This is a genomic window from Pseudomonas sp. H3_C08 (genome assembly GCF_054669455.1).
Genome location: NZ_CP162803.1, coordinates 3,435,687 through 3,492,309 on the forward strand (window position 1 = coordinate 3,435,687; position 56,623 = coordinate 3,492,309).

Here is a 56,623-nt window from a genome sequence, read left to right on the forward strand (position 1 = left end):
TAGATGCCCCACAATTTGCGCTTGGTCAGGACGATGCCCAAATCGGTCCAGCTGAATTTGGCTTTGACCTTGGCGGACTCTTGCTGAATATCGACCAGACCACCGCCCTCGCGGATCAGGTCGATTTCCGCTTCGTTGGCACCTTTGAAATCCCGTGGCTCGCGATACACCGCGTACCAGATCGCCGCCCAGATAATGCCGACAGCGCCGGTGGCGACGAACACCATGTGCCAGCCGAACTCATGTTGCAGCCAAGCGAGTACCGGAGTGAGAAATGCCAGGCCGACAAATTGTCCGGAGGTGTAGAAGCCGATGGCCGTGGCGCGCTCACGCTCGGGGAACCAGGTGGTTACCACACGGCTGTTGATCGGATAAGCCGGCGCTTCCAGCGCACCGACCGCCATGCGCAGCACGAACAGCGCAATGAAACTGGCGGCAAAACCGAGCATCACCGTGGCCAGCGACCACAGCAGCAACGCGACGCTGTAAAGAATGCGCGGCGGCACGCGATCGACCAGCCAGCCGCCGGGGATCTGCATGGCAGCGTAGGTCCAGCCGAATGCGGAAAAGATCAGACCGACGTGAATCGGATCGATGCCCAGCTCACTGGTCAGCGCCGGCGCGGCAATCGACAGGTTGCTGCGGTCGAGGTAGTTGATGACCACGGTGATAAACAGCAACACCATGATGAAAAACCGCTTGCGGCTAGGCGTGACTAAAGACGCCTGCCCGGTGAGGGTTTGCGGTTGCATGGGGAGAGCCTCTTTTTATGTTTATTGAGGTCGGCCTGAGGCCTTGCATCTGATCGTTCCCACGCTCCGCGTGGGAATGCAGCCCGGGACGCTCCGCGTCCCAAAAGCGGACGCAGAGCGTCCATTGAGGCATTCCCACGCAGAGCGTGGGAACGATCTCACAGAGGGTTGTGGTGTGTCAGAGACAAATCACCACTCGGCAAAACTGCCATCGGCATGGCGCCAGATCGGGTTGCGCCAGCGGTGGCCAACGGCCGCACGCACGATCACGTATTCCTCGTTGATCTCGATACCCAAACCCGGGCCGTTGGGGATCTTCACGAAACCTTTGTCGTAATCGAACACCCGTGGATCCTTCACGTAGTCGAGCAAATCGTTGCTCTCGTTGTAATGGATGCCCAGGCTTTGCTCCTGGATAAACGCGTTGTAACAAGCCGCGTCCAATTGCAAACACGCCGCCAGCGCAATCGGCCCCAGCGGGCAGTGCAGCGCCAGTGCCACGTCGTAGGCCTCGGCCATGTTGGCGATCTTGCGAGTTTCGGTGATGCCGCCCGCGTGGGAGGCATCCGGCTGGATGATGTCGACGTAGCCTTCGCTCAACACACGTTTAAAGTCCCAACGCGAAAACAGCCGTTCACCCAGAGCAATCGGCGTGCTGGTCAACGGTGCGAGCTCTTTCAGCGCTTCGTAGTTTTCGCTGAGTACCGGTTCTTCGATAAACATCAGTTTGTACGGGTCGAGTTCCTTCATCAGCACCTTGGCCATCGGCTTGTGCACGCGGCCATGGAAGTCGACACCGATGCCGACGTTCGGCCCGACCGCGTCACGTACGGCGGCGACGTTGGCCAGCGCCAGATCGACTTTCTCGAAGGTATCGAGGAACTGCAGTTCTTCGGTGCCGTTCATTTTCACCGCCGTGAAACCACGGCTCACCGCCTCTTTCGCCGCACGCGCGGTGTCCGCTGGACGGTCGCCGCCAATCCACGAATACACGCGAATCTTGTCACGCACCTGACCACCGAGCAGATCACTCACCGACACGCCAAGGGCCTTGCCCTTGATGTCCCACAACGCCTGATCGATACCCGCCAGCGCGCTCATGTGGATCGCACCGCCACGGTAGAAACCGCCGCGATACAGCACGGTCCAGATGTCTTCGATATTGCGTGGGTCTTTGCCAATCAGGTAGTCGGACAATTCTTCAACGGCAGCCGCGACGGTATGCGCGCGCCCTTCAACAACGGGTTCGCCCCAACCGGTCACGCCTTCGTCGGTTTCGACCTTGAGAAAGCACCAGCGCGGCGGGACGATAAAGGTGGTGAGTTTGGTGATTTTCATCTTTTTGTCTCTCTTATAGATGTAGCGCACACAGCGCCAAAAAGTCTTAGCGAAGGGCCTTCCAAGCAGCCACGTAGGCCTTGGCGTTCAGCGCCACTTGCTCCGGCGTCATGCCCGGTTTGAACAGTCCGGAACCGAGGCCAAAACCTTTTACACCGGCATCGATAAACGCCTGCATATTGTCCGGTGTAATACCGCCGACCGGCGCCAGTACCGTTCCCGTCGGCAACACTGCGAGCCAGGCTTTGACGACTGCCGGCCCCATCTGCTCGGCCGGGAACAGTTTGAGAATATCCGCGCCCTCCGCCAGCGCTGCGAAGGCTTCGGTCGGCGTCGCAACACCCGGCGACAGAAACAGCCCCGCCGCTTTCGCCGCACGCAAGACCTTGGCGTCACTGTGCGGCATGACAATCACTTGGCCGCCGGCTTCTTTCACCAGCTCGACCTGTGCCGGGGTTAACACCGTGCCGGCACCGATCAGGCAATCGGCGGGCAAGGTCGTACGCAAAATGCGGATACTTTCGTACGGCGACGGGGAATTGAGCGGTACTTCGATGACGCGAAATCCGGCCGCATACAGGACTTCTCCGACAGCGGCGGCTTCCTGCGGATGCAGTCCCCGCAGGATCGCGATCAGACCGTTTTGCGCCAATGCTTGCTTGAGCATGTCAGGCCTCCAGTCAGGGTTAACGGGATGAGGAATCGATCAGTCCGGCGGCCAGCGCCAGTTGCCACAAGCCACGCTCGGTGGCCTGTTCGGCCAGCTTCACGCTGGCGAAACCACAGGCGTCGAGGGCGCGGCTGTAGCGCGCACAGAGCTGCGCGTTGCCGATGAGGATGATCGAAGGAAGATTCGTGTTGTTGCGACGACGTCGCTGAACCGTGGCGAGCGCCGCCAGCTCATGGCCGATCATCAGGCCGGACAGATAATCGGCCTGCGCGGTCGGGCTGAGTTCGCCGGTCAGGCCTAAGGTACGGGCGCTGAACAACGTCGACAGCACTCCGAGTTCACCGTCCGCCGACTGCGCAATCTGCACACCACGGTCAAACGCCAGAGCATCGAACGTCGCGCCTTGCTTCAGGGTCCGGCCGAGGATGCTGTGTTCACTGAGCACGGCGAACACTTCGCCGGTCATAAACGTGTCGAAGTGAATGATGCAGCCATCGACCACATCCACCCATTTCGAGTGGCTGCCCGGCAGACCGATCAACAGATCAGCGCCTGCCTCAATCGGCAGATTCTGCAGCACGCCAAGCACCTGGGTTTCTTCGCCGCGCATCACATTCGGCAGACGCGAACGTTGGATCACGCCCGGCACGATATGCACCACGGTGCCGCGCAGACTGATCAGTGTTTGTAGGGATTTTCCGAGATTGGCGACGTTCGCCGGCGTCTCGCAGTAGGCCGCTTCACGCCAGCCCTGTGCGCTGCCAACCATGCCGCAGGCAATCACCGGCAGATCCGGCTGCGCATCGAGCCAGTCGCCGCACGCCTCGTCGAACGCCAGTTCAAAACCATCGGCGCATTCGCGACCGTTGATGACTCGCGGAGTCTTCGGCAGTTGCATGATCCCGGACGACAGCGCGCGCTGCTCCAGCACCACGCCGCCCGCCGCGAGTTTGTAAGCACGTAATGAGGTCGTCCCCCAGTCGAGCGCGATCAATTGCGCCAGCATCGCTTCACCTGTTTTGTTTTTGGCAGTGAGTGCGACGGACTATAGACCTCTCAGACGGTAAATCTCAATATGTAATTTTGCATCCCATATTTTGGGATGATTACATCTACCCAACCTCCTCGAACAGATCCGTGATTCACCGTTATCAATATCACTACTGACGCTCTATCGCCTGAACGAAAACACTGGCAGGAATATTCATCGATTTTGAGTAATACGGACCGTAAGCGTAGGCAGCTGTCCTGAACTTACATGCCACGACCTGACGCGCGCTCAATACCATCAACAGTTGTTTTTTATTGAAGTACGTACTCAGCGTTCCACCGTCCGGTGTATGCACCGCAGAGACCTCAGCCGAATACACATATGGCCCCGCAGCAGATTCATTTAATACCGCGACGACCTCCCCTTCGAGATACCGGGTCAGGTCCTGTTTTGTTTCGAAGAAGCCACTCTCATCCAATGAACAGATCAAGGCATTGCCGACCTGATGTTGGCCGGCATTGATCTCGAAGAATCGCAACAGATCAGTCATTGAACTGAAGCGAACATCCAGAAGAGCACTGTCTCCAGGCTTGGTAACAGAAACAAATTCAATTTCGGTCTCTGGTAATGGCACTCTTTTTGCGCACGAAGCACACAAACAAAGAACTAGAACTGCAAGCAACACTCGCATGTCAAGACTCCAGGTATTTGATCATTTTTTCAGCGATGAGATCACATGCGGACTGTTCGCCAAGAATCCTCGCCTTGAACATTACGCCTGCATCTTCGTGGTTGGTGTCTACCGCTTTATTGATATCAGGACCCGAGCTCATAACCCAGCGTTCTCCCATCTCGGCGACATCATCGGACTGATTGGGTTTCGCCGGTGCAGCCAATATATTGATCCAGTACTCTGCACCAGGCTTCGGGGTGGTGGCGTAAATGTCTGAAATCAGCCAGACACCCAGTCCGCCGCCCACAGGATCAAGCGTGACCAAGGACTTCACCGTAAATCCCTGTTCTTTGAGTATGGCTGCCAGATGAGCGCCGTTCCATCCTCCAAGACTGTGACCGACGATACTTATATAAATTGATTTATCACCTTTCAGATAACTCAGCACATACTTTTCTATGTCTTTCTTGCCGCGCACATCCTTATAACTAAGGTACACCGACTTTATTTTTCCAATTTGCGCGTCGCTGAATTTTTTAGGCAATAAAACCTGCGCACTGGTTACGTTACCGTGAGGTGGTTGATCTTGATAATACGGCTCCTTGTCTCCAGCCCCGCCAATGAAAAACACGACGATTTTTTTGATTTTGATTGCCACGGTTTTTACAGTCTGATCGGTTTTGCAAGTCAACTCGTGACTCACCACCTCGTTTTTGCAATCTTTGAGTGCAGGGTTTGCGACTTCCATTTCGATCACTCTACAAACAGTTTGATTGTTTCGGCCAAATGCGAGCTGACCATATGAGTAAAGCCCTGCTCATTGGTGATTCCGTGTTCCATGCTGCCATCGCCCCGTTGAATCACATAGGGATGATCGGGCACCGGCTCGCCAGTTGCTTCATTCACCACTTGCAACCTGTCCGTAAAATGCACCGGCATCGGCAACAGCCCACTAAACGCTGCCCCTCCGCCGCTCTGGCCGATAATCACCGTCCCCGAGCCACCCACCACGACATTGCCGTGGCCTCCGGTGCTGTCGAGCGTTGCGGCATTCAAGCCGTTGATAAAAACGGTGCCGGAAACGGCTCCGGTAATCGGACTGCCACACGCCGATTTATCGGTCATGCGCGCGGCGGCGAGGCCGTCGAAGAAGACGTTCGGCGATCCGGAGGCAATCGGGTTGGTGCCATGCCCTGGCAATGGGCAGGCGGTCGGGTCGGTGACGCGTGCAGCGGGTTTACCACTCAATTCAAAGCTCCTTGCTTCAGGGGTTCCGGGTGCGGCTGATGAATATCGATGTCGGTCGCGGCGAAGCGCCAGCGGTTGTCGACGGGGTCGAACAGGGCGTGGCAATGTTCACGGCTGTCGGGGGGTGTAGCGAATTGCAGATGCTGCCAGGCTTCGTCTACCTGCCATGCCAGTTCGGCCGGCGAGGCGTCGTCGAGTTCGTTGAGCCAGGCGTTGTAGTTGCGCAGGTGATTACGCTCGTAAGTCGATTGCAGCAGTTCAGCCATTTGTGCGCCGAGGTCGAGATGATGCTGGGCCGTCCACTGGCCGATCTCGGAATAGACGTACCAGCCCATCGGCATCAACCCGCCGTCCTTGAGCAGCGAATGCTCCGCAGGAGCGACGAAACCACAACAGATGTGCAGCGTCAGCCAACCCTGATGGGCGTCGATAAACGCCGTTGGATCGAAGGTGCGTAGCGGTATCACGCGGTAATCGGCGAGCCCGGCACTGCGCGTCATCAACTCGGCATCAAGGCGTGACACGAACGCACGAATCGCGCTGCCGCCCGTACGATTTGTCATGCAGAGAATGTCGACCGGTTGCCGCTTGGGGTTGTCGCTCGAGCCTGAGCTTTTCACCAGGCCATACAGACGCATTGTCGCCCGTAGTCCGCTCATCGCTGGTCACTCGTTGACGCAGCGAAGGCTCCACGGGCGTGGAGAAATTGTGCCAGAGGCATTGCAGGTGTCGTCCGTGAGCGCGCAAAAATGGCGCGTAGAATGCCGGACTAGAGCGTTGGCGACAATCGAATTAGCACCACAATGCCATCATTGTGATCAGCCCTCGGCAAACTCACGCAGAACCTGGCCATCCATGCGGTAGCGCACCCACTCTTCCTGGGGTTGTGCGCCGAGGGATTTGTAGAATTCGATGGCCGGCGTGTTCCAGTCGAGCACGCTCCATTCGAAGCGGCCGCAGTCGTTATCGCAGGCGATTTTCGCCAAGTGACGCAACAAGGTTTTGCCAGCACCGCCGCCGCGTTGTTCGGGGGTGATATAGAGGTCTTCGAGGTACAGGCAGTTGCTGCCGAGCCAGGTCGAATAGCTGAAGAAGAACACCGCGAAACCGATTGGCAAACCGTCGCGTAGGCAGATCAGACCGTGGGCGGTGGCGCCTTCGCCGAACAGGCTGCGTTCGATGTCGGCGACGCTGGCGATGACTTCGTGACGGGCCTTTTCGAAATCGGCGAGTTCAGTGATGAAGGCGAGGATTTGCGGGGCATCGCTGGGGGTCGCCGGGCGGATTTCGATCGTCATGGACGGGCCTTGTCGGAAAAAGGAAAACGCCATACTAAGGTGGTGAGCGGCGCTCGTCACATGGCAAAACACACACTACCCTGCGCAATGTTGCAAACACTGCAGTTCCCTGTGGGAGTGAGCCTGCTCGCGAAAGCATTCTGTCATTCAACAATGCAAGTGACTGTAAGGACGCCTTCGCGAGCAAGCTCGCTCCCACAGGGACTTCGACAATCTGAAAGGATGCTCATGAACCCAGCGTTTTTTACCCCCGTAGAGGCACTCGCAGTAGCCCTGTTGCCCCACGCCCTCGAGCCATCAGACGACGGCGCTCACGACCTCGCTCACCTGCAGCGGGTCTGGCATAACGTGCGTACGCTGCAAGCAGAAGAAGGCGGCGATCTTGAGGTGTTGTTGGCCGCCGTGCTCTTGCACGACTGCGTCGCCGTCGAGAAGAACTCGCCACTGCGTTCGCAGGCTTCGCGGCTGGCGGCAGATAAAGCTTCGTCAGTGCTGGCCGATCTGAACTGGTCCGAAGAAAAAATCGCCGCCGTCGCCCACGCCATCGAAGCCCACAGTTTCTCCGCCAACATCACCCCGCTCACCCTCGAAGCGAAAATCGTCCAGGACGCCGATCGGCTCGACTCACTCGGCATGCTCGGCGTCGCCCGCACGTTCTACGTCGCCGGACGCATGGGCTCGGCGCTGTACGACCCGCAGGATCCCGAAGCGAAACAACGCGATTACGATGACACGCGTTTTTGCCTCGATCATTTCCAGACCAAACTGCTGCACCTCGCCGACGGTTTCCAGACCACCGCCGGTCAGCGTCTTGCGCAGGTCCGTCATCTGCGCCTGAAGGGATTTATGGAGCAATTCAAGGAAGAGATCGGCATCGCTTGAACATTACTCCGGCGTGCAGTGATCCTGACTTCGCCAAGCTCAGACCTAAGCCACCTGCCTGACGTGTTAAACAGACGACGCTGAATTTTTCCGCTCAAGGATTCGCGTCATGTCGCAAGTAACACCCAAGGTTTCAGGCAAGTTGTTCGGCCTGTTCTGCCTCGCCAGTTATCTGTTGTCGCTTTCGTACGGCTCGACGTTTTTATTGTCACTGTTGATCAGTTCTCGCGGCGGCAATGAGCACGATGCCGGCAGTGTGATTTCGGCGGCGATGCTCAGTACGTTTGTGGCGGTGCTGGTGTCCGGGCATCTGTCGGACTGGCTCGGGGCGGCGCGCTCGATTGCAGTGTTCGGGTTGTTGCTGGTCGCGGCGAGTCTGGGCTTTGCGATGACGCCGGGGGTCGGCCATCTGCTGCTGTTTTTCGGTTTGCTGCTGGGTTTGGGCTGGGGCGTTTTCTATACCTTGGGGCCGATCATCGTCGCCAGTCTGGTGACTCCGGCGCAGCGGGCGAAATATTTCGCCTTGCTGTCCGGCAGCATGATGACCGGCATTGGCAGCGGCCCGTTGCTCGGGCGTGCGGCGAGTGCGTTGGGCCTGTCGCTGACCTCGGCGTTCTATCTGGCAGCGCTGGCGAGTCTGATCGGTGTGCTGCTGTTCTGGCGGCTCGGGGCTCGATTGAAAAGCACACAAGCCGCTTCAGCGGCGAGAATCACCTGGCAAGCGACCACTCAAGTGCTCGGCTCGCGTGCGCTGTTTCCGATCATCATGGTTGGTCTCGGCGGTTGCGTATTTGGCGGTCTGTCGAGTTTCCAGACCAGTTACGCCGCTGCGCGATCGCTGGATTATTCGCTATTCTTTCTGGGGTTCATGAGTGCGGCAATCAGCAGCCGCATGCTGATCGCCGGCTATGTGGTCAAGCGTGATCCGCTGCGCGCTTCTTGCCTGTTGTCGGGACTGATGCTCGGCTCGATCGTGCTGTTCGCCTTCGGCGTACACAGTGGATTCACCTATTTGCTGGCGGCGTTGATGCTCGGCGTCGGGTATGGGCTGACCTATTCGGTGATCAACGGCCTGGCGGCCAACGAAGCACCGGCCGGTACTACATCGCAGGCCTTGTTGCTGTTCAGTCTTTCGTACTTCATCGGCGTGTTTGGTTTCCCGCTATTGGCCGGCAAAATCATCGTTGAGCACGGCATGAGCACACTGCTTTTGACGGTCTTGATCGTCGCGTTGGCCAACTGGCTGATTACCCTTGGCCGCTTGCTCTGGCGGCGGATCAGTCTGAAAGCCGCGCAGGCAACCTAGACCGTTCGTCGCTGATCAGGCACCAATCCGATCACTGGGCAGACCAACGACAGGTAAGGATTCCAATCACTGGAGAAGCCCTATGATCCCGTCAAGGTTGACCGCTTTTGTATTCAGCGCCCTGCTCTGCCCTGCGGTTTTCGCCGCATCCGCCACCGCTGCGGGCACCGGCCCTACCGACCCGACCCCACCACGCGCCCCCGCCATCAACAGTGCTCCCGGTATGAATACCGATGGCTCGGGCGTGCCCTTGATCAATCAGCCTCCCGCCACCGGCACCGACCCGCGCACTCAGGGCAGCGACCCGGGCCGGCAGGGCGGCATGGATACCCCCGATGCCCCCGCAACGCCAGACAATGCGGGCCCCGGCATCGGCTCGAAAACCACCACCGGTGGCTCCGGTTCCGAAGGCTCCGGTCAGTAGTTCGCCGACGCGAGCGTCCTGTTCAACCCAATGAAGAGGTAACCATGAACGTCGATAAAAACCTGGAAAAAGAAGTCCTCACCCGTCTGTTGCACGCCCATCCGAGTGGTCTGGGAAAAGAGGTGCTGGATAATTACCGGGGCGAGAAGGTAGTGGCCAGCGCCCTCGCCGCTTTGCAGGATCGTGGACTGATTCACCACGGGCATGTGACCTGCAACGAGGCTGGCGAACATTCGTTGAACCTGCCGATCAAGCTCAGTGCGGCTGGCGTTGAGGTAGCGCGCAAGCTGGATAGCTGAGCGATATGATCGTGTGATCGCTAATCATGCAGGAGCTGCAGTTGGCTGCGATCTTTGCTTTTATAAGATCAAAAGATCGCAGCCTTCGGCAGCTCCTACATTGGATCTGAGGCGAACATAAATCCCCTGTGGGAGCGAGCTTGCTCGCGAAAGCTATCTATCAGGCGCCGCCGGACTCGCGGATAAACGCATCCACTTCAGTCGCACCCGGCGAAGTCGCCGGCCCCCACCGCGTCACCGCCAAAGCCGCCGCCGCATTCGCCCGTCGCGCCGCTTCATGCGCTGACAAACCCTGCGCCAACCCGGCGACAAACACCCCGGCATGGGCATCACCGGCGCCATTGCTGTCTACCGCTTTAACCGCAAACCCGGGCACATGCCGACGCTCATCGCGCTGATGAATCCAGCAACCCTGCGGCCCGTCCCGCACCACCATCAGCACCTCTTTGGGCAGGTGTTCAGCGAGTCGATCCAGCGCTGCGCCAATGTCCTCAGCCCCGGTAAAGCGCAGCGCTTCAACACTGTTGCTGGTCCACACATCAATGCGCGGCAGCAGCGCCTGCATCAGCGGCGAGTCCGGCGATTCCACCAACGGGCCCGGATCGAATACCACGTTGATCGACTCCGGTAACGCCAATGTCCAGTCGAGCAACGCCTGCGCTTTGCCTTCGTGCAACAGGCTGTAGCCACTGAGATAAACGTAATCGCCCGCCTCGACCGCAACGCTGTTCAGATCCTCCGCCGTCACCTCACCTTCAGCGCCGATGTAGGAAATGAAACTGCGCTCCGCCGACGCATCGGTCAGCGCCACACACAACCCTGTGTCGCGCTGCGCAGGCTGGCGAATGCCGATGTGAATCCCCTCGGCATTCATCGCCTCACGCGCCAGATCACCGAAACGCCCAGTGCCATGGCGGCCGAGATAAACCACCGGCAGGCGATTGCGCACGGCCGCCGCCATCACATTGAAACCGCCGCCCGCTTCGAAACCCGCCGACTGCGCCAGCACGTCGCCGCCAACCTGCGGCAGCTTATCCACGGCCATGACCAGGTCGATGATGACCTGGCCGGTGTGCAACATCTTAGGCATGAGCATTCTCGGTTTGCGCGGCGCGGCGGTCTTTCGCCCCGCCGAGGACAAAGTAAATGCCACCAGCCACCACGAAGGTCACGATCCAGCCGAGGCCGTTGTGGCCCAGCCACGAGTCGGACAAAAAGCCCTTGAACCAGACGTTCTCGGCGGTAGTGCCAATGGTGGTGAAACTGAAGCCAAGGACGATGGCAATCGCCCACGCGCCAAACGCGCGCCACTCGATACCGCCGTGATACCAGTAGGCACTGCTCGGGCTGACGTCGAGCAGGTCTTTCGGGCTGTAGTAATGACGGTGAATCAGGTCAACGACGAAGATCCCGACCCACGCGGTGATCGGCACCGCCAGCAGGGAAATGAAGGTAATGAACGGGCCGTAGAAGCTGTCGGCGATCAGCATGAAGTAGATTGAGCCGGCGAAGATCGCGACGATATCGACCACCACCGCGTAGACGCGTTTGACCTTCAGGCCGAGGGTCAGCGTGGTCAGACCGGCGGAGTACACCGACAGGTTGTTCGACAGCAACAAGCCACCGAACGCCGTGATCAGGTACGGCACGGCCATCCACGTTGGGAGCATGTCGCGGATTGCAACAATCGGGTCAGTCGCCGAAGCGAGGTCGTTGTTGCCCACCGACAGCAAGCCGCCGAGGGTGATCAGCAGCACCAGCGGAATGCCCGCGCCGAACGCGGCGGACGCGACCAGTCGCACAGCCTTGACGCTGCGATGCTGATAGCGCGACATGTCGGCGCCAGCGTTGGCCCAACCGATGCCGGTGCCGGCGGCCATGGTGCCAATGCCGATGATCATTGCGCTCATCGGCGCTGGCGTAGCGTTGAACACCGCGCTCCAGTCGATGGTCGCGCAGAGGAAACCGCCGACCAGAAGATTCAGCGCGCCGAACACGTAGGTCGCCCACTTCTGGATCACCAGCAAGGTCGCATGGCCGAGGCCGGATACCGACAGAGTCAGCAGCACGAAAATCGCGATAAAGATCAACGTCAGTATCGGCGCACTTTTCGCTTCCACGGGTGAGCCGAACAGGATCGAGCACAGCGACAACAGCACAAATGCAGCGGTGGTGGTGTTGACGGTTTCCCAACCCAGGCGCGACATCAGCGAGACCAGCGTCGGGCCGATATTGCCGCGCACGCCGAAGATCGCCCGCGACAAGGTCAGGCTCGGCGCGCGGCCACGGCGACCGGCAATCGATATGATCCCGACCACCGCGAACGAACCGGCAGCACCGATGATTGCGACGATGATCGCCTGCCAGATCGCCAGCCCGCGAAACGCCACCAACGTGGCGCCCAGCGGCAGACCGAGGATGGAAATGTTGGCGGCGAACCAGACCCAGAACAGTTGCAGCGGGTGGCCGTTGCACTCGGCTTCCGGCACCGGTTCGATGCCGCGGGTTTCCAGTTGCCCGGCGCTTTGCCCGGCGTTTGATGAACTCATGAAGGTGCTCCTGTTTGCCTTTTTTGTGGTTGTGGCAATTGATGCAAAACGACAAGACTTCCCGGCCATCCTCGGCCTGTCTGCGCGATCCATTGCGGGTTAAAAATTCGAAATTCGCGGTGCGGCTTTCGCGAGCAGGCTCGCTCCCACAGGTACCGTGTAATCCTTGTGGGAGCGAGCCTGCTCGCGAAGGCGCTAACCTGGTTAGCGCAAGGCCAACAGCCCCTGCACCAACGGCTCCAGCTCCAGATGATTGACGGCCTTCACCGTGTCGATCATCGGCACTGGCCAGCTCTCAAGACCCAGGCAGGCCCCGAGCATGGCGCCGAGAATCGCCGCGATGGTGTCAGTGTCACCGCCAAGACTGGCGGCCATGCACAACGCATCAAACGCGCTCATCTCGCCGACGGCCACTTGCTGCGCCAGGGCAAACGAGACCACCACCGATTCCTGCGACGCCACCGAAGTACCGATCACGTCGTAGAGCAGATCCGCCAGCAAAGCCTTGTCGCTATCGACACTGATGGTGCGCGCCCAACTGATGCGCGAGGCAATGCGCCCACCGGCCACCCAGTGCCCGTGCGCCTCGGCTTGCTGAGCGATGTGCTGGCCGAGGTTCAACGCCTCGCCCAGGTCCATGCCATTGATGCCGGCAGATACCACCGCTGCCACCGCCGCCGCACTGGAAATCCCCAACGTAGTGTTGTGGGTGACCTGACAGGCCTGTACCACCGCTGCGATAAACCGCTGAGGATCGGCAACATCCGCCGCGATCCCTACCGGCGTAATGCGCATGGCCGCGCCGTTGGTGGTGCCGTAGCGTCCGGCCTCTTCCGGCGAATGGCCGGCGAGGATCATTTCGATGGCGCGCTTGGTCGACGGCCCGAGCAAGTCCTGCGAGCCCTTGGCCTGCATCTCGGCTTCCCACTCGATCAAGCGTTGCGCGAGGATCGCCGGTTCGATGCGGCCTTTGCCTTCGACGAGCAACTCACCGACCAGAATGGCTTGTTCAGTGTCGTCGGTGATCGAGCCTTTGGGCATGTTTGCGGCGATGGGTTGCAGTGGCCCGGCATCCTGCAGATCAGTGATCTGGCCGAAGCGGGTCTTGATCGTTTCGCGGTTCAGCGATTGCGTCGGCATGCCCAGTGCATCACCGAGGGCCAGGCCATAGAAAGCACCAAGGGCACGGTTGAGCGCGGTCATTTCGATTCTCCAAATTGCAGGTGCAAACGGAAATGCACCGGATCGAGCAGGCTTTCGACCAGCTCCATAAAACGGTTCTGGCGATCGTAGGTGGTACGCAACGCCTTGAGGAAAACGGTGCCGACCGGGCGCCCGAGCAATTCGGCGTCTTCGGCATTCAACGGCTCGGCGCCGATCCATTGATCGCCGCGTTCGCCGATGTAGCCGTAGGCGGCCAGGGTGATGGTCAGGGAATTGTCGATCAGACCGACACGCGGCAGGCTTTCCAGGCCGCCGGTGGCCGGCATCAAAGAGCGTTCGAGAGAGACCAGCGTGCCGTCGTTGGAGCGCCGACGGCGGTCGAGGGTGATGAATTGGTCAGTGCCGAACCGCGAGAGCAGATCGGGCCGGGTCACGGCTTCCAGACGCAGCACTTCGGTATTGATCAGCGCGCCGCTGTCGGCCAGCGCCTGCGCCCAGCCGCTGCGCTGGTCGAGCGCGACACCGTCGAAAGTGACGATGGAGCCGACGCCGCTTTGCGTGGCGATGTAATTGCGCCGTTTCAGTTCGGCCAGCGCTTCGCGCAGCGTGCCTCGGCTGACTTGGAATTCTTGAGCCAACTGATGTTCGCCGGGCAACAGAAAGCCGTCCTCCATGAGGCCGCTTTCGATGCGTCGGACGAGTTCGTCGACCACCCGTTGTTTCTTGTCAAATCGTACCTGTCTAATCATGTACAAATTGATACCCGAAACGGGTGCGGGCGAGCAAGGAATATTTGGGGAGAGTGACGAAAGGCGGGAGAATCAAAAGCCCCTCACCCTAGCCCTCTCCCGGAGGGAGAGGGAACTGATCGAGGTGTTTATTCCAATTACATCGACCTGAAATATCCAGTCGAACTCAGGTTTGAAAAGCTAAGAGATCTGCTCCCTTTCCCCTCTCCCTCTGGGAGAGGGCTGGGCGGGCGGCGTTCCGATGAGGGTAGCCTTTGACTCAGCGTTGCTTCAGACGGTCAATCACGACGGCCAGCAGCAGGATCGAACCACGAATCACATACTGATAAAACGTGTCGATATTCTTCAAGTTCATCGCATTCTCAATGATCGCCAGAATCAACACCCCGGCAATCACATGCCGAATCATGCCGATCCCACCGCTCAACGACACCCCGCCCAACACGCAGGCCGAGATCACCGTCAGTTCAAATCCCTGACCAATCATCGGCTGCCCCGAGGTCATCCGCGACGCCAGAATCACCCCCGCCAACGCACCGATCACACCATGCACGGCAAAGATAATGATCTTGGTCCGGTCAACGTTCACACCCGCGAGCAACGCCGCTTCCTGGTTGCCGCCGATGGCCATGGTGTTGCGCCCGTAGGTGGTGTAATTCAACAGCCAACCAAAAAACAGAAAGCAAACAATGGTGATCAGAATCGGCACCGGCACGCCAAACAACTGGCCATTGCCGAAAACGAAGAACGATTCCTGCGACACGCCCACTGCTTTGCCGTTGGCAAAAATGTAAGCCAGACCGCGAACGATCTGCATGGTCGCCAACGTCGTGATCAACGCATTGACGCGCAACTTGGCAATCACGATGCCGTTGATCAACCCGACAATCAGGCCCATCACCAGCGCCGCGCTGACACCGAGAAACACGCTATTGGTGTCGCGCATCACCACCGCCGCAACCACCCCGGCGCAGGCAATCACCGAGCCCACCGACAGGTCGAAATGCCCCGACGCCAGGCAGTACAACATCGTGCACGCGGCAATCCCGGTGGTGGAAATCGCCAAGCCCAGGCCACGCATGTTCAGCGGCGAAAGAAAGTTGTCGATCAGCAGCGTGCAGGCAACGAATATGCCCACAGCCGCCAGCAACATGACCCAGTCATCAAGGAAGCGTCGCATGTCCAGCGGCTTGCGCTCTTTCGGCAGAGTTTCGTTTTGGGTTGTCATCATAGTCACCTCTCAGTTCGCCACGCCGTCAGCGCGGTGGCGCGGCAAAGCCAGTTGCAGCAGGTTGGATTCATTGGCCTGGTCGCGGCTGATTTCGCCGCGCAAGGCGCCTTCGCAGAGCACCAGAATGCGGTCGGAAATGCCCATCACTTCCATCAGGTCGCTGGACACCACGATCACCGAAATACCCTCAGCAGCGAGGTTATGGATGATCTGGTAAATCTCGGCTTTGGCACCGATGTCGATGCCGCGCGTCGGTTCGTCGAGCAGCAGGACCTTCATCGGCATCGACAGCCAGCGACCGAGAATGGCCTTCTGCTGATTGCCGCCGGAGAGGAATTTGATCTGCTGGCCGGCGTGCGGGGTTTTCACTTTCAGCGCTTTGATCTGTTTGTCGGCGTTGCCCTTTTCCCACAGACCACGAATCAGGCAACCGAGGCCCGAATGAGCGCCGCGTGCGCTGATGTTGATGTTTTCCGCGACGCTGGCCAGCGGGATGATGCCTTCCTTCTTGCGATCTTCCGGGCAGAGAAGAATGCCCGCAGCAATCGCGTCGCGCGGTGAGCGCAGTTTCAGTTCGTGACCGCGCAATTCGAGGCGTCCGGCGGTGTTGCGTTCCAGCCCGCTGAGCAAGCGAAACAGCTCGGTGCGCCCTGCCCCGACCAATCCGAACAGGCCAAGGATTTCACCTTTGTGCGCTTCGAAACTGATCGGCTCGCGCAGACCCGGGCCGAGCAAACCATCAACCTTCAGCGCGACGGCACCGCGTGGTCGATGGCGATAATCGTAGATGTCCTGAATGTCACGACCGACCATGCAGGTCACCAGTTGATCGTGGGTCAACTGGCTCATGTCGTCGAAGGTGCGCACGTAGCGACCGTCCTTGAACACCGTCACGGCGTCACAGATGCGGAACACTTCTTCCATGCGGTGGGAAACGTAGAGCACGACTTTGCCCTCGTCACGCAAGCGGCCGATGATTGCCATCAAGCGGTCGATCTCGCGGGCCGAAAGGCTGCTGGTCGGCTCGTCGAAAGCGATGACGTGGGCACCGCGCGACAGCGCCTTGGCGATTTCCACCAGTTGCCGCTGGCCGAGGGACAAGCGCCCGACCTTGGTCTGCGGATCGATTTCGTCGGCCAGGCCTTTGAGGCAGTTCAACGCTTGCTGACGCAGGACACCGCGATTGATCAAACCGAAACTGGCCGGCAGATGGCCGAGAAACAGGTTTTCGGCGACGGTCATTTCCGGCACCAGATGCAACTCCTGGTGAATCACCGCGACGCCGCTGCCGATGCTGTCAGCGGTCGACTTGAACGCCATGGTCTGCTCGCCGATCTGCAACTCGCCGCTGCTCGGGATGTAAGCACCGCCGAGGATTTTCAGCAGGGTCGATTTGCCAGCGCCGTTCTCGCCCATCAAGGCGTGAACCTGGCCGGGATGGGCGACAAAGCTGATGGCGTCCAGCGCTTTCACCCCGGGAAAGGTTTTGCCGATCCCGTTGAAGCGCAGGCTGCCGCTGGCACCGTGTTGTTCTTGTGTTTGTACTTGCGCGTGCATAAAGCCACCTCTTCACACCGAAAAACGGCCCGGCTGCCCGGGCCGTCACTGCGTCAGTTCCACAGGCCGATTTTTTCCAGCTCTTGCTTGAAGTTCTCGCGGGTGATCAGGGTGACGTCGTCCATCGCGGTGTACTTCGGCGGTTCTTTGCCGGTGGTGACCCACTCGTACATCATCTCGGCAGTCTTGTAGCCTTCGATGTGCGGGCTTGGCAGCATTGAGCCAAAGAAGCCGCTGTCAGGCTTTTTCAGTTCGCCGATGGCGTCGGTGCCGTTGATGCCGATGCCGATCACGTTGGTCGCGGCAAAACCGGCGGCTTCGGTGGCGCGTACGCCGCCGAGCACGGTGTTGTCGTTCATGCCGCCGATGATCAGGTTTTTCGCCGCGCTCGGCAGTTTCACCAGCGCCGAGTTGGTGGCGTCCATGCTGCCCGGCACGTCGAGGGTTTTCAGCGCGGCAAACAGAATGTGATCCTTCGGCATCCCGGCGTCCTCGAGGGATTTCACCGAACCGTCGGTGCGCTTCTTGCCGGTGTCGAGTTCGTTGTAGGTGTTGACCACCGCGTAAGTGTCTTTCCAGTCCCAGTTACGTTTCTTCGCTTCGGCGACCATGGCGTTGCCCTGCTTCTGGCCAACTTCAAACGCGGCCATGCCGAGGTACGGCACGTCTTCCATGAACTTGCCGTTGGCGTCGACGAAACGGTCATCGACGGCAATCACTTTCAGGTCGTTGAGTTTGGCCTTGGCCATGATTGCCGGGCCGAGCGAGACGTCCGGCGGGCAAATCACGAAGCCCTTGGCACCGTTGGCAGCAAGACTGTCGATCGCCGAGAGGGTTTTCTCACCGTCCGGCACGGCAATCTTGATCAGTTCAAAGCCCTTGTCCTTGGCGGCTTTCTCGGCGAAGGCCCACTCGGTCTGGAACCACGGTTCTTCCGCCTGCTTGACCAGAAAACCGATTTTCACGGTGTCGGCAGCGAGCAGGGCACTGCTCAGGCTGAACGCGGTGACCGCCAGGGCGGTACTGCACAGGGTACGAATCCCGAAACGACGTTTCATAAGCTGACTCCTTGTTATTTTTTTGAGCAATGTTTGAAAAGCGTTAAAGCGTGTTCCTGCAATGCCTGTTGAAAATAGTCATATCGTATGATGATTGGATTTAACACGGATTTATCCGCGTGAAAGCCACTGTGCTCAGTCGTGGTACATCACCGAGCGACCACCATCGATGGTGATGCATGAAGCATTGATGAACGGCGCTTCATCACTGGCCAGAAACACCGCCGTCATTGCCACTTCGAGCGGCTGACCGATGCGTTTCGGCGGGTGCAGATCGAAGGCGCGCTGACGCTCGGCGTGCGGGTCGGCGAAACCGTTCCAGTAATCGACGTTCAGTTGCGTTTCGATATAGCCCGGCGCGATGGCGTTGACGCGAATACCTTTCGCCGCGTATTCGATGCCGAGCGCGCGGGTCAGGCCGAGCAAACCGTGCTTGGCCACCGGGTACGGAAAGCAACCGGGAATGATGTGGCTGGAATGGGTCGAGGCGATATTGATGATGCTGCCGACGCCCTGCTCGATCATCTGCGGCAGCACTGCCTTGCAACCAAACCAGGCGCCGTCCAAATCAATGGCGAAGCAGCGACGCCAGTCTTCTTCGGTCATGGCCAGCGGATCACGGAACACGTTGACCCCGGCGCAGTTGACCAGCACATCGATGCGCCCGTGCAGCTCAACGGCGCGTTTGGCCATGGCATGCAGGTCGGGCTGATGCGAGACATCCGCCTTCAGCGCTTGCACGTCGTAACCTTGCTCACGCCAGTGCACGGCAACCGTCTCGACTTTTTCCGCCTGAATATCACTGATCACCAGTTTCGCTTGCTGCGAGGCGAACGCCGCAACAATGGCTTCGCCGATGCCTTGCGCGGCCCCGGTCAGCAGCACGACCTTGTTTTTCAGACGCTCGCCCTTCGGCGGTGCGGGCACCGACGGCAGGGAAAGAGGTTCAGCCATGGATCAGGACTCCTGTTTCGCAAGCACAAAAAAACCGGGCATCTGCCGATGTCCGGTCTGGAAGGCGGTTGGAACGAAACAGGCAAGCGCACGCGACAGCTTGGGGCCGTTGCGAGACGCGGACTCCACACGGGAGTGCGATAGACATTCGCTGCATCACTTCACCTGTTTTGTTTTTTTAAGTGTGAGTGCGTGTTACTGCTGGAGCCGACTATAAACCCGACTGCCGAATAATCTCAATATATAATTTTGCATCCCATATTTTGGGATTTAACTGGCAAACCGTGTACAGAGTTTTCCTGCGACATCCACGCGCATCGACAGCACCGCGCCATCCAGCGGATGGTTGTGCGGACTCTTGGCACTGGTGATGTACAGGGTTTTCAGGTCTTCACCGCCGAACACACAACTGGTCGGGCGGCTGACTGGCAGATCAATCCTGCGGTCGACCTTGCCGTCAGGCGTCAGGCGCAGCAGGCAGCTACCGTCCCAGCGGGCATTCCACACGTAGCCTTCGGCATCCATTGCTGAACCGTCCGGGCCACCGTTCTGATCAGGGCCGTACCAGGGAGTGGCCACATCAAGGTTGCCGTCGGCGTGAATAAAATAGCGATACAGCGTGTCCTCGAGACTGTCACCGAACAGGACTGTGGTGCCGTCGTCGCTCCACAGCAACGTATTGGGAATGCCCAGGCCGCGCAGCAATGGCGTGACCCGTTTATCCGGATCAATGCGGAACAGGCCACCGCAGCGCTGGGTGATCGGCAGATCTTCGCCCTGCTCGCCGATGTTGTTTTGCATGGTGCCGAGCCACAGTCGCCCCTGAGCATCGCAACGCGCTTCGTTGGGGCGATTGCCCGGTTGCGGGTCGGCGACGCAGAACAGCGTCAGTCGTGGTTCGAGGCCCGGGGAATCGAGGTCGAGACGATAGACGCCGCTGCTCAGGGTCACCAGTGCATCGCCGCTGGCGCAGGGGATGAACGCGGAAACGTGTTCGGGCATCTGCCAGATCTGCACGTTCTGGCCGATCAGGCGCAGGACCTGTTTGCCGGCGATGTCCACCCAGTACAACGCCTGCGTCGGTGCGTCCCAGAACGGGCCTTCACCGAGTCGGGCGCGGTGTTGGGTCAGGGCGGTCCACGTCATGACAACTCCTTGGATCTTGTTGTTGTTTTAATGTGGGAGCGAGCCTGCTCGCGAAGGCGTCGTGTCAGTCGATGCATGAGTTGCCTGATACACCGCCTTCGCGAGCAGGCTCGCTCCCACAGGGAAATTTGTATTAACCAGCTTTTTTGTCGGCCATGACTTTCGGGTAGAAGCGTTTGATCGCCAGGTCCGCATTGTCGATCAGTGTCATGCACGCCCACACGCCCCGCGCGGAATCCCGGGCGGCGATGGCGTCGGCCATGTCCTTGTGGATCGGCAAGGTGCGGCGCAGTTCATCCGGATCGGCAGCAGATACTTCGAACGACACCGCCAGCAATGCGCCGAGGGCCGGAACCATTTGTTCAATGAATTGATTGTGGCTGGCCGCGAGGATGCATTCGTGGAAGAACTGGTCGGCGCGGTTGTAATCGGTGCCGCTGTCGACCGCGCGCTCGAGGGCGTTGTAAGCCAGTTGCACCGCTTCGATCTGGTCCAGCGTCGCCCGCTCACATGCCCAGCGCACGGCCATCGGTTCGATGGTGCGGCGCAGGTCAAGCAAGTCATCGACAAAATTTTCCGGCAGGCCGTTGCGCGACAGCCAACCGACCACTTGCGGATCGAACAGGTTCCAGCGCCGCACCGGCAGCACGCGGGTGCCGACTTTCGGCCCGACTTCGAGCATGCCTTTGGCGACGAGGGTTTTGATTGCTTCGCGAATAACCGTGCGACTGACGCCGAGCTGTTCACCCAGATCGGCCTCGACCTTGATGGTCTGCCCCGGCTTGACCTGGCCAGCGGCGATCCAGCTGCCCAGCCAGTCGACCGTGGATGCGTGAAAGCTGCTGGACATGAACACCTCAAAGCGGGTCGCGATGGGTGAACACGCTAATCATCATATGATTAACAGTCAATCAGGATTTTCAGGCAACCCACAAAACCAAATGTGGGAGCGAGCCTGCTCGCGAAGGCGGTAGGTCAGTCAATACCCAGGCTGACTGATAAACCGCTTTCGCGAGCAAGCTCGCTCCCACAGTTCGGGATTTGTATTGCTCAGGGTTCCAGGCCGACGCGGAAGAACTCGCCGCCGCTCCACACACCGAGCCAGCGCTGGCCATCGATTTCGCGACTGACCGCCAGCTCCACCAGTTGATAGAACACATTGCGGTGAATCAGCGCTTCAAGGTTGGTGCGCACATGCACGTAAGGCGCCGGCTCCTGGGTCACGGGATCAATCTCAACCCGGATCGGATGCGCCGGCCCGGCCTCGGTGGTTTCATCAACGTTAGTGGTAAAGCGCAACAGCTGCGCCTCCCCTTCGCCTTCAACCTCGACCGCAATCGCCACAAACGGCGCATCGTCGACCTTGATCCCGACCTTCTCGACCGGGGTAATCAGGAAATAATCATCGCCGTCGCGGCGCATGATCGTGGAGAACAATTTGACCATCGGCTTGCGCCCGATCGGCGTGCCCAGGTAATACCAGGTGCCGTCGCGGGCGATGCGCATGTCGATGTCGCCGCAGAAGTCCGGATTCCACAAGTGCACCGGCGGCAAGCCTTTGGTTTTGGGGATCTGTCCCAACAGGTCATTGGCTTTTTGCGGGCCACTCATGGCGTTCTCCTTGAATTATTGGTCGCCGACTCCCAACAGGCTGCGCGCGTACTGGGCCAGCGGCGGGCCGATCAGGTCTTCGGGTTTGTTGTCGTGGAACGTCAGTAAACCGCCACGACTCTTGATGCGTGCAGTATCAATCAAATACTGGGTGCTGGTCTCGATCAACATGATCTGAATCACACCGCCGTCGATGCCGAGGCGATCAACCGCTTCTTCATCGAGCCACTCATCGGAGTTGCCGATGCGATCGTCAGCCTTGGCGAAACGCGTGTACAGCAGATAGTGCGCACCAGCATCGCGAGCTTCGCCCATCGCCTGATCGAGGCCTTCCGGCGCGCGAGCACGGCGGACCATCGGGAAGTACTCGACGAAGCCCTTGAAGGCTTCTTCGGCCACCACGTTCGGACGCGGGTAGGAACCGCCCGGCGGTGCGAACGCGCCTTGGGCAATGTAGATGAACGAGTCCGGCTGAATGCGGAAGTTGTTCACGCGACGGCTGTCGCTATGATCCAGCAAGCCCGCGTCGCTCATCTGGTAGCGAGTGCCTTCGGCCATATCGCTGACAGTCATACAGCCGCCAAGCGCCAAAACGGCCAGCAGCAAAACCAGGCTACGCATCCTATTCCTCCAGAGGCCGGTGACGGAAAACCGGCGAATGGCCGTAGGATGCAGCTTTTGCGCCAGCTCTGGTTCTTCGTTGATTGATAAATCGTATTCGCGAGCAAGCTCGCTCCCACCAGTGGAATGCATTCCAAGGTGGGAGCGAGCCTGCTCGCGAATAGGGGGATGTCAGCCGCCGATAATCTTCATGATCGTTGCGCCGCCGGAGAACGCCACTTCCTGCTTGTCGCCCAACGCCTTGACCAGCAAACGCTGGAGCGCTGGCAAGGCCTGATGACGCGGCTTATCGAGCAAATCGCCGACATAGTGACGGTTGCTCGACGACAGGCAACCATGTAGCCAACCGGTCGACGACAGGCGCAAGCGCGAGCAGGTCCGGCAGAACGGCACGCTTTCGTTGGCGATCACGCCAAAGTTGCCCAGGCCAGGAATCGCATAGCGCACCGCCGTAGCGTCCACTGGCGCGTCGGTTTGCGCGTACTCGTAACGTTCGCCAATCAGCTGCAGCAATTGCTGCAGGCTGACGAACTGTTGCAGGAACGCATTGGAGTCCTTGGCCAGATGGCCCATGCGCATCAGCTCGATAAAGCGCAGTTCGTATCCGCGCTCCAGGCAGTAATCCAGCAGCGGCATCACCTGGTCGAGGTTCTGCCCGCGCAACGGCACCATGTTGACCTTGATCTTCATCCCCGCCGCTGCCGCCTGATCCATGCCGTCGAGCACGGTGGCCAGATCGCCGCCACGGGCGATGCTGCGGAAAGCACCGGCGTCGAGGGTATCGAGGGACACGTTGATCCGGCGCAGACCAGCATCCACCAGCAGCGGCAGTTTTTTTGCAAGGAGTTGACCGTTGGTGGTCAGGCTGATGTCTTCCAGGCCCATCTTGCCGACAGCGGTCATGAACGATTCGAGTTTGGGGCTGACCAGCGGCTCGCCACCGGTAATTCGCAGCCGCTCGATGCCGGCGGCCTCGATCAGATACGCCACGCCACGCGCCATGGCTTCGGCCGACAGTTCATCCTGCGCAGCCACCAGCCGCTTGCCGTTGGGCACGCAGTAGGTACACGCGTAATTGCAGGCTGAAGTCAGACTGATCCGCAAATTGCGAAAACGCCTGCCTTGACGGTCAACGATCATGATCACTCCGGCGATAGAAAATCGAGCCGCTAAAACTTGACTCACAAATCAAGTTTTAGCAAGCCCTATGCCTGAGTATATTCCTGCGTTACTGCGTCATGTAGCGAATTCATGGCGCAATAAGGCGGCTGAATGGCTCAGCTGCTTGGCGTTTCCGGGTCACGCTTGCGTTTGTTGCCCATGCGCACGCCAATGTCCATCAGGAACTGGAAGAAACCTTCCTGATCTTCCAGCACATTGCTCCAGAACGGCGAGTGATACAGCGCCACAGCGCCGTGCACCAGCGCCCAGGAGGCGCAGTAGTGGAAGTATGGCGGCACGTCTTCGAGCTTGCCTTCGCTGATACGGCCCTTGATCAGCAGGGTCAGGCGTTCGAAGTTCGAGGCACGGATCTTGTGCAGCTCCTCGACCATTTCCGGCACCTGATTGCCTTTGACGACCTTCTCTTCGAGACGGTCGAACAGGCGATAACGCTGCGGGTCGCGCATGCGGAATTCGAAGTAGGCGCGGGACAGCGCTTCCTTGTCCTTGTCGACATCGGCCGAATGCAGCAGCTCGTTCAAATCACGCTCGTAATCGAGCATGAGGCGCAGATAGATCTCGGCCTTGGATTTGAAGTGCTTGTAGATCGTGCCTTTGCCGATACCCACGGCATCAGCAATCATCTCGACGGTGACACTGTCTTCACCTTGGTCGAGGAACAGCTTGAGCGCGGTATCGAGAATTTCTTGCTCGCGGCGACGAAACTCACGGACCTTACGAGGTTCTTTGTGCATAAGAAAAGGTCTGAAGGGTCAAAATTCGAAGCCGCGTATTATGCCTAACTTGCGCAAAAATGCACGGATCATCCGACCATATCTGTGTTTCATGTTCATTTTGAGAACGTTTTGGGCGCAATGAGAACTCAACTGAAGCGAACGTATTCCAAATTTGTTTAAAAACCCCGACCGGCTAACTGGACTGCACGCCAGACTGATCAATACTTGAACTGTCGGGCGACATCTCCCCCAAGTGTCGTGCCGGTAAAGGTACCAAGGGACCGCGTGCCTTTGTTTTACTCCTAATGGTCTTAACCCGGATTCACCCCCCAGAACCCGGGTTTTTTTTGCCTGCGATTTGGCTAAGGCCTACAGGGCAGATTTAACACAGGCCAGCGGGAACAGACGCTTGAAGTTCTCGGTTGTCTGCTCGGCAAAACGCTCGTAGTTTTCCCCACGCAACATCGCCAGAAACTCCGCCACTTCACGCACGTACTGCGGCAGGTTCGGCTTGCCGCGATAAGGGATCGGTGCCAGATACGGTGAATCGGTTTCCACCAGCAAGCGATCCGCCGGGACCTTGCTCGCGACGTCGCGCAACGCATCAGCATTGCGGAACGTGACAATACCCGACAGGGAAATGTAATAACCCATGTCCAGTGCAGCCTTGGCCATGTCCCAGTCTTCGGTGAAGCAATGCAGCACACCGGCCTGAGGCAACGCCGCTTCGCGCAGCAATTCAAGGGTATCGGCACGCGCGCCACGGGTGTGGATGATCACCGGTTTGCCGGTCTGCTGCGCCGCTTGCAGGTGCAGACGGAACGACTCCTGCTGCAGTTCGGCGGCTTCCGGTTCGTAGTGATAATCGAGGCCGGTCTCACCAATCGCCACGACTTTCGGGTGATTGAGTTCGTGCAACAGCCAGTCCAGCGCTGGCGCCGCACCGGGTTGTAAATCGAGCGGATGCACGCCGACCGAACAATCGACATCGTCAAAACGCTCAGCCAGGGCTTTGACGTCGGCAGCGTTATCGGCACTCACGCCGATGCACAAGAAGTGCCCTACTCCGCGCTCACGGGCCGCATCCAGTGCAGCATCCAGCGAGCCGTCATGGGCGGCGAGGTCGAGGCGATCAAGGTGACAATGGGAATCTACAAGCATAAAAAGACGGCTACTTACATCGTATGAGTGGGACGGTCGGATTTAAGCGCTCCGGCCAGATGGGTTTCGATGCGACTGCGCGCCGTGTTGTCGCCATCGTTGAACTGTACGCCGACACCGGCAGCGCGATTGCCTTGCGCCCCTTTGGGGGTGATCCACGCGACCTTGCCGGCCACCGGGATCTTCTCGGCCTCGTCCATCAGGTTGAGCAGCATGAACACCTCATCGCCCAAGCGGTAACTCTTGTTGGTCGGGATGAACAGGCCACCGTTCTTGATAAACGGCATATAAGCGGCGTAGAGCACCGACTTGTCCTTGATGTTCAGGGACAAAATGCCGTTGCGCGGCCCGGGGCTGACGGATTCATTCATGTTGACCTCCACTGCTGATGTTCAGAGTCTAGGTACACATTCTTATCTTTGACCAGGCAATCCCGCCCATTGCACCAACAACGCTTCCAGCAGCAAGGCCGGATTGAGGTTGGCTTTGCTCATGACCTTCTGCCGCTGGGCGAGAATCCAGTCCTGGATCTCGAGGACTTTGCCTTGCGCACTTTTCTGCGCCAGGTATTGCACGACTTTGCGCATGTCGGTCAGACCGAGCCCTGCTTCATCCTGAGTCAATTGATAACGCACGATCAGGCTCGACCAATCGCAGAACCAGTCAAACAGACGCAGCATCGGAATGCTTTTCCACTCCTCAGCCAGTTGCGTCGGCGATTGCTGCTGCTTGAGCAACTTCTTCACGCCTTCGACCACTTGCGCGCGCTGCTCGCGCACGCCCTGAGACTGCAGACTGACCGCCATCAACGGTGAGCCGGCGGCCAGCGTCAGCAGTTCGACACGTTCGTCTTCGGAGCAGTCCGGCAGCGCCTGAGCCAGCCATTGCAGGCTCATCGCCTCGCCCGGCAGCGGACAGGCCTGCTGCACGCAACGGCTCTTGATCGTTGGCAGCAAGCGACTGGTCTGGTGGCTGACCAACAGCAAAACGGTATCGCCGGAAGGCTCTTCAAGGCTCTTGAGCAAGGCGTTGGCGGCATTGATGTTCATCGACTCGACCGGCTCGATCAGCACCACTTTGCGCCCGCCCAGTTGCGCGGTCTGCACCACGAAGCTGACCAGATCGCGGACCTGATCGACCTTGATCGCCTTATCGGCTTCTTCCGGTTCGAGAATGTAATTATCGGGGTGACTGCCGGCCTTGAGCAGCAGGCAGGATTTGCACTCGCCGCAGGCTTCCGGCGTCGGCCGCTGGCACAACAGGCTGGCCATCAAGCGTTCGGCCAGCGCACGTTTGCCGATGCCGGCCGGGCCATGCAGCAGATAGGCGTGGGCGTGCTGCTTACGCCCGGCCAGTTGCTGCCAGAGGCTGTCCTGCCATGGATAGGCCTCAGCCACGGGCCAGCTCCAGCAAATTCGGAATCAGGGTATCCAGCGATTGTTGAACCTTGGCCAGTGGCTGACCGGCATCGATGCGCACATAGCGCGCGGGATCGGCTTCGGCGCGCTTCAGAAACGCATTGCGTACAGCCTCGAAAAACGCCCGGCCTTCCAGTTCGAAACGATCCAGACGGCCACGGGCACTGGCGCGGGCCAGGCCGATTTCTACCGGCAGATCGAAAATCAGCGTCAGATCCGGACGCAGGTCGCCCTGCACGAAAGTTTCCAGTGTGGCGATGCGCTCCAGCGACAAACCGCGACCGCCGCCCTGATAGGCGTACGTGGAATCGGTGAAACGATCACACAGCACTACCGCACCCCGGGCCAGCGCCGGTCGAATCACTTCAGCCAGGTGCTGAGCGCGCGCGGCGAATACCAGCAACAACTCGGCGTCCGGGTTCATGACCTCGTCGGCCGGCGCCAGCAGCACTTCGCGAATCCGCTCGGCCAATGGCGTGCCACCCGGCTCGCGGGTCAGCACCACTTCGATACCGGCGGCGCGCAGGCGCTCGGCAAGGTATTCGCGGTTAGTGCTTTTGCCGGCGCCTTCCGGGCCTTCCAGGGTAATAAACAAGCCAGTCACAGGCAGTCCTTAATCAAAGTCATTGCGTGTTTTGTGGGGCGGCGGCTTCTGGAGCCGGCGCAGGCTCCTGAGGCGTAACTTGCGGCAACGCTTCCGGGGCGGTATCCGGAGAGGCGGCAGGAATCGCCTCCTCGGCAGCCGGAGCGGCTTCAGGGGTTATCGCCGGCGCCGGGCTGGAACGGTAATCGGCACGGCGCTTGAGCTGGTACTCACGCACCGCGTTATTGTGTGCATCCAGATCGTCAGAGAACACATGGCTGCCATCGCCACGTGCAACGAAGTACAGACTGGTGCCGTCCACAGGATTCAGTGCCGCGTGAATCGCTTCACGCCCGACCATCGCAATCGGTGTCGGTGGCAGGCTGGGAATTACGTAGGTGTTGTAAGGCGTCGGCTCTTTCAAATGCGCCCGAGTCAGCTTGCCGGTGTAGCGATCGCCCAGACCATAGATGACGGTCGGGTCGGTCTGCAACTGCATGCCCAGGGCCATGCGACGCACGAAGACACCGGCAATCTGCCCACGCTCCTGCGGTACACCGGTTTCCTTTTCGACCAGCGACGCCATGATCAGCGCTTGATAGGGTTCGGTATACGGCACATCGGCAGAACGACTTTCCCACTCTTTCGCCAGCACTTCATCGAGGCGATCAAAGGCTTTCTTTAGCAGTTCGGCATCGGACATGCCGCGCACAAAGCGGTAAGTGTCCGGGAAGAAACGGCCCTCCGGGAACAGCCCTTTATGACCAATCTTCGCCATGACGTCGCTGTCGCTCAAGCCGTTGAGGGTCTGCTCGACCTTGTCGTCTTTGGCCAACGCCGCGCGCACTTGATGAAAATTCCAGCCCTCGACCAGCGTCAGGCTGTACTGGACCACTTCACCGCGCTTCCACAAGTCGATCAGACCGTTGACGGTCATGCCCGGCTGCATACGGTATTCGCCGCTATGGATCGGTGTACCGGCGAGATTGAAGCGCCAATAGACTCGCAACCAGAATGCGTCCTTGATGACGCCATCGGTTTCGAGGGAAAGGAACGTACGGGTCGGAGTGGAGCCTTTCGGCACATCCAGCAGTTCTTCCTGCGTGATGTTCAGAGGCTGTTCCAGCGCGGAGTGAATCTTCCAGGCGCTGGCGCCCATCAACAGCCCTGCCAGAACCAGTCCGGTTTCCAGCAGCAGCAAAAGTTTACGTCTCACAAATCAGGCATCCAGTAGGGCGCGGGCAATGGTTTGCAGTTTACGGGTGAGCGGGCCAACCGGCCAGCTCAGTGCAGCGTAGGCGCGTACCGGCCAGACGCCATACACGCTGTTGCAGACAAATACTTCATCGGCCCATTGCAGCTGTTCGAGGCTGATGTCGGCGATCTGCGTGGGAATGGCCAGTGACTCGGCCTGAAACAATATTTCGGCGCGCATCACACCGGCAACGCCGCAGCGTTTCAGATCCGGCGTGATCAATACGCCGTCGCGCACCAGAAACACATTACTGAACACCCCTTCGATCACTCGACCGGCCTGATCTAGCATCAAGCCTTCGGCGTGCTCGCTGTCCTGCCATTCGGCACGGGCGATGACTTGTTCCAGTCGATTGAGGTGTTTGAGTCCAGCCAGTAAAGGCTGTATGGAGAGTCGCGTGTTGCACGGAAACAGACGAATGCCTTGTTCAGCATGCACAGCGGGATAAGCTGCCGGAGGATTGCCTTGCAGAATACGTCGGCCAGGCGCCGCCGGATCAGGTGCGTAACCGCGCAGACCGTCGCCACGAGTGAGGATCAGCTTGAGTACACCCTCGCCCATCGCTGCCGCATAACTCAGCAGCTCGTGGCGAACCCGTTCGATATCGGCGGCGATGGCCAGACGCGAACAGCCATCGGCCAGACGCGTCAGGTGCCGATCCAGCAGGATCGGCTGTCCATCACGCACGGCGATGGTCTCGAACAGACCGTCGCCGTAAGCCAGGCCGCGATCTTTCAGCGACAGAGCGTCAGCCGGTTGACCGTCGACCCAGCTGTCCATCAGCCCGCGAACCGACGGAACGCCAAGGTGCCGTTGGTGCCGCCAAAACCGAAGGAGTTGGACAGCACGACATCGATGTCCATGTTGCGCGCAGTGTGCGGCACGAAATCGAGATCGCAGCCTTCATCCGGCTCATCGAGGTTGATGGTCGGCGGTGCCACTTGGCTGTTGATCGCAAGAACGCTGAAGATCGCTTCAACCGCGCCCGCCGCACCTAACAGGTGACCGGTCATCGATTTGGTCGAGCTCACTGCCAGTTTGTAGGCGTGATCACCGAACACGGTCTTGATCGCATTGGCTTCGGCGAGGTCGCCGGCCGAAGTCGAAGTACCGTGAGCGTTGATGTATTGCACTTGATCGGCGTTGATCTTCGCATCACGCAGCGCGTTGGTGATGCAGCGTGCTGCACCGGCGCCGTCGGCAGGTGGCGAGGTCATGTGGAACGCGTCGCCACTGGTGCCAAAGCCGATGAGTTCGGCATAGATGGTCGCGCCGCGCGCCTTGGCGTGTTCCAGCTCTTCGAGAACCAGTGCACCGGCACCGTCGGACAGGACGAAACCATCACGGCCCTTGTCCCATGGACGGCTGGCGCGGGTCGGTTCGTCATTGCGGGTCGACAGTGCACGGGACGCGCCGAAGCCACCCATGCCCAGACCGCATGCGGCCATTTCGGCACCGCCGGCAATCATCACGTCGGCTTCGTCGTACATGATGTTGCGCGCCGCCATGCCGATGCAGTGCGTACCGGTGGTACATGCAGTGGCGATGGCGTAGTTAGGTCCCTGTGCCCCCAGATGGATGGACAGGAAACCGGAAATCATATTGATGATCGAGCCAGGTACGAAGAATGGCGAGATTCGACGCGGGCCCGTCTCATGCAGGGTACGGCTGGTTTCTTCGATGTTGGTCAGACCGCCGATCCCCGAACCCATGGCCACGCCAATGCGTTCACGGTTGGCGTCGGTGACTTCCAGACCAGCGTTGCGTACAGCCTGAAAGCCGGCAGCGAGACCGTACTGAATGAACAGGTCGAGCTTGCGCGCTTCCTTGACCGACAGGTATTCCTCGACATTGAAGCCCTTTACCGAGCCGCCAAAGCGGGTGGAATAGGCAGAAAGGTCGGTGTGTTCGATCAGACCAATGCCACTGCGGCCAGCCAGAATGCCCTGCCAACTGCTCGGCACATCCGTGCCCAGTGGCGACAACATACCCATACCGGTGACTACGACGCGTCTACGCGACACAGCACTCTCCTTTTTCAAATGACGATTTTGCATCAGGCCTAAAGAAAAAACCGCACGCCATGATGGCAGTGCGGTTTTTCCATGACAGCAAACAACGATTACAAACTATTACGCCTGGTGGCTAGTAACGTAGTCGATTGCAGCTTGTACAGTAGTGATCTTTTCAGCTTCTTCGTCAGGGATTTCGGTCTCGAATTCCTCTTCCAGAGCCATCACCAGCTCAACGGTGTCAAGGGAGTCGGCACCCAGGTCTTCTACGAAGGAAGCGGTGTTGACCACTTCTTCTTCTTTAACACCCAGTTGCTCGGCAACGATTTTCTTGACGCGCTCTTCGATGGTGCTCATACCTTGTTTTCACTCCTAATGGACAAATTCAGGCAGCTGGCCAGTGGGTAAGTGTATAGAAAGACTTTTCAGTTTTTCAACTGAAAGCTTCACTCCTCAAACCCTGCAGCCCTCTGCCTATAAATAGATTGCAGCTTTATAACGGATTTTAGACAGCTCGTATGACATTTTTTTGAAGCAATCCGTCACATTTTACTTACATGTACATCCCACCGTTCACCGGGATTGTAGCCCCAGTGACGTATGCCGCACCGTCGGATGCAAGAAAAGCGACCACAGACGCGATCTCTTGAGCTTGCCCCAGACGACCCAGCGGAATCTGCGTCTGCAAGGCTTCACGCTGTGCTTCAGGCAGTTCGCGCGTCATATCGGTGTCGATAAACCCTGGGGTTACCGAGTTGACCGTAATCGAACGCGAACCGACTTCACGCGCCATCGCACGGCTGAAACCTTCCAGACCGGCCTTGGCGGCTGCATAGTTTACTTGGCCAGCGTTGCCCATGGCACCCACCACCGAGCCAATACTGATAATTCGACCCCAGCGAGCCTTGGTCATGCCGCGCAGAACGCCCTTGGACAGGCGATACAGACTGTTCAGGTTGGTATCGATCACGTCGTACCACTCGTCGTCTTTCATGCGCATCATCAGGTTATCGCGGGTGATGCCGGCATTATTGACCAGGATTGCCACCGGCGCACCGAACTGTTCCTGAATACCCGCCAGCACTGCACTGACAGATTCATCGCTGGTGACATTGAGTTCGAAGCCAGCGCCCTGAATACCGTTTTCCTTCAGGGTCGCAGCGATACGCTCGGCACCCGAAGCGGAAGTCGCGGTGCCAATGACGATGGCGCCCTGACGACCCAGTTCCAGCGCGATAGCCTGGCCGATGCCGCGGCTTGCACCGGTGACCAGTGCAACTTTACCTTGCAGACTCATGCAAGTTTCTCCTGATTCAGGCTTGCGCTGCACGAGCGGCAGCGAAAGCGTCTGGGGTATTGAGGTTGGAAGTCGCCACGCCTTCGGCGCAACGCTTGTTCAGGCCGGCCAGGACTTTGCCCGGGCCGCATTCGACCAGATTGGTCGCGCCTTTGGCGGCCAGGGTCTGTACCGACTCGACCCAGCGCACTGGCTTGTACAGTTGTTCGAGCAGATCACGCTTGAGGGTTTCCAGATCAGCCGGCACTTGCGCGCTGACGTTCTGTACCACCGGGATCTGCGGCGCCTGCCAGTCGATGGCGGCGATGGATTCGGCAAAGCGCTCGGCGGCCGGACGCATCAGCTCGCAGTGCGACGGCACGCTCACCGGCAGCGGCATGGCACGCTTGGCGCCACGCGCCTTGCAGCCTTCGATGGCGCGCTCGACGGCAGCCTTGGCTCCGGCAATGACCACTTGGCCCGGCGAGTTGAAGTTGACCGCGCTGACCACTTCACCTTGCGCCGCTTCGGCGCAGGCAGCCAGCACATCGGCATCTTCCAGACCGAGGATGGCAGCCATGCCGCCCTGCCCGGCCGGAACAGCTTCCTGCATCAACTGACCGCGACGCTCGACGAGCTTCACCGCATCAGCCAGTGTCAGGCTGCCGGCAGCAACCAGCGCACTGTATTCACCCAGACTGTGACCGGCAACAAAAGCCGGACGCGCACCACCTTCAGCCAGCCACAGACGCCATAGGGCGATCGAAGCGGTCAGAATGGCCGGTTGGGTTTTATCGGTTTGATTGAGCAGCTCTTCCGGGCCCTGCTGGGTCAGCGCCCACAGGTCATAGCCCAGAGCCTCAGAGGCTTCTTTGAAAGTTTCGAGGATCAACGGATATTCCGCGCCCAACTCGGCCAGCATGCCGAGGGACTGCGAACCTTGTCCTGGAAAGACGAATGCGAGGGAAGCAGACATGTAACAAGCCCCTAATGATCTTGTCGTCGGAAAATGGCGCCCCACTGGGGACGCAAGAAACTGACAGTTGGATGGCCCTTTGAACCGGGCGGTCACATTTAAGCATTGTCCGACGAAAACGCCTAAGACAACAAATCCTCCAGACGGCCATGGAGACGCTCGGGAAGATTTTCCTGAATCTCGATCAGCGCACGGGAAATAGCACTCTGAAAGCCCTGAACACCGGCCGAACCGTGGCTTTTCACCACGATACCCTGCAAGCCGAGAAAGCTTGCGCCGTTATGTCGCGCCGGCGCCAGATCCGCCTGCAAACGTTTCATCAGCGGCAACGCCAACGCCCCCACGGCACGGGAGGCCAGATTCTTTTTGAACAGCGCCTCGATACGCGCAGCAATCATCGTCGCCAGACCTTCGCTGGACTTGAGCAGGATGTTGCCGACGAAACCATCGCACACCACAACATCCGCCTCGCCGCGATACAAACCGTCGCCTTCGATAAAGCCGATGTAATTGATGCCACGGGCAGCCTGCAACAGCGTCGCAGCCAGCTTGACCTGCTGATTGCCCTTAATGTCTTCGGTGCCGATGTTCAGCAGCGCGACGCGCGGGCGATGGATGCCCAGCGTTTGCGCCGCAACAGAACCCATCACCGCAAACTGCAGCAAATGCTCGGCGCTGCAATCGACGTTGGCGCCCAGATCAAGCAACTGGCAATAACCCTTCTGCGTCGGGATAGCCGCGACCATTGCCGGCCGATCGATACCGGGCAGCGTCTTCAGCACGAATCGTGACAGCGCCATCAACGCACCGGTATTGCCGGCGCTGACACAGGCCTGAGCCTTGCCGTCACGCACCAGCTCAAGGGCGACACGCATCGACGAGTCCGGCTTGCCACGCAACGCCTGGGTCGGTTTTTCGTCCATGGTGATGACTTCGCTGGCCGCAACAATCGTCAGGCGCGCGCGATCGGCAGCCGATTGGCCGTGGATCAATTCTTCAAGAAGGGAGGGTTGACCGACAAGGGTCAGGTGCAGCGAGGGCGTAGCAGACAGGCAAGCAAGGCTGGCCTGAACAATGCTGCGGGGACCGAAGTCCCCGCCCATTGCGTCAATCGCGATGACTTGAGCGGACAAGTGATTACTCGTCAGCGCCCTTGTCGATCACTTTACGGCCACGGTATACGCCTTCTGGCGATACGTGGTGACGCAGGTGAACTTCACCAGTGGTTTTTTCTACAGACAGGGTGCTAGCCTCGAGAGCGTCGTGCGAACGGCGCATGTCACGGGCAGAGCGGGATTTTTTGTTCTGCTGAACAGCCATAATTGATTAACTCCTAAACGTTTGGGTCACGCTTTAACTGCGCCAATACACTGAACGGGTTGGACCGCGTTACCTCGTCCTCGCTCGGTTCGGGCTCATCTGCTCCCGCCGGCTGCTGGCATTCTTCCGGATGATGAGCAGGCACAATAGGCAAGGCAAGCAAAAGCTCTTCCTCGACCAGTGACTGCAGATCCAATGGATCTTCGCCCAGTTCCAGCACGTCATAACCTTTCGGTAACGACTGGGTATTCGCACCCTCCTTCACTACAGCGTAACTGCATTCGCTGTGGATCGGCAGGGTGACCAGCTCAAGACAACGCTGGCAAACCATTTTGACCTCGGTGTCGATAAAGCTGTGGATCACCACAGATTTACGTTCATCTCGTTCAAAAACGAATTTCGCCTGCACCGTACCGACATCGTCGGAAAGCGGGTCGCAGAGTCTCTTCAAATCGGCCAGCAGCAGTTCACCTTGAAGGGTGGTGCCACGGTCAGCCAATTTGCGCGGGTCAACGTGAGGTGGAATCGGGTCATTCAACATAGGCGCAGCATTATAGGGATGCACCCACCCATGTCAAAGGAAATTGTGCCCTGTCCGTCACTTGCGTGCCTCCGCTAGAATTCGCACCTGCCTCAGGAGACGCGAATGCTGCCTTTATTACTTGCTTCAAGCTCGACCTATCGTCGGGAATTGCTCGCCCGCCTGCACCTGCCGTTCGTCTGCAGCTCGCCGGATATCGATGAAAGTCACCGCCCGGGCGAATCGGCGATCGAACTGGTCAAGCGCCTCGCCGAACAAAAAGCCCGGGCATTGGCTGACAGCTATCCCACCCATCTGATTATCGGCTCGGACCAGGTTGCCGTGCTCGGCGAGCAGATCATCGGCAAGCCGCATACCTTCGAGAAGGCTCGCGAGCAACTGATGGCTGCCAGTGGCGCCAGCGTAACGTTCCTCACCGGCCTGGCCCTGCTTAACAGCCAGACCGGCCAATGCCAGGTCGACTGTGTGCCGTTCACCGTGCACATGCGCCAACTCGATCAGGCACGCATTGAGCGCTACCTGCGACTGGAGCAGCCCTACGATTGCGCGGGCAGCTTCAAGGCTGAAGGACTGGGCGTGAGCCTGTTTCAATCCACCGAAGGCCCTGACGCCACCAGCCTGATCGGCCTGCCGCTGATTCGCCTGATCGACATGCTGTTGGCTGAAGGCGTGCAAATTCCCTGACCCACAAAAAACCGGCCATCAAGGCCGGTTTTTTTCAGCTGCAACTTCTTAACGCAATGAAGGCCCGTGGAAACCCATCCACATCGCCAACTGCTCAGCCACGCTGGCACCCAGCTTCTTCGAGAAGCGATCGAACGGCGACTCCTGAACGGTGAAGTCGACCAGCTCCTTCTCGCCAATCACATCACGCGCCACCGAACTGGCATTGCCCAGACCATCGATCAAGCCCAGCGGCAGCGCTTGCTCACCCGACCAGACCAGCCCGGAGAACAGCTCCGGATGCTCTTTGTCTTTCAGACGATCGCCACGCCCCTGCTTGACGCTGTTGATGAACTGCTTGTGCGTGGTGTCCAACACCGTTTGCCAGAAGGCCGTTTCATCAGACTTCTGCGGCTGGAACGGGTCAAGGAACGACTTGTGCTCGCCCGAGGTGTACGTGCGACGCTCGACACCCAGCTTCTCCATGGTGCCGACAAAGCCGTAACCGGCCGCCGTCACACCAATCGAGCCAACCAGACTCGCCTTGTCGGCATAGATCTGATCCGCCGCACTGGCAATGTAATAAGCACCGGAGGCGCCCAGATCGGAAATCACCGCGTAAAGCTTGATCTCCGGATGCAGACCGCGCAGACGCTTGATCTCGTCATACACATAACCCGATTGCACCGGACTGCCGCCAGGACTGTTGATGCGCAGGATCACGCCTTTGACCTTCTTGTCCTCGAACGCCGCCCGCAGGCTGCCAACAATGTTGTCGGCACTGGCCGGCTCTTTGTCGGCGATCATGCCGGTGACGTCGATCAACGCGGTGTAGTTCGGCCCGCGCGTGGCGCTCTTTTCCATGTCCATCAGCGGCGTGAACAGGATCAGCGCCACAAACAGATAAACAAACGTCAGCAGCTTGAAGAAAATCCCCCAACGCCGCGAACGACGCTGTTCCTGAACACCAGCCAGCAGAGTCTTTTCCAACAGCTTCCAGCTTTTTTCGTCACCGTCGTCGGCACTTGCCTTGGCCGGTGCTTTCCATTCGTCGGTCATGCCATCCACCCCAGCAAAAACGTATTAGGCCTGCTTCCCCAGCCAGGCATGCAATTCGGAAAAACGGTCGATCGACAGACGTGGCTCGAATTGTTGCAGCGATTCGATCGATTGCGCGCCATAACTGACCGCGACCGAATCCATCCCCGCATTACGCGCCATCAGCAGATCGAAGGATGAATCGCCGACCATCAGCGCCTGCTCCGGGCGTACACCACAATGAGCAAGGATCTGCTCCAGCATCAGAGGGTGCGGCTTGCTCGCAGTTTCATCGGCGGCGCGGGTGATATCGAAATAATCTTCCCAGCCATTGGCCTTGAGCACCCGATCCAGTCCGCGACGATTCTTGCCGGTCGCCACCGCGAGGTGATAACCCTGCTCGCGAAAGGACGCCATCGACTCGACTACGCCTTCGAACAACGGCGAAGGCACAGCTTCTGCGGCGATGTAGTGATCGGCGTAATACTCGCGAAACGCGGTCATTTCGGCGTCGCTGATCTCGGGATACAGCGTGCGAATCGCTTCGGGCAAGCCCAGACCGATGATGCCTTTGACAGCAAAGTCGTCGCGCAACTCGAAACCGGAGCGCCCGGACGCCGAATGCATGGCTTCGACGATGCGATGAATGGAATCGGCCAGGGTGCCGTCCCAATCGAAAATCAGCAGTTTGTAATCAGATGGGCGCACTCAATCGCTCCACGGTCTTGGCCCACATTTCATCGACCGGTGCCTGCAAGGTCAGCTTGCCGCCATCGGGCAGCGGCACGGTCAGCATGTAGGCGTGCAGGAACAGACGCTTGCCGCCCAGATCGCGGATTTCCTTGGTGAAATCCTCATCGCCATACTTGCTGTCGCCAGCAATGCAATGACCGGCATGCAAGGTGTGCACGCGAATCTGGTGGGTGCGACCGGTCACCGGTTTAGCCTCGACCATGGTGGCAAAATCACCGAAACGGCGCAGCACCTTGAACATGGTCAGGGCTTCTTTACCTTCTTCGTTGACTTCAACCATGCGCTCGCCGGAACGCAGATTGCTCTTGAGCAATGGCGCGCTGACTTTCTTGATCGAGGTCGCCCAGTTGCCGCGTACCAGCGCCATGTAGCGCTTGTCGACGCCATCGCCGCGCAATTGCTCGTGCAAGTGGCGGAGCATGCTGCGTTTTTTGGCGATCATCAGCAGGCCGGAGGTGTCACGGTCGAGACGGTGTACCAGCTCCAACTCCTTGGCATCGGGACGCAACTGACGAAAGGCTTCGATCACACCGAAATTCAAGCCACTGCCACCGTGAACCGCAATGCCGGCGGGCTTGTTGATCACGATCAGGGCTTTGTCTTCGAAGACAATCGAGGCTTCCAGGCGCTGCAACAAGCCTTGGGCTAGTGGCACCGGCTCATCACGTTCAGGCACGCGAACCGGCGGCACGCGCACGATATCACCGGCCTGCAGCTTGTATTCGGGCTTGATCCGACCTTTGTTCACGCGCACTTCGCCTTTACGCAAAATGCGGTAAATCAAGGTCTTGGGCACGCCTTTGAGCCGGGCGAGGAGAAAGTTGTCGATTCGTTGGCCGGCATACTCCGGCGAGACTTCAAGCAATTGAACGCCTGGAGTCGAAGGGGCAGTAGTTGTCATGCCGCGGATGATAACAATTTTTATGGAATTGAAGCACTTAATCATTGCTGCTATAGTCGCGAACGCCGCCAAAAGCGGCCTGGACAGAGGAACCACGGTCAAAAACCGGCCCTGACCAACGCAATTCACCAGGACGCGAGGCCGTCCTACGGGGCTTTCGCTACGTAACGGTGGAGTTTTCAGTTGTAACAAGCGCAGGTGACATGAGGCCTGAATTACACCGTCGAGCAGAGTTTTTACTCGCCTGACAGGCACACATTCAAGGCCAGTTCACAAAGTGCAGTCAGCTGCAGATGACCCCGAGCGAATGCTTCGGAAACAACGCCTGAATTAGCCATGATGCGTGACCTCCCCTTTCGGAGCTCACGGTAAATGCCAACCCGCTGCGGATTCTGCGCGCGGCAGCACCCGAATTATCAGGGATACGTGTAGGGTGGAGATGCACAACCGCTGGACTGTGTAGCAATAGGCTTTATCAAGACGCTTCATCTCGTCCACAGCCGCTGGTTGATTCCTCCTCCTGACTGAGTGCTTAAGTAGCCACAGCAAGCAGGACGCGTACGTCGCTATATCGGCCCAATTGGCCGCATATCGCTGGACACGGGAATGGCCAACCACTCCCGACGCACCTGACACCGACCGTGAGAAGTCGTGTGTGCCGAACGCCGTTTCCGGCAGCCCGGAAACCGACGGTACTACATGAAAAGAATGCTGATTAACGCAACTCAACCCGAAGAGTTGCGTGTTGCACTGGTAGATGGCCAACGCCTCTACGACCTGGACATCGAATCCGGTGCACGCGAGCAGAAGAAGGCCAACATCTATAAAGGCCGCATCACTCGCATCGAACCAAGCCTTGAGGCTGCCTTTGTCGATTTCGGCTCCGAGCGCCACGGCTTCCTGCCACTCAAAGAAATCTCCCGCGAATACTTCAAGAAAGCCCCTGAAGGCCGCGTCAATATCAAGGACGTCCTGAGCGAAGGCCAGGAAGTCATCGTTCAGGTCGAAAAAGAAGAACGAGGCAACAAGGGCGCAGCCCTGACCACCTTCATCAGCCTGGCCGGTCGTTACCTCGTGCTGATGCCGAACAACCCGCGTGCCGGCGGTATCTCCCGTCGCATCGAAGGCGAAGAGCGCAACGAACTGCGCGAAGCGCTGAACGGTCTGGTCGCACCAGCCGACATGGGTCTGATCGTGCGCACTGCCGGCCTTGGCCGCAGCAGCGAAGAAATGCAGTGGGACCTCGACTACCTGCTGCAACTGTGGACCGCCATCAAAGAAGCCTCGCTGGATCGCTCCGCGCCATTCCTGATCTACCAGGAAAGCAACGTGATCATCCGCGCCATCCGCGATTACCTGCGCCAGGACATCGGCGAAGTGCTGATCGACAGCGTTGAAGCCCAGGATGAAGCCCTGACCTTCATCCGCCAGGTGATGCCGCAGTACGCCAGCAAGATCAAGCTGTACGAAGACAGCGTACCGCTGTTCAACCGTTTCCAGATCGAAAGCCAGATCGAGACCGCTTTCCAGCGCGTCGTTGAACTGCCTTCCGGTGGTTCCATCGTTATCGATCCGACCGAAGCCCTGGTGTCGATCGACATCAACTCGGCGCGCGCCACCAAAGGCAGCGACATCGAAGAAACCGCTCTGCAGACCAACCTTGAAGCTGCCGAAGAAATCGCCCGTCAGTTGCGCCTGCGCGACATCGGCGGCCTGATCGTCATCGACTTCATCGACATGACCCCTGCCAAGAACCAGCGCGCCGTGGAAGAAAAAGTCCGCGAATGCCTGGAAGCCGACCGCGCTCGCGTGCAGATCGGCCGCATCTCGCGCTTCGGCCTGCTGGAAATGTCCCGTCAGCGCCTGCGTCCATCGCTGGGCGAAAGCAGCGGCATCGTTTGCCCGCGTTGCAACGGCACCGGCATCATCCGTGACGTTGAATCGCTGTCGCTGGCGATCCTGCGCCTGATCGAAGAAGAAGCCCTGAAAGACCGCACCGCCGAAGTGCGCGCCCAGGTGCCGATCCCGGTCGCTGCGTTCCTGCTCAACGAAAAACGCAACTCGATCACCAAGATCGAACTGCGCACCCGTGCCCGCATCATCATTCTGCCGAACGACCACCTCGAAACCCCGCATTTCGAAGTTCAGCGTCTGCGTGACGACAGCCCGGAAGCCGCGACCAACCAGTCCAGCTACGAAATCGCTGCTGCCGCTGCTGAAGTCGAAGAAGTTCAGCCAGCCGCTGCGACCCGCACCCTGGTTCGCCAGGAAGCCGCGGTCAAGACTGCTCCGGCCCGTGCCAACGCTCCGGTTCCGACCGAAGTCGCCGCCCCGGCCGCTGCTGCACCGGCTCCAGTCGCTGCACCAGAGCCAAGCCTGTTCAAAGGTCTGGTGAAATCGCTGGTCAGCCTGTTCGCCACCAAAGAAGAGCCAGCCGCTCCGGTTGTGGTTGAAAAACCAGCCGCCGAACGTCCGGCCCGTAACGAAGAGCGTCGCAACGGTCGTCAGCAGAGCCGCAACCGTAATGGTCGCCGCGATGAAGAACGCAAGCCACGCGAAGAACGTGCTCCACGTGAAGAACGTGCGCCACGCGAGCCGCGCGAAGAGCGCGCGCCACGTGAAGCCCGTGACGCCCGTGAAGTCCGCGAACCACGTGAAGCTCGTACCGAAGCGCCAGTTGCCCGCGAAGAACGTGCACCACGCGCTCCGCGTGAAGAACGTGCACCACGTGCGCCGCGCGAAGACCGCAAGCCACGCGGCGAGCGTGAAGAGCGTGTGCGTGAACTGCGCGAGCCACTGGACGCCGTTCCAGCCGCTGCAGCTGACGTTGCCGTTACCGCTGAAGAACGCCCGCCCCGTCAGCCACGCGAAGAACGCGCACCGCGTCCGCCACGTGAAGAGCGTCAACCGCGTGCCGAACAGGCCGCTGCTGCCGTCGCTGAAGAAGAAGTGAACACCAACGAAGAGCAACTGCCGGAAGACGGTTCGGAGAACGCCGAAGGCGATCGCCCACGTCGTCGTTCGCGCGGTCAGCGTCGTCGCAGCAACCGTCGTGAGCGTCAGCGTGATGCCAACGGCAACGTGATCGAAGGTTCGGAAGAATCCGAAGCCGGCGAAAACGCTGAAGCGCCAAGCACTGCCGATCTGGCTGCTGGCCTGGCTGTGACCGCCGCTGTTGCCAGCACCGTGATCAGTGCACCGGCTGAAGCTCAAGCCCACGAGCAAGCTGAACGCGCCACCGCGGCTGTTCAGGAAACCGCTCCAGTGGAAGCGCCGGTTGTTGAAGCGACTACTCCTGTAGAAGTGGTTGCTGCTCCGGAAGTCGAAGTGGCTCCAGTTCAAGAGACCCTGCCTCAGGTAGAGCCAGCGCCAGTTGTGGCTGCGGAGCCGGTGGTTGAAACCGTCGCAGAAACCGTAACCGAAACCGTGCGTGAAGTTCGCGAAGAGCAGACTGCCTTCAACTGGGTTGCCGAACCGACTGTTGCTGAAACCCCAGCGCCAGTGGTGGAAGCACCGGTTGTTGAAGCGCCAGTGTTCGAAACCCCGGTGTTTGAAGAACGTAAGGCTGCCGAACCAGCACCTGTCGTTGAAGCAGCGGTTGTCGAAGCACCCGTGGTGACCGAAGCGCCAGCCCCGGTGGTTGAAGCTCCAGCACCGGTCAGCGCTCTGACGCCAAGCGGCCGCGCGCCAAACGACCCACGTGAAGTGCGTCGTCGCAAGCGTGAAGAAGAGCGTCTGCAGAAGGAAGCCGAATTGGCTGCCGCTGCTGCGCCAGTCGCTGCCGAGCCAGCCGTGGTTGCTGAAGTGGTCGAGGCAGCGCCTGCCCCGGTGACTGAAGAAGCTGTGGTTGAGTCGGTGATTGCTGAAGCACCACGCTCCGTTCAGGACGCGGTCGAGCAGCACCAAGAGGCCGAGGAAAAAGAACACGAGCCTAAACCACTCGTGTAATTTCCAAAGCCAATAAAAAGCCCCGCCCGATTATTCAGGCGGGGCTTTTTTATGCCTCGATTTTTTGTGCTGGACTCTAGATCAACCCCCTCGCCCCAGCCCTCTCCCCAGGGGGCGAGGGGGAAAGGGAGCCGATCTCCGTGTGTTTCAAGGCCGGAGTTCGACTCGAAGTTTCAGGTCGGTGTACCTCGAAAGAACACCTCGGTCAGTCCCCTCTCCCTCTGGGAGAGGGTTAGGGTGAGGGGCTCTCAGGAATTTACGCAGCTCTCAAGACGAAGTAAAAACCAAAGCCTCCGGCACATCGATATCCCACAACACCCCGGGATCATCCACCGTCACCTCAACCACCCTGCCCTGTTTGAACAATGGTCTGGCCCCTCGATCGCCACTCAACGCCTGCAACCCCGCACTAAACGACCGCCCAAACCCCACAGGATGACCAAACTCCCCTTCCTGCACCGGCACGCTCACTGCATCATCGGCAATGGCCGCGACCACCCGCTCAATACTCGACGGCAAGATAAACGGCATATCACCCAGCACAATCAACCAGCCATCTGCCTCAGGGCATGCCGCGACGCCAGCGGCAATGCTGTCACCCATCCCGGTCGATTCAATCGAGACCACGTCACAGCCATAGGCCTGCGCCATGCGCATCGCTTGCGGCCGCGCTTCAGTCGTCACCAGCACACGCTTGTCGAGACTGACCGGCAGATTCAACAGCACCTGCTCAATCACCGAACGCACCGCGCCATCACGCCCGGTGCAGTCCGCCAGCAACTTGTCCTTATCAGCACCTGCCACCTGGCGAAAACGACTGCCCTCACCCGCCGCCAGCACAATCACTGCAATGGATCGACTCATGCGTCCTCCAAAGTTTTCTTCTGCTTCAACTCGACGCCGTTCTTGATCGCGACGATTTCCGCCAACAGGGACAAAGCAATTTCCGCTGGCGAATGACTGCCGATGTGCAAACCGATCGGCCCGTGCAGCCGATCGATCGCCTGCACCGACAAGCCTAGCTGAGCCAGATTCTCCCGACGCTTCCGGCTGTTAACCCGAGAGCCGAGAGCGCCGACATAGAAGGCCGGAGAATCCAGCGCCGTGAGCAGCGCCATGTCGTCCAGCCGCGGATCATGGGTCAACGCGACAATCGCCGTACGTTCGTCGGTCTGGATACTCAACACCGCCTCATCCGGCATGCCCGAGACGAAACGCCCGTGATGCTCTTCCCAGCCGTAGACGAATTCGCTGCGCGGATCGCAGATCAGTACTTCGAAATCCAGCAACCGCGCCATATCCGCGACGTAACGCGACAACTGCCCGGCGCCGATCAACAATAGACGCCAACGCGGGCCGTAGATTGCGCGCAGGGTTTTGCTGTCGAACTCCAGCGAGTCGGACTTGCTGGCCGGCGACAGAAGCACTTCACCGGTTTCAATGTTCAACTCACGGGCAACGATCTCGTGTGCTTCGCACCGCGCGAGCAACTCGGCTACCCACGCGGGATCGCCGATCCGTTCTTCAGTCAGGCGCAACGTGCCGCCACAAGGCAAGCCAAAGCGCGCCGCCTCCTCGCGTGTAACGCCATAGGTAATCAACTGCACCGGCGGCCCATCGCTGGCGATGCGTCCGTCGTGCAGGCGGGCGATCAAGTCATCCTCGACGCACCCGCCCGACACCGAACCGATCACCACGCCATCCTCACGCAAGGCGAGCATGGCACCGGGCGCCCGCGGCGCCGTGCCCCAGGTCTGCACCACGCTGAACAACACCACCCGCTGTCCGGCGCGGCGCCATTCGAGGACGCTGCGCAGGACATTGAGGTCGACGCTGTCCATTACGCCTCTGCCTTCTGCCAGCCCTGCAACTGGTAACGCACCGGCAGATTACGGATGCGCTTGCCAGTAGCGGCAAAGATCGCGTTACACAAGGCCGGAGCAATCGGCGGCACGCCCGGTTCGCCGACACCGCCCAACGGCACGTCGCCCGGCGGCGTCACCAGATGCACGGCAACTTCCTTCGGCGCCAGCGACATGCGCGCCACTTCGTACATGTGGAAGTTGTCCTGCTGGACCTTGCCGTCCTTGAAACTGATTTCACCCAGTACCGCGTTACCCAAGCCCATCACGCAAGCGCCTTCGAATTGCGAGCGGATGCGCTCAGGATTGATCTGCGGCCCGCAGTCCACAGCGATGTCAGCCTTATGCACGATCAGCGTACCGTCGTCCTTGACCTCGACTTCGATCACCGCCGCCACATACGTGACGAAGCTGTAATGTACCGCCAGACCCAGACCACGGCCCTTGGGCAGTTTGCGTCCCCAACCGGCAGCCTTCGCGGCAGTTTCCAGCACCGTGCGCATGCGTCCGGTGTCGATCGGATAACGCTCGGGAGACTCGCCATAGTTCCACTCTTCGCTCAAGGTGCGTGGATCGATCTGCCGATCCGGACCGAGCAGTTTGACCTGGTACTTGAGCGGATCCTCGCCAGCCTTGTGCGCCAGCTCATCGACGAAACTCTGGATGGCAAAACCATGAGGAATGTTCGACACCGAGCGATACCAGCCAACCCGTGTGTGCACGGTCGCCTCGGGGTTTTCCAGGCGTACGTTGGGAATCGCGTAGGCCATGTTGGTGAAACCCATGCCCAGTTCGAAAGCCGCTTCATGGTTCATCCCCGGCGCGAACAGCGCGGTGATGCTCGGCGCCACGGTGCGATGCAACCAGCCGGACGGCATGCCGTCCTTGCCCACGCCAGCCTTCAGATACTCGGCGGACACGGTGTGGAAATACGAGTTGTGGATGTCATCTTCACGCGTCCACTGCACCCGTACGGCTTTGCCGGGGAACTCTTTGGCGAGAATCGCCGCTTCGACGACGAAATCCGGTTTCGACTTGCGACCAAAACCACCGCCAAGCAAGGTGACATTGAACGTGACATTGTCGAACGGCAGTTCAAGACGCTCGGCAATGCGCTCACGAGTGACTTGCGGCGCCTGACTCGGTGCCCACGCTTCGCAAACGCCGTCCTTGTAGCGAGCGATGGCAACCATTGGCTCCATCGGTGCCTGGGCCAGATGCGGCAGGTAGTAGGATGCTTCAAGCGTACTCGCAGCACCGCTCAGGGCCTTGTCGATATCGCCGGTGTTGCGCACCACTTTGCCGGGTTTCAGCGAGGCGGCTTCAAGCTCTTTGCGATAGGCGATCGAGTCATAACTGGCGTTCGGGCCGTCATCCCATTCGATTTTCAACGCTTCACGGCCCTTGATCGCGGCCCAAGTGTTGCTGGCGACCACGGCCACACCACCCAGTGGCTGAAACTCGGAAGGCAGCGGACGGCTTTCGATCTGCAGCACTTTGAGCACACCGGGGACTTTCAGCGCAGCGCTGTCATCCAGCGATTTGACCTTGCCGCCGTACACCGCCGGACGGGCGATAGTTGCGTACAGCATGCCGTCGAAATGCACATCGGCGCCGTACACCGCACGACCGTTGACGATGTCTGCGCCGTCGATGGCTTTCGTACCTTCCTTGCCGATGTAGCGAAACTCCGACGGCTGCTTGAGGCGCAGGCTGTCACGCGCCGGTACCGGCAACGCACTGGCTGCGGCGGCCAGTTCGCCATAGCCCAGCTCACGGCCAGACGGTTTGTGAATGACTTTGTGCAGTTGCGCGTGGCACTCACCGACCGGCACTTTCCACTGCGCAGCGGCGGCCTGTTCAAGCATGGTCCGCGCCGCCGCACCGCAACGCCGCATTGGTTCATACCAATGGCGCATGCTGCGCGAACCGTCGGTGTCCTGGTTGCCGAAGCGCACTTCATCACCCGGCGCCTGCTGCACTTTGACGCGCGCCCAATCGGCTTCCAGTTCATCAGCAACAACCATGGTCAAACTGGTGCGCACGCCCTGGCCCATCTCGGAACGGTTGCACACCACAGTGACCGTGCCGTCAGCGGCAATGCTGACGTAGACCTTCGGATCGTCGATCCAGCCATTGGGCATGCCATCGGCGCCGAATTGCTTCGGTTTGTCTTCAGCCAACGCATCCTGCCAACCCCAACTGGCGGCCAGCACCAGCGCGCCGGTGGCGCCGACGCCTTTGAGGAAACCGCGACGGCTGAGATTGCTCAGGGCGAAATCATTCGGAAGGCGACTCATGCCTTGGCCTCCTTCAAGTGAGTGGAAGCCTGGCGGATCGCAGTCTTGATCCGGTTGTAGGTGCCGCAGCGGCAAATGTTACCGACCATGGCTTCTTCGATCTGCTCGTCGCTCGGGTTCGGGTTGGTCTTGAGCAACGCGGTAGCCGACATGATCTGCCCGCCCTGACAGAATCCGCATTGCGCTACAGCGGTGTCGAGCCAGGCTTGCTGGACCACCTGCCCCACCGGGTCGGCGTGCAGGTTGTCGATGGTGGTGACGTTCTGGCCGACCACCGAACCGATCGGCGTGATGCAACTGCGCGCCGGCAAGCCGTCGATATGAATGGTGCAGGCGCCGCACAGCCCCATGCCGCAGCCGAACTTGGTGCCGTTATAACCGGCGACATCACGAATCGCCCACAACAGCGGCATGTCGTCGGTGACATCGAGAGGATGGTCTTGACCGTTGAGTTTCAGGGTAATCATGGGCACGCCCGCATATTTTTAGTGGTTATGGGGTCGAGCAATCTGCCGCCGTTGAATCGGCGGTGGTTCACGCAGATCGACTCAGGCTAATCAGGCTCTCTTGTGCCGACGCGAACGTCTGCACCGGGCCTTTGGTGGAGCAAATGACGGTTATCGTTAGCTCGCTAAGTTAACCCAGCGTTAACAAAAAAGCCCTGCACTTTTTATCAGTGCAGGGCTTTGGATGGCGCTTTGAAAGCGTAGCCTCAATAGCGATTAGGCTCCATCTCCAGGTCGACATTGAAACGTTCGGCAATGTCTTTTTGGATGCGTTGCGCCAGATCGAGCAGTTGCAGCCCGGTTGCCGCGCCGTAGTTGACCAGCACCAGCGCCTGCAGTTTATGCACGCCGGCATCGGCTTCACGGAAACCTTTCCAGCCGGCGCGCTCGATCAGCCAGCCTGCCGCGAGCTTCATTTGTCCGTTCGGCTGCGCGTAGGCGACCACATCCGGATGCTGTTCCTTGATCCTCGCGACGATGGCCGCCGACACCAGCGGATTCTTGAAGAAGCTGCCGGCATTGCCGAGTACCGCCGGATCCGGCAGTTTTTCGCTGCGGATACTGCAAATCGCACGGCTGACGTCGGTAGGCGTCGGCTGCTCGATGCCCTGCTCGGTCAGGCGCTGACGCACCGGGCCGTATTCCAGATGCAAATGCGCGATGCGGTCGAGTGCAAAGCGCACGCGCAGAATCAGCCAACGCCCCGGCTGCTGCTTGAACAAGCTGTCGCGGTAGGCGAAGTTGCATTCTTCGAGGGTGAAATCGCGCAGCTCGCCGGTCTGGCGATCCAGCGCGGTGAGGCCGGCGAATACATCCTTGATCTCGACGCCGTAGGCACCGATGTTCTGCATCGGCGCAGCGCCAACCGTGCCGGGAATCAGGCTGAGGTTTTCCAGCCCGGAGAGTCCTTGCGCCAACGTGTGCTGCACAAACGGATGCCACGGCTCGCCCGCTTCCGCCTCGATCACCACACGGTTGCCGTCATCGCTGATCACACGAATCCCGCGCGTGGCCATGCGCAGCACCAGCGCCGGAATATCTGCCGTTAGCAGCAAGTTGCTGCCACCGCCGATCACCAGCAACGGCATATCGTGCGCGGTGGCGTAGGCCAGCGCTTCACGGACATCGGCATCGCTTTGGGCTTCGGCGAACAGTTGCGCGCGCACATCCACGCCAAAACTGTTGAACGGTTTCAGGGAAACCTGCGGTTGCACCTGCAAACTCATAACCGGCCCTTCACTTCGATCAACAATTGGTCACAGGCTGCTTCGATCAGATCCAGCACTTGCTCGAAACCCTGATCGCCGTCGTAATACGGATCCGGCACTTCATCGACGACACCGGCATAACGGCGCAAAAACAGGTCCAGCTCGGCTTTGCCGGTGGACGGCTGCAACGCCTTGAGGTTGCGCAGGTTGCTGTTGTCCATGGCCAGAATCAGGTCGTAACTGGCGAAATCGGCACGGCGGACCTGCTGCGCGCGTTGCGCCGACAGGTCATAGCCGCGCACTTTGGCCGCGGCCTGGCTGCGTTTGTCCGGCGGGTTGCCAACGTGCCAGTCACCGGTGCCGGCGGAGGCTACTTCGACCTGATCCGCCAGCCCTGCTTCACGCAGTTTGTGGCGCAATACGCCTTCGGCCGTGGGCGATCGACAAATGTTGCCCAGGCACACAAACAGAACGCGCATCAGGCCTCCAGCAGGCGACGAACGCGCTCGAGGTCTTCGGCCGTGTCAACGCCAGTCGGCGGTGCGATCAGCGCGTCGGCGACATGAATCCGCACACCGTGCCACAGGGCACGCAGTTGCTCGAGGGATTCAGTGTTTTCCAGCCAGCATGGGCCCCAGCTCACAAAGTCCTGGAGGAAACCGGCGCGGTAGGCATAAATGCCTATGTGGCGACGGTACGGCACGCCTTCGGGCAATTGCTCGCGACTCTTGGCAAACGCATCGCGCGCCCATGGCAAAGTCGCACGGCTGAAGGTCAGCGCCAAACCGTTGAGATCACTGACGACCTTGACCACGTTCGGATTGAACAGGGTATCTACGTCTTCGATCGGCTCGGCCAGCGTGGCCATGCGCGCTTCGGTGTGGGCAGCCAGATTGGCGGCGACCTGATCGATCACGCTCGGCGGAATCAGCGGCTCGTCACCCTGCACGTTGACCACGATCGCGTCGGGTTCAAGACCCAGTTTCGCCGCGACTTCGGCCAGACGATCGGTGCCGGAATTGTGATCCTCACGGGTCAGCACCACTTCGGCACCAAAAGCCTTGCAGGCCTCGACGATGCGCGCATCGTCAGTCGCGACGACCACACGGCTGGCGCTGCTTTTGCTCGCCTGTTCCCAGACGTGCTGGATCATAGGCTTGCCGGCGATGTCGAGCAGCGGTTTGCCGGGCAGGCGGGTCGAGGCGAAACGCGACGGGATGACAACGGTGAAGGCAGTGGTCATTTATCCAGACGCTCGTCGGTGGTCAGGGTGCGGGCTTCGCTTTCGAGCATGACCGGGATGCCATCGCGGATCGGGTACGCCAGACCGGCGCCCTTGCTGATCAGTTCAGTTTTGTCGGCGCTGAGCTTGAGCGGGCCTTTGCAGATCGGGCACGCGAGGATATCGAGCAATTTGGTGTCCATGAACATTCCCTGAGTAAAGAGTTAAGGCAAAAGACGATCCGGCAACAGGCGCATCAGCTGCGTGTCGAACCAGGCCACAAAGGCCGGCGACGGCAGCGCATCGACCGCCAGATACCACCAGTCGTCAGCCGCAAAGGCACGGCACTTCACCGCGTCCTTTTCGGTCATCACCAACGGCAATGACGGTGTGAAATTCAACGCCTGCACGCTGTATTCGGCGTGGTCGGCAAACGCATGGGGGACTGCTCGCCAGTCTAGCGCTTCGAGGGTATTGAAGAAACGTTGCGGATTGCCGATCCCGGCGACCGCGTGCACGGCCTGGCCGGGTGGAAAATGATCGAGCGACTTGCGCTCGCCGCTGCGCAGATTGACCAGCGCGGTCGGTTGCAGACGGAAAGCGAAACCGTCATCGCGATCCTCGGTGGCACCATTGAACAGCACGCCGTCGACACTTTGCAGGCGCTCGATCGGCTCACGCAACGGCCCTGCCGGCAAGCAGCGTTTGTTGCCCAAACCACGGGCGGCGTCGATCAGCACCAGCTCCAGATCCCGCGCCAGACGATAATGCTGCATACCGTCGTCGGAGAGGATCAGATCCAGTGGTTCACTGGCGAGCAAGGCTTTGACCGCTGCGCTGCGATCGGGGTCGATCATCAGCGGCACGCCGGTGCGCTGGACGATCAGCAACGGTTCGTCACCGGCGATGTCAGCGGTTTGCTCGGCCGCAACGCGCCACGGCAGTTGCGGTGGTTTGGCGCCGTAACCACGACTGACCACGCCGACGCGCAAACCGCTGCGCCGGCAATGTTCGATCAACCAGAGAATCATCGGCGTCTTGCCGGTGCCACCGACGGTGATGTTGCCGACCACGATCAACGGCACCGATGGCTGGTAGATCTGACCTTCACCGGCAAGAAAGCGCTGGCGCTTACCCACCACCACGCGGCGATAGAGCATTTCCAGCGGCCGCAACAGCGTCAGGGCCGGGTGCCCCTGATACCACGCGGCGAGCAAACGATCGGACAGGCTCATCAGGATTTGGGCGCCGCCTCGACCGTGGTCATGCGCAGATGGCTGAAACCGAGCTTGCCGGCCGCGTCCATGGCAGTGATCACGGATTGATGCTGAGTCTTGCCATCGGCACTGATCGACAACGGCATGTTGGTATCGCCGTTGGACTCTTTCTGCATGGCTTCCATCAGGGTCGCCAGGTCGTTCTTCGGCAGAATCTTGTTGTTCACCGAAAACACGCCTTCGGCGCTGATGGCCACGTCGATCTGCTTGACTTGCTGGTCTTCGGCCGGGGAGCCGCTGACCGCTTCCGGCAGGTCAACACGCAACTGGGTTTCGCGAGTGAACGTGGTGGTCACGACGAAAAACAGCAGCAGAATGAACACCACGTCGATCAGCGACGCGAGGTTGATGTCCACGGTTTCCCGGGGTTTGCGACGGAACTTCACGCGCGGCCCTCGGCCAGGTCGACATCACGGTCGCCCTGTACCACTTCAACCAGCTTGATCGCTTCCTGCTCCATGCCCACCACCAATTCATCGATACGGCGTTGCAGGAACCGATGGAAGAACACCGCCGGAATACCGACCATCAGGCCCGCAGCGGTGGTGATCAGCGCCTTGGAAATACCGCCCGCCAACACCGAGGCATTGGTGGTCATGCCGGAGCCGGTGAACGCGCTGAAGATATCGATCATGCCCAGCACGGTGCCAAGCAGACCCAGTAATGGCGCCATGGCTGCGATAGTGCCGAGAGCATTGATGTAGCGCTCGAGTTCATGAATGACCCGGGCGGCGGCCTCTTCGATGCACTCTTTCATGATCTCGCGACCATGTTTGGAGTTGGCCAGGCCCGCCGCGAGGATTTCCCCCAGCGGCGAATTGGCGCGCAATTCCTTGAGTTTTTCTTTATTGAGCTGCTTGTCCTTGATCCAGACCCAGACCTGGCCCAGCAGATGCTCGGGGGTAACGCGACTGGCGCGCAGGGTCCACAGGCGTTCGGCGACGATCGCCATGGCCGCGATGGAGCTCAGAATGATCGGCAACATCATCCAGCCGCCGGATTTGACCAATTCCCACACAGTGACAGTCCCCTCGAAAAAGTGCGCCACTTTACCATACCGATCCACGATTAAGACCCGCCGCCCCGACGACCGTGACGCCCCATTTACCTACGTCCCGATCAGCGGGCCAGTGCGGGCGGATCACGCCAGAAACGCCGCTGATGACGCATCGTGCGTGGCGCCCTGAAGGTGCCCAGTTGCAGATGAATGGCGCCCTGCTCGGCGCTGTCGTAAATATTCAGGCCCAGTTTGCGATAACGCGCCAGCACGGTCGGGTGTGGATGGCCAAATGAGTTGCCATGACCTCGAGAGATCAGCACGGACTCGGGTTTCAAGACGTTGAGCAGCGCCATTGACGATGAACTGCGGCTGCCATGATGGGGCGATTGCAGCCATTGCGTCGGCACGGCCAGTGGACCGTCGAGCAGCACGCGCTCGGCATGGCTGTCGATGTCGCCGGTCAGCAGCAGGCGCTCGCCATTGGCCTCGATCTGCAATACGCAGGAACGCTGATTGCTGTCGCCAGCGTCCGCCCACTGCCAGAGTTGAAAACGCACGCCGTCCCATTGCCATTGCTGGCCACTTGCACAAGCTTGGGCGTTCAATTGCGCGGGCAGCCCCGCCGGGTCGCCGCTGATTACCTGATCGACGGTCAAACCACGGCTGATCGCCAAAGCGCCGCCGGCGTGATCGGCGTCGGCATGACTGAGCAGCATCAAATCGAGTTTTTCCACGCTCAGTTTGCGCAATGAAGGCAGCACCACACGCTCGCCGAGGTCGAACTCACCAAAGCGCGGCCCCGCATCGTAGAGCAACGCGTGATGGCGGGTCCGGATCAGGATGGCCAAGCCTTGGCCGACATCGAGCTGCCAGATATCAGCCAATCCTTCATCTATCTGATCGCGTGGCGGCACGACCAGCAGCAACAACAACGGCCAGCCCAGTGGACGCAGCGGCACGCCGCGCGGCAACAGTAATAACCCGGCGCCGAGGCTGCCAATGGCCCAGACCCAAGCGGGTATCGAGGGTGCGATCCACGCCGGCCAATGCCCGGCAATCGTCGCCAGCGCGTGAAACAACCCATCGATCAAACCGCCGGCAAGCCACAGCAGGCCGGCGCCGACAAAAGGAACAGGCAGCAACACGGTTCCAAGCAGCGCCGGCGGTAACACCGCAAGACTGACCCAAGGCACCGCAAGCAAATTGGCCAGCGGCCCGCTGAGGCTGATCGGCAGGTTCAGCGCCAGCAACACCGGACATAAGCCGATCGCGATCAACCACTGCGCCCGCGTCCAGGTCTGCCACCAGCGCCACGCGCCCAAGCGGCCGCCAAAGGTAAAGATCAGCACCGCTACCGCCGCAAACGAGAGCCACAGACCCGGACGCAAACTGGCGAGCGGGTCCAGCAACAGCACAGCGTTGAACGCCAGCAACAACGGCCACCCTGCGCCAAGATGACGAAAGCGCAGGCGCCACAACAGCACCAGTCCGACCATCACGCAGGCGCGCTGCACCGGCACGTCGAACCCGGCAAGCAGGCCATAACCGAGTGCTGCCGCGAACCCCATACCACAGGCCCACGGCAGCCACGGCCAGCGCAGCGGCCACAGGCCATATCGCGCCATGCCGGCGACCAGCCCATACATCAGCGCCGCCAGCAAACCGATGTGCTGACCGGAAATCACCAGCAAGTGCACGGTGCCGGTGTCCTGCAGAGTCTGCCAGTCCTCGCGACTGAGCCCCGAGCCGTCACCCAGCACCAACGCCGCCAATGCGCCGTTTCGCCCCTGCGCATCCACACTCAGCAAACGCTGGCGAATACTGTCACGCCAGGCCCAACGCGCTTCGCTCAAGCGCTGGCCATCCTTGATCGTACCGGTGGCGCCAATGCGTTGCGCCAGCAGCCAGGCCTCGTAGTCAAAGGCCTCAGGATTGCGCAATCCACCGGGACGCTTGAGCTTGACCGCCAAACGCCAACGCTCGCCGCTGTTGACCGGTGGCCCGGCGTACCAGGCAAGCCGCATCAGCGATGGCAGTTTTTCATGACGCGAGTGCGCATCAGCCAATTCGAAGCGCACCACGCCGTCGCTGTTCTGCGGCAAACCGACGACCCACCCTTCAACCCACCGGGTTTCGCCATCCAGCCCGGCCGGCAAACGATCATTCAACGCCCATTGCGCACCGACGCTGGCCCACGTGAAGCCAAACAGCAAAAACGCCAGCGGATAGCTGCGAAACGGCAGCAGCATCAAAGCCACGACCGGCAACAACAGCATCAACCAGACCGGCGGTAATTCCGGCATAGAAACCGCGACCAGCAGACCGACTGCGAGCGCCATCATCCCTGTGCGCATAAGCCCGTCCTTGAGAGTCCCGCACTTAGGCATAGCGGTTGTCGGTTACACGCGTCGTCAACAATTGTCACAAAGTCTGAATGGGCGCTTCGTAGAATCCAGACATACTTGCCGCCTTAACCGACCGAGAAGCCTTATGCCCCGGCGCTTATTCAAACGTTATATGCCCGACCCGACGAGCATCAGGGAACACAAATCCTTACGCTTTCTCGGCAAGTTGCTGCATGACCCGAACCTCTGGCACCTCAATCGTCACTCGGTCGCCCGGGCGATGGCGGTTGGCCTGTTCGCCGCGTTCCTGCCGATCCCGGCGCAGATGCTGGTGGCCGCCGCCCTCGCCGTCACGGTGCGCGGCAACATGCCGATTGCGGTCAGCCTGGTCTGGCTGACCAATCCGATCACCATGCCGGCGGTGTTCTTCTGCACCTATCAGGCCGGGGCGTTTTTGATGGATGTGCCCGCCCGACATTTACCGGACGAGCTGACCTGGGAGTGGATCAGCGGCGAGTTGTCGACGTTGTGGCAGCCGTTTCTGCTCGGCTCGGTGGTGGTCGGACTGGTACTCGGCGCCCTCGCCTACTGCATTGTGATGATGTATTGGCGCTGGTGGGTGGCGCGGCAATGGGCGCGGCGCAAGAAGAGTCGCATGCGCTGAACGCAAAACGGCCTCCGCAATGGGAGGCCGTTCTGATTTGTGGCGTCTGCATTCGCGAGCAAGCTCGCTCCCACAGAAGATCTTCAGCACAACATAGGTCCAATGTGGGAGTGAGCCTGCTCGCGAAGAAGTCGACGCGGTTCTGGATCAGGTACGCATCCCGCGCCCGCTCACCAGCAACCGCGCACAGCCGAGATACAGCACAACGGTCGCCACCAGCATGAAGGTGATCGCAATGCCGATCTTGATATCCGACACACCCAGAATGCCGTAACGGAAGGCGTTGACCATGTGCAGCACCGGGTTGGCCAGTGACACGGTCTGCCAGAACGGCGGCAGCAAGGTGATCGAGTAAAACACCCCACCCAGGTACGTCAGCGGAGTCAGCACAAAGGTCGGGATGATCGAAATATCATCGAAGTTGCGCGCAAACACTGCGTTGATGAAGCCCAGCAGCGAGAAAATCGTCGCCGTCAGTACCACCACCAAAATGGTCACGCCGAGGTGATGCACCTGCAAATGGGTGAAGAACAGCGACAGAATGGTCACGATCACGCCAACCATCAGACCACGCAACACGCCGCCAATGGTGAAACCGATCAGAATAGTGTGCGGCGACACCGGCGACACCATCAGCTCTTCGATGGAACGCTGGAACTTGCTGCCGAAGAAACTCGAGACCACGTTGCCGTAGGAGTTGGTGATCACCGACATCATGATCAGCCCCGGCACGATGTACTCCATGTAAGTGAAGCCACCCATGTCGCCGATCTGCCGACCGATCAGGTTACCGAAGATCACGAAATACAGAACCATGGTGATCGCTGGCGGCAGCAGCGTCTGCGGCCAGATCCGCGTGAAGCGTTTGACCTCGCGGTAAACAATGGTCTGCAGGGCGACGAGGTTGGGACGGAATTCGGAACTCATACCGCCACCTTCGACAGATTCTTCTCCACCAGGGACACGAACAGCTCCTCGAGGCGATTGGTTTTGTTACGCAGGCTCAGCACTTCGATGTTCTGCTGCGCCAACTGGGTGAACAACGCCGTGATGCCCATGGATTTGTCGACCTGAACTTCCAGGGTGTGGCTGTCGATCAATCGCGCCGGATAACCGAGCAATTGCGGCGCGGCGTTCAAGTCGTTTTTCAGGTCCAGCAGGAAGGTCTCCACGTGCAACTGGCCCAGCAACTGTTTCATGCTGGTGTTCTCGACGATGGTGCCGTGGTCGATGATGCCGATGTTGCGGCACAACTGCTCAGCCTCTTCCAGATAGTGCGTGGTGAGGATGATGGTGATGCCTTTCTGGTTCAGTTCGGTGAGGAACGTCCACATTGATCGACGCAGCTCAATGTCGACGCCTGCGGTCGGTTCATCGAGGATCAGCAGACGCGGTTCGTGCACCAGCGCTCGGGCGATCATCAAACGCCGCTTCATGCCCCCGGACAGCGAACGCGACGGCACATCGCGCTTGTCCCACAGGCCCAGTTGGGTCAGGTACTGCTCGGCGCGTTCCTTGGCGATCTTCGCCGGAATGCCGTAGTAACCGGCCTGGGTCACGACGATGTCGAAGGTCTTTTCGAACTGATTGAAGTTGAATTCCTGGGGCACCACGCCAATCGAGCGCTTGAGCTGCGCAGGATTTTTGTCCAGGTCATGGCCGAAGATATTCACCGTGCCGCTGGTCTTGTTCACCAGGGTCGAGAGAATGCCGATGGTCGTGGATTTGCCGGCACCGTTAGGGCCGAGCAAGGCGAAAAAATCACCTTCGGCGACGTCCAGATCGATACCACTCAAGGCCTGGAACCCGTTGCCGTAGGTTTTGGTTAGCTGCCGGATGGACAGAGCGGAACTCATATCGGATTTACGCACCAAGAAGGGAAGAAAGGGATAAATAAGGGCGGGCGGCGAGGGAAACAACCGCAGCACCAGAGCGCAATGGTGCTTGCCGCCGCCGCACAAGTACAGTCAAGTGT

The 56,623-nt window shown here is 59.7% G+C and carries 60 protein-coding genes (1 of these 60 running past the window's edge); 7 read left to right on the forward strand and 53 right to left on the reverse strand.

Features of this window, described 5'->3' with window-relative positions; translation table 11 throughout:
• The 9 genes from AB4N74_RS15665 to AB4N74_RS15705 all read right to left on the reverse strand — a co-directional run.
• Positions 1–752, reverse strand: partial view of an MFS transporter gene (locus tag AB4N74_RS15665; protein WP_460096566.1) — the 5' portion only. 559 nt of this gene lie to the left of the window's left edge; 752 of the gene's 1,311 nt are visible here — the first part of the coding sequence; its start codon is at positions 750–752; the stop codon falls past the left edge of the window.
• Positions 753–941: 189 nt separating this feature from the next.
• Positions 942–2,090, reverse strand: coding sequence for a galactonate dehydratase (dgoD, locus tag AB4N74_RS15670; RefSeq protein WP_460096568.1), 1,149 nt, complete (start codon positions 2,088–2,090; stop codon positions 942–944).
• Between the two features lie 46 nt (positions 2,091–2,136).
• Positions 2,137–2,757, reverse strand: a complete 621-nt coding sequence (locus AB4N74_RS15675; protein ID WP_460096570.1) for a 2-dehydro-3-deoxy-6-phosphogalactonate aldolase — start codon at positions 2,755–2,757, stop codon at positions 2,137–2,139.
• Between the two features lie 19 nt (positions 2,758–2,776).
• Positions 2,777–3,766 carry a 2-dehydro-3-deoxygalactonokinase gene (locus AB4N74_RS15680; RefSeq protein ID WP_460096572.1) on the reverse strand — a complete coding sequence of 330 codons (990 nt, stop codon included), beginning with the start codon at positions 3,764–3,766 and terminating at the stop codon, positions 2,777–2,779.
• A 154-nt stretch (positions 3,767–3,920) separates the two neighbouring features.
• Complete coding sequence (locus AB4N74_RS15685; RefSeq protein WP_093435370.1) at positions 3,921–4,442, reverse strand: hypothetical protein; 522 nt, start codon at positions 4,440–4,442, stop codon at positions 3,921–3,923.
• Between the two features lies 1 nt (position 4,443).
• Complete coding sequence (locus tag AB4N74_RS15690) at positions 4,444–5,172, reverse strand: alpha/beta hydrolase family protein (protein ID WP_186620494.1); 729 nt, start codon at positions 5,170–5,172, stop codon at positions 4,444–4,446.
• Between the two features lie 5 nt (positions 5,173–5,177).
• The gene (locus AB4N74_RS15695; protein WP_093435374.1) at positions 5,178–5,672 is read right to left on the reverse strand and encodes a PAAR domain-containing protein; all 495 of its coding nucleotides are present in this window, start codon (positions 5,670–5,672) and stop codon (positions 5,178–5,180) included.
• A complete protein-coding gene (locus AB4N74_RS15700; RefSeq protein ID WP_460096575.1) occupies positions 5,669–6,331 on the reverse strand; it encodes a hypothetical protein in 663 nt (220 codons plus the stop codon). Before AB4N74_RS15700 ends, AB4N74_RS15695 begins: the two co-directional genes overlap by 4 nt.
• Before the next feature lie 159 nt (positions 6,332–6,490).
• Positions 6,491–6,970 carry a GNAT family N-acetyltransferase gene (locus tag AB4N74_RS15705; RefSeq protein WP_007908312.1) on the reverse strand — a complete coding sequence of 160 codons (480 nt, stop codon included), beginning with the start codon at positions 6,968–6,970 and terminating at the stop codon, positions 6,491–6,493.
• Between the two features lie 228 nt (positions 6,971–7,198).
• Between AB4N74_RS15705 and AB4N74_RS15710 the strand changes: the two genes are divergently transcribed.
• The 4 genes from AB4N74_RS15710 (at position 7,199) to AB4N74_RS15725 (ending at position 9,881) form a co-directional block, all read left to right on the forward strand.
• Positions 7,199–7,852, forward strand: coding sequence for an HD domain-containing protein (locus AB4N74_RS15710; RefSeq protein WP_460096577.1), 654 nt, complete (start codon positions 7,199–7,201; stop codon positions 7,850–7,852).
• 109 nt (positions 7,853–7,961) lie between these two features.
• Positions 7,962–9,158, forward strand: a complete 1,197-nt coding sequence (locus tag AB4N74_RS15715; RefSeq protein WP_093435384.1) for an MFS transporter — start codon at positions 7,962–7,964, stop codon at positions 9,156–9,158.
• An 82-nt stretch (positions 9,159–9,240) separates the two neighbouring features.
• Positions 9,241–9,582 (forward strand): hypothetical protein, encoded by a 342-nt coding sequence (locus AB4N74_RS15720; RefSeq protein ID WP_460096581.1) that lies wholly within the window; start codon positions 9,241–9,243, stop codon positions 9,580–9,582.
• A gap of 44 nt (positions 9,583–9,626) precedes the next feature.
• A complete protein-coding gene (locus tag AB4N74_RS15725) occupies positions 9,627–9,881 on the forward strand; it encodes a hypothetical protein (protein WP_093435386.1) in 255 nt (84 codons plus the stop codon).
• 160 nt (positions 9,882–10,041) lie between these two features.
• On the opposite strand, the gene AB4N74_RS15730 is transcribed toward AB4N74_RS15725, so the two are convergent.
• The 27 genes from AB4N74_RS15730 to AB4N74_RS15860 all read right to left on the reverse strand — a co-directional run bounded on the left by AB4N74_RS15730 (position 10,042) and on the right by AB4N74_RS15860 (position 34,961).
• Positions 10,042–10,971: a PfkB family carbohydrate kinase gene (locus tag AB4N74_RS15730; protein ID WP_460096582.1), complete on the reverse strand. Its 930-nt coding sequence runs from the start codon at positions 10,969–10,971 to the stop codon at positions 10,042–10,044.
• Entirely contained in the window at positions 10,964–12,430 is a 1,467-nt protein-coding gene (locus AB4N74_RS15735) for a purine-cytosine permease family protein (protein ID WP_093435390.1), read from the reverse strand. Before AB4N74_RS15735 ends, AB4N74_RS15730 begins: the two co-directional genes overlap by 8 nt.
• Before the next feature lie 204 nt (positions 12,431–12,634).
• Positions 12,635–13,633, reverse strand: coding sequence for an ADP-ribosylglycohydrolase family protein (locus tag AB4N74_RS15740; protein ID WP_460096584.1), 999 nt, complete (start codon positions 13,631–13,633; stop codon positions 12,635–12,637).
• Positions 13,630–14,343, reverse strand: a complete 714-nt coding sequence (locus AB4N74_RS15745; RefSeq protein ID WP_250605987.1) for a GntR family transcriptional regulator — start codon at positions 14,341–14,343, stop codon at positions 13,630–13,632. Before AB4N74_RS15745 ends, AB4N74_RS15740 begins: the two co-directional genes overlap by 4 nt.
• 259 nt (positions 14,344–14,602) lie before the next feature.
• Positions 14,603–15,571 carry an L-arabinose ABC transporter permease AraH gene (gene araH, locus AB4N74_RS15750; protein WP_026000669.1) on the reverse strand — a complete coding sequence of 323 codons (969 nt, stop codon included), beginning with the start codon at positions 15,569–15,571 and terminating at the stop codon, positions 14,603–14,605.
• Positions 15,572–15,583: 12 nt separating this feature from the next.
• On the reverse strand, positions 15,584–17,131 hold the full coding sequence (araG, locus tag AB4N74_RS15755) for an L-arabinose ABC transporter ATP-binding protein AraG (protein WP_093435398.1): 1,548 nt from the start codon (positions 17,129–17,131) through the stop codon (positions 15,584–15,586).
• Between the two features lie 53 nt (positions 17,132–17,184).
• Positions 17,185–18,189, reverse strand: a complete 1,005-nt coding sequence (locus AB4N74_RS15760; RefSeq protein ID WP_320336534.1) for a substrate-binding domain-containing protein — start codon at positions 18,187–18,189, stop codon at positions 17,185–17,187.
• 135 nt (positions 18,190–18,324) lie between these two features.
• Positions 18,325–19,143 (reverse strand): SDR family oxidoreductase, encoded by an 819-nt coding sequence (locus AB4N74_RS15765; RefSeq protein ID WP_093435401.1) that lies wholly within the window; start codon positions 19,141–19,143, stop codon positions 18,325–18,327.
• A gap of 270 nt (positions 19,144–19,413) precedes the next feature.
• Positions 19,414–20,289, reverse strand: a complete 876-nt coding sequence (locus AB4N74_RS15770) for an SMP-30/gluconolactonase/LRE family protein (protein WP_186620476.1) — start codon at positions 20,287–20,289, stop codon at positions 19,414–19,416.
• A gap of 133 nt (positions 20,290–20,422) precedes the next feature.
• A complete protein-coding gene (locus AB4N74_RS15775; RefSeq protein ID WP_095048605.1) occupies positions 20,423–21,139 on the reverse strand; it encodes a FadR/GntR family transcriptional regulator in 717 nt (238 codons plus the stop codon).
• Between the two features lie 200 nt (positions 21,140–21,339).
• Positions 21,340–21,900 carry a DUF1285 domain-containing protein gene (locus AB4N74_RS15780; protein WP_320336532.1) on the reverse strand — a complete coding sequence of 187 codons (561 nt, stop codon included), beginning with the start codon at positions 21,898–21,900 and terminating at the stop codon, positions 21,340–21,342.
• A gap of 15 nt (positions 21,901–21,915) precedes the next feature.
• Positions 21,916–22,521, reverse strand: a complete 606-nt coding sequence (locus AB4N74_RS15785) for a DUF4823 domain-containing protein (RefSeq protein WP_093435410.1) — start codon at positions 22,519–22,521, stop codon at positions 21,916–21,918.
• 171 nt (positions 22,522–22,692) lie between these two features.
• Positions 22,693–23,661: a GTP 3',8-cyclase MoaA gene (locus AB4N74_RS15790; protein ID WP_257355853.1), complete on the reverse strand. Its 969-nt coding sequence runs from the start codon at positions 23,659–23,661 to the stop codon at positions 22,693–22,695.
• Between the two features lie 137 nt (positions 23,662–23,798).
• Entirely contained in the window at positions 23,799–24,437 is a 639-nt protein-coding gene (locus tag AB4N74_RS15795) for a TetR/AcrR family transcriptional regulator (protein ID WP_007908276.1), read from the reverse strand.
• Between the two features lie 351 nt (positions 24,438–24,788).
• Positions 24,789–25,580, reverse strand: coding sequence for a TatD family hydrolase (locus tag AB4N74_RS15800; protein ID WP_460096588.1), 792 nt, complete (start codon positions 25,578–25,580; stop codon positions 24,789–24,791).
• A 14-nt stretch (positions 25,581–25,594) separates the two neighbouring features.
• Complete coding sequence (locus tag AB4N74_RS15805; RefSeq protein WP_093435417.1) at positions 25,595–25,951, reverse strand: PilZ domain-containing protein; 357 nt, start codon at positions 25,949–25,951, stop codon at positions 25,595–25,597.
• Between the two features lie 42 nt (positions 25,952–25,993).
• Positions 25,994–26,977, reverse strand: a complete 984-nt coding sequence (locus AB4N74_RS15810; RefSeq protein WP_460096591.1) for a DNA polymerase III subunit delta' — start codon at positions 26,975–26,977, stop codon at positions 25,994–25,996.
• The gene (tmk, locus tag AB4N74_RS15815; protein ID WP_093435422.1) at positions 26,970–27,602 is read right to left on the reverse strand and encodes a dTMP kinase; all 633 of its coding nucleotides are present in this window, start codon (positions 27,600–27,602) and stop codon (positions 26,970–26,972) included. Before tmk ends, AB4N74_RS15810 begins: the two co-directional genes overlap by 8 nt.
• Positions 27,603–27,621: 19 nt before the next feature.
• Positions 27,622–28,797 carry an endolytic transglycosylase MltG gene (gene mltG / locus AB4N74_RS15820; protein ID WP_460096593.1) on the reverse strand — a complete coding sequence of 392 codons (1,176 nt, stop codon included), beginning with the start codon at positions 28,795–28,797 and terminating at the stop codon, positions 27,622–27,624.
• A 3-nt stretch (positions 28,798–28,800) separates the two neighbouring features.
• Positions 28,801–29,616, reverse strand: a complete 816-nt coding sequence (gene pabC / locus AB4N74_RS15825; RefSeq protein WP_099756907.1) for an aminodeoxychorismate lyase — start codon at positions 29,614–29,616, stop codon at positions 28,801–28,803.
• Positions 29,616–30,860 carry a beta-ketoacyl-ACP synthase II gene (gene fabF / locus AB4N74_RS15830; RefSeq protein WP_093435430.1) on the reverse strand — a complete coding sequence of 415 codons (1,245 nt, stop codon included), beginning with the start codon at positions 30,858–30,860 and terminating at the stop codon, positions 29,616–29,618. Before fabF ends, pabC begins: the two co-directional genes overlap by 1 nt.
• A 108-nt stretch (positions 30,861–30,968) precedes the next feature.
• Positions 30,969–31,205 carry an acyl carrier protein gene (gene acpP, locus AB4N74_RS15835; protein ID WP_003175607.1) on the reverse strand — a complete coding sequence of 79 codons (237 nt, stop codon included), beginning with the start codon at positions 31,203–31,205 and terminating at the stop codon, positions 30,969–30,971.
• Between the two features lie 196 nt (positions 31,206–31,401).
• Positions 31,402–32,145 carry a 3-oxoacyl-ACP reductase FabG gene (gene fabG / locus AB4N74_RS15840; protein WP_034155354.1) on the reverse strand — a complete coding sequence of 248 codons (744 nt, stop codon included), beginning with the start codon at positions 32,143–32,145 and terminating at the stop codon, positions 31,402–31,404.
• A 16-nt stretch (positions 32,146–32,161) separates the two neighbouring features.
• Positions 32,162–33,100, reverse strand: coding sequence for an ACP S-malonyltransferase (gene fabD, locus AB4N74_RS15845; protein WP_034155355.1), 939 nt, complete (start codon positions 33,098–33,100; stop codon positions 32,162–32,164).
• Between the two features lie 122 nt (positions 33,101–33,222).
• Positions 33,223–34,233, reverse strand: coding sequence for a phosphate acyltransferase PlsX (gene plsX, locus AB4N74_RS15850; protein ID WP_093435433.1), 1,011 nt, complete (start codon positions 34,231–34,233; stop codon positions 33,223–33,225).
• Positions 34,234–34,237: 4 nt separating this feature from the next.
• Complete coding sequence (gene rpmF / locus AB4N74_RS15855; RefSeq protein ID WP_003179396.1) at positions 34,238–34,420, reverse strand: 50S ribosomal protein L32; 183 nt, start codon at positions 34,418–34,420, stop codon at positions 34,238–34,240.
• A gap of 13 nt (positions 34,421–34,433) precedes the next feature.
• Positions 34,434–34,961, reverse strand: a complete 528-nt coding sequence (locus AB4N74_RS15860) for a YceD family protein (RefSeq protein ID WP_038364482.1) — start codon at positions 34,959–34,961, stop codon at positions 34,434–34,436.
• A 105-nt stretch (positions 34,962–35,066) separates the two neighbouring features.
• Here AB4N74_RS15860 and AB4N74_RS15865 point away from each other — a divergent pair, with 105 nt between their 5' ends.
• Entirely contained in the window at positions 35,067–35,645 is a 579-nt protein-coding gene (locus AB4N74_RS15865; RefSeq protein ID WP_460096597.1) for a Maf family protein, read from the forward strand.
• Between the two features lie 48 nt (positions 35,646–35,693).
• On the opposite strand, the gene AB4N74_RS15870 is transcribed toward AB4N74_RS15865, so the two are convergent.
• Genes AB4N74_RS15870 through rluC form a run of 3 tightly spaced genes read right to left on the reverse strand, consistent with a single transcriptional unit; the run spans position 35,694 to position 38,316 of the window.
• On the reverse strand, positions 35,694–36,683 hold the full coding sequence (locus AB4N74_RS15870) for a S49 family peptidase (RefSeq protein ID WP_099756909.1): 990 nt from the start codon (positions 36,681–36,683) through the stop codon (positions 35,694–35,696).
• 24 nt (positions 36,684–36,707) lie between these two features.
• Positions 36,708–37,370 carry an HAD-IA family hydrolase gene (locus AB4N74_RS15875; protein ID WP_099756910.1) on the reverse strand — a complete coding sequence of 221 codons (663 nt, stop codon included), beginning with the start codon at positions 37,368–37,370 and terminating at the stop codon, positions 36,708–36,710.
• Positions 37,357–38,316: a 23S rRNA pseudouridine(955/2504/2580) synthase RluC gene (gene rluC, locus AB4N74_RS15880; protein ID WP_038364486.1), complete on the reverse strand. Its 960-nt coding sequence runs from the start codon at positions 38,314–38,316 to the stop codon at positions 37,357–37,359. Before rluC ends, AB4N74_RS15875 begins: the two co-directional genes overlap by 14 nt.
• 699 nt (positions 38,317–39,015) lie before the next feature.
• Between rluC and rne the strand changes: the two genes are divergently transcribed.
• Positions 39,016–42,264: a ribonuclease E gene (gene rne / locus AB4N74_RS15885; RefSeq protein WP_460096600.1), complete on the forward strand. Its 3,249-nt coding sequence runs from the start codon at positions 39,016–39,018 to the stop codon at positions 42,262–42,264.
• A gap of 267 nt (positions 42,265–42,531) precedes the next feature.
• On the opposite strand, the gene AB4N74_RS15890 is transcribed toward rne, so the two are convergent.
• The 12 genes from AB4N74_RS15890 to AB4N74_RS15945 all read right to left on the reverse strand — a co-directional run bounded on the left by AB4N74_RS15890 (position 42,532) and on the right by AB4N74_RS15945 (position 53,993).
• Positions 42,532–43,128, reverse strand: coding sequence for a nucleotidyltransferase family protein (locus AB4N74_RS15890; RefSeq protein ID WP_116256271.1), 597 nt, complete (start codon positions 43,126–43,128; stop codon positions 42,532–42,534).
• Entirely contained in the window at positions 43,125–44,105 is a 981-nt protein-coding gene (locus AB4N74_RS15895; RefSeq protein ID WP_116256270.1) for an XdhC family protein, read from the reverse strand. Before AB4N74_RS15895 ends, AB4N74_RS15890 begins: the two co-directional genes overlap by 4 nt.
• A complete protein-coding gene (locus tag AB4N74_RS15900; RefSeq protein ID WP_460096603.1) occupies positions 44,105–46,426 on the reverse strand; it encodes a xanthine dehydrogenase family protein molybdopterin-binding subunit in 2,322 nt (773 codons plus the stop codon). Before AB4N74_RS15900 ends, AB4N74_RS15895 begins: the two co-directional genes overlap by 1 nt.
• Entirely contained in the window at positions 46,423–46,893 is a 471-nt protein-coding gene (locus AB4N74_RS15905; protein WP_258708668.1) for a (2Fe-2S)-binding protein, read from the reverse strand. The genes AB4N74_RS15900 and AB4N74_RS15905 overlap by 4 nt, the downstream gene beginning before the upstream one ends.
• Positions 46,894–47,138: 245 nt before the next feature.
• Positions 47,139–48,158, reverse strand: coding sequence for a UDP-N-acetylmuramate dehydrogenase (gene murB, locus AB4N74_RS15910; RefSeq protein WP_460096605.1), 1,020 nt, complete (start codon positions 48,156–48,158; stop codon positions 47,139–47,141).
• Entirely contained in the window at positions 48,155–48,619 is a 465-nt protein-coding gene (locus AB4N74_RS15915) for a low molecular weight protein-tyrosine-phosphatase (protein ID WP_093435454.1), read from the reverse strand. Before AB4N74_RS15915 ends, murB begins: the two co-directional genes overlap by 4 nt.
• Entirely contained in the window at positions 48,619–49,383 is a 765-nt protein-coding gene (gene kdsB / locus AB4N74_RS15920) for a 3-deoxy-manno-octulosonate cytidylyltransferase (protein ID WP_095048623.1), read from the reverse strand. The genes AB4N74_RS15915 and kdsB overlap by 1 nt, the downstream gene beginning before the upstream one ends.
• A complete protein-coding gene (locus AB4N74_RS15925) occupies positions 49,380–49,565 on the reverse strand; it encodes a Trm112 family protein (protein ID WP_003174668.1) in 186 nt (61 codons plus the stop codon). The genes kdsB and AB4N74_RS15925 overlap by 4 nt, the downstream gene beginning before the upstream one ends.
• Positions 49,566–49,586: 21 nt before the next feature.
• A complete protein-coding gene (gene lpxK / locus AB4N74_RS15930) occupies positions 49,587–50,597 on the reverse strand; it encodes a tetraacyldisaccharide 4'-kinase (RefSeq protein WP_095048624.1) in 1,011 nt (336 codons plus the stop codon).
• A complete protein-coding gene (locus AB4N74_RS15935; protein ID WP_093435463.1) occupies positions 50,597–51,025 on the reverse strand; it encodes an ExbD/TolR family protein in 429 nt (142 codons plus the stop codon). Before AB4N74_RS15935 ends, lpxK begins: the two co-directional genes overlap by 1 nt.
• Positions 51,022–51,657, reverse strand: a complete 636-nt coding sequence (locus AB4N74_RS15940) for a MotA/TolQ/ExbB proton channel family protein (protein ID WP_042560451.1) — start codon at positions 51,655–51,657, stop codon at positions 51,022–51,024. The genes AB4N74_RS15935 and AB4N74_RS15940 overlap by 4 nt, the downstream gene beginning before the upstream one ends.
• A 101-nt stretch (positions 51,658–51,758) precedes the next feature.
• Complete coding sequence (locus AB4N74_RS15945) at positions 51,759–53,993, reverse strand: DNA internalization-related competence protein ComEC/Rec2 (RefSeq protein WP_460096609.1); 2,235 nt, start codon at positions 53,991–53,993, stop codon at positions 51,759–51,761.
• A 136-nt stretch (positions 53,994–54,129) separates the two neighbouring features.
• On the opposite strand from AB4N74_RS15945, the gene AB4N74_RS15950 reads away from it, so the two are divergent.
• The gene (locus AB4N74_RS15950) at positions 54,130–54,648 is read left to right on the forward strand and encodes a DUF2062 domain-containing protein (RefSeq protein ID WP_095048627.1); all 519 of its coding nucleotides are present in this window, start codon (positions 54,130–54,132) and stop codon (positions 54,646–54,648) included.
• Positions 54,649–54,795: 147 nt separating this feature from the next.
• On the opposite strand, the gene AB4N74_RS15955 is transcribed toward AB4N74_RS15950, so the two are convergent.
• Together AB4N74_RS15955 and AB4N74_RS15960 are read right to left on the reverse strand one after the other, a co-directional pair.
• On the reverse strand, positions 54,796–55,575 hold the full coding sequence (locus AB4N74_RS15955) for an ABC transporter permease (protein WP_008087860.1): 780 nt from the start codon (positions 55,573–55,575) through the stop codon (positions 54,796–54,798).
• The gene (locus tag AB4N74_RS15960; protein ID WP_093435472.1) at positions 55,572–56,504 is read right to left on the reverse strand and encodes an ABC transporter ATP-binding protein; all 933 of its coding nucleotides are present in this window, start codon (positions 56,502–56,504) and stop codon (positions 55,572–55,574) included. The genes AB4N74_RS15955 and AB4N74_RS15960 overlap by 4 nt, the downstream gene beginning before the upstream one ends.
• Between the last annotated feature and the right edge of the window lie 119 nt (positions 56,505–56,623).

Bases quoted from the DNA above. Each gene is read 5' to 3' on its own strand.
- AB4N74_RS15765 (WP_093435401.1), bottom strand. From the start codon at position 19,143: ATGGCTGAACCTCTTTCCCTGCCGTCGGTGCCCGCACCGCCGAAGGGC.
- AB4N74_RS15710 (WP_460096577.1), top strand. From the start codon at position 7,199: ATGAACCCAGCGTTTTTTACCCCCGTAGAGGCACTCGCAGTAGCCCTG.
- AB4N74_RS15735 (WP_093435390.1), bottom strand. From the start codon at position 12,430: ATGAGTTCATCAAACGCCGGGCAAAGCGCCGGGCAACTGGAAACCCGC.
- AB4N74_RS15720 (WP_460096581.1), top strand. From the start codon at position 9,241: ATGATCCCGTCAAGGTTGACCGCTTTTGTATTCAGCGCCCTGCTCTGC.
- AB4N74_RS15905 (WP_258708668.1), bottom strand. From the start codon at position 46,893: ATGATTACCCTGAAACTCAACGGTCAAGACCATCCTCTCGATGTCACC.
- AB4N74_RS15915 (WP_093435454.1), bottom strand. From the start codon at position 48,619: ATGCGCGTTCTGTTTGTGTGCCTGGGCAACATTTGTCGATCGCCCACG.
- araH (WP_026000669.1), bottom strand. From the start codon at position 15,571: ATGACAACCCAAAACGAAACTCTGCCGAAAGAGCGCAAGCCGCTGGAC.
- AB4N74_RS15865 (WP_460096597.1), top strand. From the start codon at position 35,067: ATGCTGCCTTTATTACTTGCTTCAAGCTCGACCTATCGTCGGGAATTG.
- AB4N74_RS15955 (WP_008087860.1), bottom strand. From the start codon at position 55,575: ATGAGTTCCGAATTCCGTCCCAACCTCGTCGCCCTGCAGACCATTGTT.
- fabD (WP_034155355.1), bottom strand. From the start codon at position 33,100: ATGTCTGCTTCCCTCGCATTCGTCTTTCCAGGACAAGGTTCGCAGTCC.
- AB4N74_RS15785 (WP_093435410.1), bottom strand. From the start codon at position 22,521: ATGCGTAGCCTGGTTTTGCTGCTGGCCGTTTTGGCGCTTGGCGGCTGT.
- pabC (WP_099756907.1), bottom strand. From the start codon at position 29,616: ATGGACAGCTGGGTCGACGGTCAACCGGCTGACGCTCTGTCGCTGAAA.
- AB4N74_RS15900 (WP_460096603.1), bottom strand. From the start codon at position 46,426: ATGAGTCGCCTTCCGAATGATTTCGCCCTGAGCAATCTCAGCCGTCGC.
- AB4N74_RS15925 (WP_003174668.1), bottom strand. From the start codon at position 49,565: ATGGACACCAAATTGCTCGATATCCTCGCGTGCCCGATCTGCAAAGGC.
- AB4N74_RS15780 (WP_320336532.1), bottom strand. From the start codon at position 21,900: ATGAGTGGCCCGCAAAAAGCCAATGACCTGTTGGGACAGATCCCCAAA.
- AB4N74_RS15700 (WP_460096575.1), bottom strand. From the start codon at position 6,331: ATGAGCGGACTACGGGCGACAATGCGTCTGTATGGCCTGGTGAAAAGC.
- araG (WP_093435398.1), bottom strand. From the start codon at position 17,131: ATGCACGCGCAAGTACAAACACAAGAACAACACGGTGCCAGCGGCAGC.
- AB4N74_RS15705 (WP_007908312.1), bottom strand. From the start codon at position 6,970: ATGACGATCGAAATCCGCCCGGCGACCCCCAGCGATGCCCCGCAAATC.
- AB4N74_RS15800 (WP_460096588.1), bottom strand. From the start codon at position 25,580: ATGCTTGTAGATTCCCATTGTCACCTTGATCGCCTCGACCTCGCCGCC.
- kdsB (WP_095048623.1), bottom strand. From the start codon at position 49,383: ATGACCACTGCCTTCACCGTTGTCATCCCGTCGCGTTTCGCCTCGACC.
- AB4N74_RS15740 (WP_460096584.1), bottom strand. From the start codon at position 13,633: ATGACCGCGCTCAACCGTGCCCTTGGTGCTTTCTATGGCCTGGCCCTC.
- AB4N74_RS15870 (WP_099756909.1), bottom strand. From the start codon at position 36,683: ATGACCGACGAATGGAAAGCACCGGCCAAGGCAAGTGCCGACGACGGT.
- AB4N74_RS15775 (WP_095048605.1), bottom strand. From the start codon at position 21,139: ATGTCCAGCAGCTTTCACGCATCCACGGTCGACTGGCTGGGCAGCTGG.
- AB4N74_RS15860 (WP_038364482.1), bottom strand. From the start codon at position 34,961: ATGTTGAATGACCCGATTCCACCTCACGTTGACCCGCGCAAATTGGCT.
- acpP (WP_003175607.1), bottom strand. From the start codon at position 31,205: ATGAGCACCATCGAAGAGCGCGTCAAGAAAATCGTTGCCGAGCAACTG.
- rpmF (WP_003179396.1), bottom strand. From the start codon at position 34,420: ATGGCTGTTCAGCAGAACAAAAAATCCCGCTCTGCCCGTGACATGCGC.
- AB4N74_RS15950 (WP_095048627.1), top strand. From the start codon at position 54,130: ATGCCCCGGCGCTTATTCAAACGTTATATGCCCGACCCGACGAGCATC.
- AB4N74_RS15685 (WP_093435370.1), bottom strand. From the start codon at position 4,442: ATGCGAGTGTTGCTTGCAGTTCTAGTTCTTTGTTTGTGTGCTTCGTGC.
- AB4N74_RS15760 (WP_320336534.1), bottom strand. From the start codon at position 18,189: ATGAAACGTCGTTTCGGGATTCGTACCCTGTGCAGTACCGCCCTGGCG.
- AB4N74_RS15960 (WP_093435472.1), bottom strand. From the start codon at position 56,504: ATGAGTTCCGCTCTGTCCATCCGGCAGCTAACCAAAACCTACGGCAAC.
- dgoD (WP_460096568.1), bottom strand. From the start codon at position 2,090: ATGAAAATCACCAAACTCACCACCTTTATCGTCCCGCCGCGCTGGTGC.
- AB4N74_RS15725 (WP_093435386.1), top strand. From the start codon at position 9,627: ATGAACGTCGATAAAAACCTGGAAAAAGAAGTCCTCACCCGTCTGTTG.
- AB4N74_RS15895 (WP_116256270.1), bottom strand. From the start codon at position 44,105: ATGGACAGCGTCGACCTCAATGTCCTGCGCAGCGTCCTCGAATGGCGC.
- AB4N74_RS15805 (WP_093435417.1), bottom strand. From the start codon at position 25,951: ATGAATGAATCCGTCAGCCCCGGGCCGCGCAACGGCATTTTGTCCCTG.
- rluC (WP_038364486.1), bottom strand. From the start codon at position 38,316: ATGACAACTACTGCCCCTTCGACTCCAGGCGTTCAATTGCTTGAAGTC.
- AB4N74_RS15675 (WP_460096570.1), bottom strand. From the start codon at position 2,757: ATGCTCAAGCAAGCATTGGCGCAAAACGGTCTGATCGCGATCCTGCGG.
- AB4N74_RS15690 (WP_186620494.1), bottom strand. From the start codon at position 5,172: ATGGAAGTCGCAAACCCTGCACTCAAAGATTGCAAAAACGAGGTGGTG.
- AB4N74_RS15770 (WP_186620476.1), bottom strand. From the start codon at position 20,289: ATGACGTGGACCGCCCTGACCCAACACCGCGCCCGACTCGGTGAAGGC.
- AB4N74_RS15730 (WP_460096582.1), bottom strand. From the start codon at position 10,971: ATGCCTAAGATGTTGCACACCGGCCAGGTCATCATCGACCTGGTCATG.
- AB4N74_RS15945 (WP_460096609.1), bottom strand. From the start codon at position 53,993: ATGCGCACAGGGATGATGGCGCTCGCAGTCGGTCTGCTGGTCGCGGTT.
- AB4N74_RS15795 (WP_007908276.1), bottom strand. From the start codon at position 24,437: ATGCACAAAGAACCTCGTAAGGTCCGTGAGTTTCGTCGCCGCGAGCAA.
- rne (WP_460096600.1), top strand. From the start codon at position 39,016: ATGAAAAGAATGCTGATTAACGCAACTCAACCCGAAGAGTTGCGTGTT.
- AB4N74_RS15890 (WP_116256271.1), bottom strand. From the start codon at position 43,128: ATGAGTCGATCCATTGCAGTGATTGTGCTGGCGGCGGGTGAGGGCAGT.
- murB (WP_460096605.1), bottom strand. From the start codon at position 48,158: ATGAGTTTGCAGGTGCAACCGCAGGTTTCCCTGAAACCGTTCAACAGT.
- AB4N74_RS15790 (WP_257355853.1), bottom strand. From the start codon at position 23,661: ATGATCGTTGACCGTCAAGGCAGGCGTTTTCGCAATTTGCGGATCAGT.
- AB4N74_RS15715 (WP_093435384.1), top strand. From the start codon at position 7,962: ATGTCGCAAGTAACACCCAAGGTTTCAGGCAAGTTGTTCGGCCTGTTC.
- fabG (WP_034155354.1), bottom strand. From the start codon at position 32,145: ATGAGTCTGCAAGGTAAAGTTGCACTGGTCACCGGTGCAAGCCGCGGC.
- AB4N74_RS15680 (WP_460096572.1), bottom strand. From the start codon at position 3,766: ATGCTGGCGCAATTGATCGCGCTCGACTGGGGGACGACCTCATTACGT.
- AB4N74_RS15745 (WP_250605987.1), bottom strand. From the start codon at position 14,343: ATGATTAGACAGGTACGATTTGACAAGAAACAACGGGTGGTCGACGAA.
- lpxK (WP_095048624.1), bottom strand. From the start codon at position 50,597: ATGAGCCTGTCCGATCGTTTGCTCGCCGCGTGGTATCAGGGGCACCCG.